The organism is Streptomyces sp. NPDC007971 (genome assembly GCF_042958635.1).
Taxonomy (GTDB): Bacteria; Actinomycetota; Actinomycetes; order Streptomycetales; family Streptomycetaceae; genus Streptomyces.
The window spans coordinates 1-56092 of the sequence record NZ_JBIBJK010000033.1; the positions used below are offsets into that span (position 1 = coordinate 1).

The following is a 56092-nucleotide window of genomic DNA, read 5'->3' on the forward strand; positions in this document are numbered from 1 at the left end:
TCCCCCTCTGACCACCATCAACCCACAGTAACCACCACAGGCACCAGAACCCATGGAGCAGAACACGCATCACACACAAACCAGTTGACATCCCCTCTGGTCCTGCCCCTGGCGCATGCGTCGAGTCGGACCAGGAGCTCCGAGCCCGGCCGATTGCCTCCGCCAATCGGCGGTTGTCACCGTCCCGTCACAGCTGGCGAACGGCGAAACCCCGACCTGCGGTCCGGTATCTCCCTTGGTGTCAGCAGATCTTCGTAGCAAAGGATGTTCATGAATCACCGTTACATCTCCGGCGCCATCGTCCTCGCCTCCGCCGCCGCTCTCCTCGCCACCGCGGGTGGGTCTTCCAGCGCCAGCCCGAACACGGCAGCAAGCACCCCGGCCGTGTCCACCAAGGCCGGCTCGGCTGGGGCGGCGGGGGCTGCTGCCTGGAAGCCGTGTTACCTGCCCGCGGGGTACAAGCACTTCTTCAAGCTGGACTCCGCCAAGAACGTCCGGGGCAAGACCGTCGTGAGCGTCACGCCGGAGACGTGCAAGGTGAACACGGAGAACGACGAGGACGTCGTCTACACCCCGAGTGGACCGGCTCGGTCGCTCGCCTTCGCGTCAGGCGCCTCCGTCAAGGTGCTCAAGGGCGCCACAATCGTGAAGGTCGCCCCGAAGTGGCTGGTGAACCACCAGCTCGACAACAGCCCGTACTTCTACTACTGCGTCAACGGCCAGAGCCAGATCACCTCCATGCAGGAGATCTACCACCCGTAGGGGAGTGAGTCTGTTCTCAGCGGCCGCAGGCGATCAAGGAGCATCTGTGATCTTGGCGCCCGCGGCCCCGGCAGTTCTGCCCGCGCCTCGCCCGGCCTCGGTTGCACCTACCCAGGAGCCCGCGGACGTCGACGACGACCAGGAGCCGGTCCTTGAGGACCTGACCCACGAACAGGTTCTGGACTGGCGCGCAACTGTGCCGCCGCCGACCACTCCGTCGATCCACCGGGTAGTGGAGGACTGGAAGGGCCGGTCGGTGATCAAGTGGGCGATGCCGATGACGGGGGTCGCGTCGTGTCCGAGGGTCCGCACTGCCGATCCCGGGCGCGGCGGGACCGGCGGTCGCACGTTCACAGACCAGGCGGTGAAGCGCTCGGGCGAGCCGCAGGGGTAGACGGCAGCGCCCCCGGAGGCCAGCACTCCCGTCTTGCCGGCTGGGGGACCTGTGCCGGAGCCGTGGAGACACCGAAGACGCAATCGTTTGGAGGACGGTCGGGTCCTTTTCCCAGATCAGATATAGGACGGTGATGATTCCTTGGCCGACCAAGAACTGTCCCGCAATGACCACGGCGTCCGGGACAAAGCTCCCTCGACGGGCTGATGGCAGGCTCAGACGGTGGCTTGTGAAGTACCCACAGAACTGACGAAGTCGCCAGGAGCGCCGAAGTCGTCCTCGCGTTGGCGATCCTCGATTGACGTGGTGCAGAAAGCCAGGTGCGCGGTGGTGGGTGGTCACGTGCGCCTGGCTCAGGTCGCTCTCTTCGTCGTCCACCCACGCGAAGGGACGGCCGTTGGCGTAGTCCGCCAGGGGAGCAGTCTTCCAGCGAACCTGTCGGGGCGGCCTTGAAGCAGGGCACTGTCTCCAAGCAACGTACAAGGGCGCGCTGCCGTGAGGCGGCGCGCCCTTGTACGCGGCAGCCGGGGGGAGTAACTCCCGCATGCCCATGACGTTGATGGCTCGTTCCTGTGTCGTGCGCCAGGTCGACAGGAGCGCCGCCGCTGTCGCGACGACCGTGCACAGTGCTGAGGTGTGCCAGACGTCCGGCCAGGGGACGGTCAGGTGGGGGAGAGGGGGGCTGTGACGATGCGTTTCAGCGACAGTCTCTGCATGGCGATCACGGCGGCGCCGGCGCCGAGCGCCACTACCGCTGCGATCACTGCTGCCAGTGCCGCTTCCGCGCCCACCACGTGCAGTGTCTGGAGGCGGGTGCTGCCGGCGGGATCGAGTGCGGCGAGTTCGCGGCGTCGGCCGGCCGCCGACATGACGAGGGTGTTGGCGACCGAGATCAGCGAGTAGCCCACCGAGATGCCGAGGATGACCTTCGCTGCCGTGGCTGTCTTCTGCGCGAGGATGTCCTTCATGTGGGCGAAGTAGCCTCAACCGGGTCGGCGTTGACTGGCTGGTGGGCGAAAGCGGCGGCCAGTCGTTGCTGTACGTCCTTGCGGTCGGCACCGGGGCTGAGCGTCACCCAGGCACGCTCCATGCCGGTGCCGGCGGGTGCCCGGGCGGCGGACAGGAAGGTGGCGTCCCCGTCGAGGCCGGTCTGGATGATGGCGCCGATCCTCGCTGGGTGGCGGGAGCCGTCCGGCAGCCAGGTGTAGACGCGCTGTCCGAGGGCGAGGTCGTCGCCCTTGGCGGTCTTCTCGTCGATGACCAGGAAGTCGTCACCCAGATTCCTCAGGGATCCCTCGATCACCTTCGGGGTGAACACGCTGCCCAGGGTGCGGGAGGGAACGGCCTGGCCCGTGACCTTGTGCTCCTGCTTGACGTCATGGCCGGGCCGGATCCGCTGACGCTCGGTGTGGCGCACGAGGTGAGGGTGCCGCCCGCGCGTCATGAGCGGCTCGGCAATTCCGGGTCCTGGTCCTGGTCCTGGTCCTGGAGGAGTATCCGCTCATTGCGACCGGGTCTGCCGTGCGGGCTGTGTGAACCGGGTGGCCGACACGCTCTCCCTCGACGTCACCCATCACCTCATGGAGCACCACCACCGCTGCCGCGGGAGCTCGCCGCCACCGACGCCGCCCACCTGCGCGGAATGATGCCCGGCCAGAAAGTCCTGGTTGCCGGGGTGCGATCTTCCACCCAGACCCCGCCGATCCCGTCCGGAAAAAGGGTCATCTTCTGCGCGCTGGAGGACGGCTCGGGCCTGGTCGACATCGCATTCTTCGAAGACAGCCACGCCGCCTGCGCGCACACCGTGTTCCACTCAGGGCTCCTCCTGGTACGCGGCACCGTGGAGGCCCGCGGCCCGCGGCGCGCGCCGCACGGTCGTCGGCGCGATGGCATGGGACCTCGAAGAGGTCGCTGCCGCCCGCCGCGACCACGGCCCCCAGGCCGCACTCGACCTCCTCGGCCATACCACCGCGGCCCCGACGCCGGCACGGCCCCTGGCCCGGACCCTCATCTACGGCACCGCGGGTGCCCGCCTCCGCCCCTACGCGGACCGAAACCGACAGGTTCATGGAATGTCACGCCGCTTGGCGGGGGAACCCGAGGGCCACTCCTCCTGCTGGTCCTACTGGGCTTGAAAGCGTGATGTCGTTGCAAGGAGGCGGCCCGGTCGGTCCGGGGCCGCCTCCTTGCGTGTTGCGCTGCGGGCGGTCGTTGTCGGCTTGCCCTAGGCGTCGAGGGACTCCGCGGCCTCACGGATCACATCGAGGACGAAGTCAGGATGCGAGAGCATGGGAACGTGGCTGCTGTCCACGGGACGGATATTGGCGCCCATGCGCTCGGCGGCGGACCGCTCCAGGTCGGGGGGCACGGTACGGTCGTTGTTGGCGACGATGAACCAGCTTGGCTTCGTCCGCCAGGCGGTGCCGGGAACCTGCTGGTTGAACAGGTCCGCCACTGGCACAGCGCCCGTCGCCAGGACGAGCTTCTGCTCCGCTTCCGGGAGGTCACCGCAGAAGTGCGGGACGCCTGAGGCCTTGAGCCACACGCGGCCGTCAGCGACGTCCACGTGCTCGAAGATGGGCGTGCGGGGGAACTTGTCCAGCTGTTCCTGCGACGTCTCGTCCTCGTCCGGGGCGAGCGCGGCGATGTACACCAGAGCGCCGACGCGGTCGTGGGTGCCTGCTTTGGTGATCAGGGTCCCACCGTAGGAGTGACCGACCAGCACGATCGGGCCGGGGACGTGGTTGAGCGTGAAGTTGACGCACGCGACGTCGCTTTCGAGCGAGTCGAGGCCGTGCTGTGAGGCGAAAACCTCATGGCCTTCAGCCTGGAGCGTGGGGATGAGCTTGTTGAAGCACGACCCATCCGCCCAGAGTCCGTGGGCGAAGACAATGCTGGGCTTGCCCGCCATCGCATTTCCTCCTAAAGAGAGATTAAATATGCAACATTGCAGCATATTGCCCGTTCACTGCCTATTTTTGCGTGATGGTCAGGCGTGTCGCCCCGTCCCAATCGTTGGGCTGTGATGTTGAAGGTGTTGTCGTGGTGGTCATGTGTTGACGATCAGGCCCGTTTTGGCGAGGCAGCCGTCTATGAGGTCGCCGCGGTACTGGATGCGGCGCAGGCCGCGTCGGATGCGCTGTGGCTTTGTTCATGAGAACGGTCCGGAGTTCCACGGCTGCGAGAGCCCGGCGATAACGGCGTTCATGGCGGCCGGGGGCCGACCGGCTGCGGGCTGGCCGCGTAGGTTCCGTCTGACGTAGGCGCGAACGTTGCCGTAGCGTCCGGGTAGCCCTGTGCCTTGATCTCCTCCCACAATTTCCAGGCATTGGTGCAGCCTTCCTGCCATCGCTGGTCGAGGTAGGGCTTGTTGGCGGCCGGCTTGGTGGGGCGGCTTTGCAACTGGCCGGTGAACAGCTGCTCCGGCTCCGTGACACGGGAGAAGCGGAGAACGGTGTTGAGCCCCACGCCGAGCTGCCGAGCGATCGACCGCTTGCTGTGGCCGGCGGCCAGGAGTGCGTGGACGGTAGCGTGCTGGACCGACCCACCCGCCTCGGCCACCTGGAGAGCTCGCCCACGTGGGTCGGGTGGTGCCAGGGGAGCGGGCGGGCGCAATCGGCTTGCATCGAAGTCCACCGGGTTCCCCTGGAGGACCACGTGCCCGTGTCAGGCCGCGGCCTCGTGGTGGGCTTGGTGGGTCCGGGCGGTGACCAGGTCCGCCGCCCGCCGGACCGAATCGGGGGAGGCGGTCAGCAGCGGCAGCCGGACGGCCGGGCTGGGGATGCGGCCCTGAGCGTGCAACACCCCCTTGATCACCGTCGGGTTCGGCTCGGCGAAGAGCACGGCGGACAGCCGGGCCAGCTCGGCTCCCAGCCGGCGAGCCGGTCCGGCAGCGTCGCGCTGCCACAGCGAGATCAGCTCGGCGAAGTCAGCGGTGCGGACATTGGCCGACGCCAGGATCCCGCCGCGGGCGCCCGCCGCGAGCAGCGGCGATATGACGGCGTCATCGCCGCCGAGCACCGCGAAGCCCGGTGCTGACGAGTCGAGCAGTTCCATCGCGGCTGCGTCGATCGCGCCGGTCGCGTACTTGACTCCGACGACCCCCGGGAGGTGCCCGAGGTCGGTCAGGGCGCTGGTGCTGAGGGGCTGAGCGGTGCGGTACGGGATGTCGTAGACGACCAGCGGCAGGCCCCCGTGTTCGGCGAGTGCCGTGAAGTGCGCCAGCGTTCCCGCCTCACCGGGCCGGGTGTAGGGCGGCGCGGGAACCAGCGCCGCGGTGACGTCACCGCTTTGAGCGAGCTCCCGCAGTGTCCTGATCGCGGCGGCGGTGTCGTTGGTGCCGACGCCGACGATCAGAGGAGCTCCGTGTTCCCGGCAGGCGGCCGAGCAGATGCGGACCACGGCCCGCTTCTCCTCGGTGGTCAGCGTGGCTGCTTCCGCTGTGGTGCCCAGGGCTACGAGTCCACGAGCGCCGCCGGCCGACAGCGCCTCGTTGGCGAGGTAGGCGAGCGCGTCAGGGGCGAGGTGCAGATCGTCGGTGAACGGAGTCACCAAGGGGACGAACAGGCCGGTGAGGTTCGCTTCGGGCTTCATACACCCAGCCTGACCGCCACCAACCCAGTAGATCCAGTTCACGTTTCTTCGCCTATGCGTAAGATCAACTTATGCTGGATGTTCGACGTCTCCACCTGCTGCGCGAACTGGACCGACGCGGCACCATTGCGGCCGTGGCCGAGGCGCTGACCTTCACTGCCTCGGCCGTCTCCCAGCAACTGGGCGTGCTTGAGCGCGAGGCTGGCGTGCCCCTGCTGGAAAGAAGTGGCAGACGGGTGGTGCTCACACCTGCGGGCCGCACCCTCGTCACCCACGCCGACGCCGTTCTCGAACGCCTCGAACTGGCAGTCTCCGAACTGGCCGGGGCACGCCAAGGCATCGGCGGGCCGCTGCGGATCGGGACGTTTCCCTCCGGCGGCCCCGCAATCGTGCCCGCCGCGCTGGCCGAACTGGCCCTGCGGCACCCCGCGCTGGAACCGATGGTGCAGGAGATCGACTCGGCGCGAGTCTCCGACGGCCTGCGCGCCGGCGAACTCGACGTGGCCCTCGTCCACGACTACGACTTCGTTCCCGCGTCACCGGACACCACGGTCGATCAGGTACCCCTGTTGGAGGAGCCGATGTACCTGGCCACGGGCGGCGCTCCTGCTGCCTGTCCTGCCGCCCGCGGCGACACGCTGGCGCAGTTGCTCGGACCGTGGGCCGCGTGCCCCTGGATCACGGCCCGGGACGGTACGACCGGTCACGCGATGGCCGTACGCGCCTGTCAGGCGGCCGGTTTCCAGCCGCGCATCCGCCATCAGGTCAACGACTTCCGTACGGTTCTGGCACTGGCCGCGATCGGGCAAGGTGCCGGATTCGTACCGGAGATGGCTACCGCACACGCCCCTGAGGGCGTGGTGCTGACCCGGCTGCCCCTCTTCCGTCGCTCGAAGGTCGCCTTCCGCGCGGGCGGCGGCACGCACCCGGCAATCGCAGCATTCGTGGCGGCGGCGCGAACAGCGGTGGGTGCCACGGGCGGTGCCTTCTCGTGCAGTGACGCAAACGATCGCCGAGGTGGTGTTCGTGGTCCTCGGGCCGGCTGGATGTGACGACACGTCCGATCGGCGCGGGGAGGCAGGACGGTGCAACCGGTCAGGGTCCGCAGACTGACTGAGCAGGAGGGGCAGAAGCTGTAGCGGATCGTGCGTCGAGGCAGTACGAGCCCGGTGCGGTTCCGGCGGGCGGTGCTGCTGCTGGCCTCGGCGGGCGGGAACAGCGTGCCGGTGATCGCGCGGCTCGTGCAGGCGGGCGCGGACACAGTCCACGATGTGATCCACCGCTTCAACGAGATCGGGCTGGCCTGTCTGGACCCTCGGTGGGTGGGAGGCCGTCCCCGCCTGCTCAGCGACGACGACGAGGACTTCGTCATCCAGACGGCCATCACCCGCCCGGTCAAGCTCGGTCAGCCCTTGACCCGCTGGTCGGTCCGGACATTCTCCGAGCACCTGCGGCGCAACGTCGCCCGCCCGGTACGTGTGGGACGCGAGGCCTGCGCTGCCTGCTGAAGCGTGGCGGCGTGACGTTCCAGCGGGCCAAGACGTGGAAGGAGTCCACCGACCCCGATTTCGACGCCAAGCTGGACCGGATCGAGTACGCGCTGACCGAGCGGCCCGAGCGCACCTTTGCCTTCGACGAGTTCGGCCCGCTCGGCATCCGCCTCACCACCGGCCTGTGCTGGGCGAAGCAAGGCAAGTCCGACCGCTTGCCGGCGACCTATCACCGCACCCACGGAGTGCGCTACTTCCCCGGCTGCTACTCCGTCGGCAACGACACTCTCTGGGGCGTCAACCGGCGCCGCAAAGGCGCCGACCACAGCCTCGCCGCGCTCAAGAGCATCCGGGCGGCCCGGCCGGACGGTGCCCCCGTCTACGTCATCCTCGACAACCGCCGCCCACAAGGGCAGGGATGGGCGGCCAGGAACAAGGTCGAGCTCTGCTTCACACCGACCAACGCGTCCTGGGCGAACCCGGTCGAGGCGCACTTCCGGCCGCTGCGGCAGTTCACCCTCGTCAACTCGAACCACCCCATCCACACAGTCCAGACCCGCGCGCTGTACCGCTGCCTGCACTGGCGCAATCAGAACGCACGCCGTCCAGGCGTCCTGGCCGCGCAGCGCCGGGAACGCGCCCGTGTCCGCAGCGAAGAAGGCATCCGCTGGGGCGGCCGTCCTCTCAACCCAGCAGTCTGACCGCCCGCCCCGTGATCGACGGCGGTCCAGCCGAGCGGCCTCACCCCGGGAACGAGCCCCGTCAGGGCGATTCGGGCTTGCGGGCCAGAAGGCAGGCGTGCGGTCTGGTCACGCGTCCGCCGGGCTCCTGTTCCAGTCTCGCGGTGACGACGAGTCCGCCCTGGTCCAGCAGGTCGACCATGCGGTCCAGGGGTAGGAGGTACGACTCGTAGGACACCGGACGGCCATAGCCGTGAGTCGGCCGCAGCCGCTCATTGCCGACATAGTCTCCCCAGAGCAGGTAGCCGCCGGGCGCCAGCGTGCGGTGGAACTCGGCGAACACGTCCGGCAGCCACTGCGGGGGCGTGTGATGGGTGGAGTACCAGGCCAGGATGCCGCCGAGCTCGTCGTCCCTCATCTCCAGCGCGGTCATCGAGCCTTCGGTGAACCGCAGGTTCGGATAGGCGTGCCGGGCCAGCCCGACCATCATCGGCGACAGATCGACGCCGAAGACGGACACCCCCAGCCCGGCCAGGTGCGCCGTCACGCGTCCGGGGCCGCACCCCAGGTCCGCGACCGGCCCCAGACCGGCCGTCCGCACCAGCTCGGCAAACCCCGTCAGCATCGCGCGTGACAGCGGGTCCATCTCGGCTGGAGGCGGGACGCGTTCGACGTAATCGGCGGCGACTGTGTCGTACGACTCGCGGACGGCCGTCAGAAAGGAGGGCTCAGCCATGCGGGCGACCCTAGACCAGAGAACTGACAGACCATGACATGACCTTCAGCCGACCTGCGCGACGTCCACCGCTGCCGACACCCAGCCGTCACACCACGCCGCTGATCGTTTGCGGTCACGGCAGTAGCCCCTGCCCTGATCCGATCACGACCGCTGAACCAGACGTGTACTCACGCCCCGACGTCCCTGCCGGTCTGCGGGGCGGTGATGCCCGTCCCCTTGGCGAACCGGGGACCTGGCCAGGAGCTGGACAGTGCGGAGACGTACGGTCCGCAGCTCGTGCCGGTAGATGCGGATCCGTCGGGCGAGGTCGGGCGATCGACTTCCGGTCGGCTCACGGACCGCTCGCGCAAACGGTTCCGGGCGGAGCCCGAGGCCAAGTACAACCCCTCCGGTGGGTGAGCCATCAGGGCAGAGGGGTGATGCGCTGTGCCCTCAGACGTGTTGCTGTCTGCTGTGGGCCGACCCCCGGGAGCACGATCGTGACCGGGAGCGCGTCCGGCCTCAAAGAGGCAATACGTCGCTGTGGGGCGGGGCGGGGCGCGGCGGGGCGGATGGGTGACGGATCCTTTTCCACCTGATCTGAGGGAGGGACCCCATCCGGCCCGGCCGCAGCACCGGAGTCCCGGCGTGAGGGATGTAGAGAGGGATCCGGTAGGACTACGGAGGCTGCTGCGCCGGTGCTCGGTGCGTTGGGCGGGCTGCTGGCCGGTTTCGGCGCGCTGGCGACCGCCGAACTGGCGGCGGCGGTCCGCCTGAGGGAGGCAGGCGTCATCGTCTACGTCGCGCAGCGCACAGTCTCCACGAGCGGGCGCCGGCCTGTGCCCGAGCGCGATCAGTCGGCGCCGGGCTCCTCGTACGGGATGCGGCTCAAGTGCAGGACGGTGCCAAGAGTGCCCCATTCGTCGCCGCCGAGCTTGGTGAGCGGGCGCAGCAGCTCGCTGTTGGGGCGGTCGTCGACGATGAATTCCGTGTCCGCCGCGGCACGGACCACCCGCCCGAAGACCAGGGTGGAGTTTCCCATGCTGAGGGTGGTGTGTGAGCGGCACTCCAAAACCACATGGGAGGACGCCACTCTGGGCGGCCTTACACATTTGCTGGCTTCTCGCTCGACACCCGCCGTGTCGAATTCGCTGACCGACCGAGGAAAGTCGATGGCGGTGGCGTTGATCAGTTCCAGCAGTGGTTCGGATGAGAAGTTGACGACGAACTCCCCGGTGTCCTCGACGTTGCGCAGGGAATCCTTGCGTCCGATTGAGGTGAATTGGACGATCGGAGGATCGGTGCTGGCGATGCTGAAAAAGGAGTGTGGGGCGAGCTTCTCGGTGCTTCCATCTGAGGTTACTGTGGAGACCCACGCGATCGGCCGCGGAATGACGACCGATGTCAGGAACCTGGGAAAGGCGGTGCTGCCCATCGCCTCAGGATCGAATTCGACGCGCATGCTGTCGAATATTGACCCCTACGCCTTTTCCGCATCTATAGGCTGCGATCGTGTGTCGCGCGTGGTGCGGGCATGGTGTCGAATATGGCACCGGGCCTGACCGCCGGCGTCCATCGTTTGCCCCGGATACACCGTCTGAAGTGGCTTCGCGGCGGACCAGGCGCTGAGATGGGTCTTGGCCAGTCACCGCTCCTCTGCCTGACCACGACACGCGCAGACGGGCCGCACGTTTCGGATTCCGGAAACTGCACCGAACAGGGAGTCGCCATGCGAGCCGTCACTGTCCGAGACCCTGACGCTGGCGTCGGTGGCCTCTCCCTGACGGACATGCCCTATCCCCATGCCGCTGAGAACGACGTCATCGTGCAGGTGCACGCTGCCGGTTTCACTCCTGGCGAGCTCGACTGGCCGGCAACCTGGACGGACCGCGCAGGCCGCGAGCGGACCCCGAGCGTACCCGGGCACGAAGTGTCGGGTGTCGTCGCCAAGCTGGGATATGGAACCACCGGCCTCACCGTCGGCCAGCGGGTGTTCGGTCTGACCGACTGGGCCCGTGACGGGTCACTGGCCGAGTACGTCGCGGTGGAGGCCCGCAACCTCGCTCCGCTTCCGGTCGACGTCGACCACACCGTGGCCGCCGCGCTGCCCATCTCCGGGCTGACCTCGTGGCAGGGCCTGTTCGACCATGCGCGCCTCCTGACCGGTCAGACCGTCCTGATCCATGGTGTTGCGGGCGGCGTCGGGTCGATCGCGGTGCAGCTTGCGCGCGAAGCGGGAGCCCGAGTGATCGGTACCGGCCGGGCGGCGGACAGGAGCACGGCACTCGGTCTGGGTGTGAATGCCTTCCTGGACCTGCAGGCCGATCACCTGGAGGATGTCGGCGAAGTCGACGTGGTGTTCGACGTGATCGGCGGCGAGATCCTCGACCGCTCGGCCGCGCTGGTGCGCCCCGGTGGCACGCTCGTCACCATCGCCGCGCCCCCCACTGTCCGGCCCAAGGACGGACGGGCCCTCTTCTTCGTCGTCGAACCCGATCGTGCCCAGCTCACGGACCTCGCCCAGCGGCTCCGGGACGGACGGCTCAAACCCGTCGTCGGAGCCGTGCGGCCGCTCTCCGAGGCGCCCTCCGCGTTCGCCCCCGACCGGCGCACCCCGGGCAAGACGATCATCAGGGTCGTGGAAGGCTGAATGGGAGAACAAACGTGATCACCATGCGATGGTCGTCTCGGCGGTGACCTTCTGAACCTGGCTGGTCATCTCTGTCCAGAGCCCGCTCCTCTCGCCCGCACGCTACGTGGGTCAGATCGGGGCCGACAGGTCGGTTTCGACACATCGCACAGACTCAACGGTGCACCGGGCGCGCTCTAGCCGGTGCCGCCCGGGAACTCGGCGTGTGCCGCAATACCCGGCCGAAACTCCTCGGGATGCCGACACCGCCGCCTGCGGTACGACCACGATCGCTGCCGTCCGTCGTCGGTCCCGCTGCCTCTGTCCTCCGAAACCGGCATGGATACCCCCGAGCCTCGAATCCGGCTCGGGCCGGACGACGCTCCCGCATCCGCCACCGGTTCGCCGGCCTCGGCGAACACGGCACGGTGCCAGCGGGAGAAGAGCACCGTCGAGCCGGGCGACTGCTCGAATACCCGCCCGAGCAGCGCCCCGCTGAGCACCGAGACGGTGTAGTCGGTTCCGGCCAGACGGAACGCGTGTGCCGCGGTGGCCGGGTCGAACGTCTCTCCGGAAAAGACATGCTCCAGGCGTGGAAGTGCATGCTGCAACTCGGCCTGGATGCGCTCGGCCCGCGGGGTGAGCTGGTATCCGCCGGGGCCGCGCATGAGCAGCTCGTCGCCGAGGGTGGCGCGCAGGCGTTGCAGTGCCCGGCTCATCGACGGCTGGCTCATGCGCAGCCGGACCGCCGCACGGGATACGTGCCGTTCTTCGAGCAGCGCGTGCGCAGAATATGGCATTGCCGCATACTCCCTGGCGAAGGACGCCGGTGCATGAGTAGAGAACAGCGCGAGGCGCTCGACACGCTGTTCCGTACCGGCCCGCTGGAGGTCGGCGGGGACCACCTGCAGCAGCGGGAGGTCTTCACCCGGATGCTCACCTCCCGCCCGTTGCCCGACGACGTGATCCTCAGCCCCGGCAGCCTCGGCGGCGTCCCGGTGCTGGAGATCGGTATCGACGGCGCCGCCCCGAAAGGCACTCTGCTGTGGTTCCACGGCGGCTTCTACGTCTTCGGCTCGGCCCGCACATCGGCCGCTCTCGCCTCTCACGTCGCCCGACGGACCGGCATGAAGGTCATCTCGGTCGACTACCGGCTCGCACCCGAGCACCCCTACCCTGCCGCGCTGGACGACGCCCTGGCCGCCTACCGCGCCGTACTCGACACGACCGGGGACACCGGCCCGGCGGGCCTCGCCGTGGTCGGTGAATCCGCCGGTGCGGGCCTGGCCGCGGCACTGCTGGTCTCCGTCCGTGAGCAGAACCTGCCGATGCCGGCCGCAGGCATCCTGTTCTCGCCCTACGCGGACCTGACGCTGACCGGGACGAGCATGACGACCAAGCAAGCGGTCGACCCGTCGTTCAGCCCGGAGGCCATCGCGGTGCGAGCCAAGGACTACGTGGGCGCCGCCGACGCTTCGGAACCGCTGATCAGCCCGATGTTCGCCGACCTGTGCGGCCTGCCGCCGCTGCTGATCCAGGCGGGGTCCAACGAACTGCTGCTCGACGACGCGGTCAGGCTCGCAGCGCGCGTCGCCGCCCATGACGTCCCGGTCACCCTCGAGGTCACTCCCGGGGTCCCGCACCTGTTCCAGGCTTTCGCCGCGATGCTTGAGGAAGGCGAGGCCGCGCTGCGGCGAGTAGGCGACTTCCTGACTGCGGCGTTCACCTCCGGGGCTCCCCGATGACCGCGAACATGCGTGCGGTGCGGTTCGACCGTTACGGCGGCCGGGAGGTCCTCTACCTCGCCGACGTCGCCGGGCCCGCGGCGGGCCCGGGCCAGGTACGGGTCAAGGTCAAAGCGGCAGGGATCAATCCCGGTGAGGCCGCGATCCGCTCGGGCGCGCCGGCAGAACGCTTCCCCGCGACGTTCCCCTCCGGCCAGGGCAACGACTTCGCGGGCGTGGTGGCCGAACCGGCGCCGAGGTGCTCGGCTGGACGTGGGACCGGGCGAGCCACGCCGAGTACGTCGTCGTGCCCGAGACCAAGGTGGTGTCAAGCCCGCGCTCGGCCGGGAGGCGGCCGGGTCGCTGTACGTCGCGGGTGCCACCGCGTTCGCCGCCACGAAAGCGGTCGGCGTGAGCGAGGGCGAGGTGGTGGCCGTCTGGGCCGCAGCCGGCGGAGTGCGTTGCCACCCCGGGCCTCCCGGGGTGGCTGCTGACTGCCGTACCAGACCTCGATGGCGGCGGGGCCGCGGCCGGAACCGGGACCGTTCTGCAGGGCTATGGCTCAGGCGTCGATGATGACGGGGATGATGAGGGGCTTGCGTCGGTGGGTCCGGAACGCCCAGTTCGCCACGGCGCGGGCAACGAGTTGTTCGAGTTGGCGCGCGTCCCCGACGCCTTCCTCGGCCGCGGTGGCCAGGGTCTTCTCGATGACGGGGATGACCGGCTCGAAGGTGGTGTCGTCGTGGACGAAGCCGCGGGCCAGGAAGTCGGGGGCCTCGGCGAGGGCGCCGGTGTCTGCGTCGACGATCGCCACCACCGTGACCACGCCTTCGGCGGCGAGGGTGAGGCGGTCCTTGAGGGACGCTTCGGTGGCGCCGCCCACTTCCATGCCGTCCACGTAGACGTTGCCGGCGGGGACCTTGCCGGTGATGGACGCGCGCCCGTCGACGAGGTCGACGACGACGCCGTCTTCGGCGATGACGACCCGTTCGGGGTCGACACCGGTACGGATGGCGAGGTCGCCGTTGGCCCGCAGGTGGCGCCATTCGCCGTGCACGGGCATGACGTTGCGGGGTTTGACGATGTTGTAGCAGTAGACGAGTTCGCCGGCGCTGGCGTGCCCGGAGACGTGCACCTTGGCGTTGCCCTTGTGGACCACGTGGGCGCCCCACCGGGTGAGTCCGTTGATCACCCGGTAGATGGCGTTCTCGTTGCCGGGGATGAGGGAGCTGGCGAGCAGGACGGTGTCGTCCTTGCCGATGCGGATCACGTGGTCGCGGTTGGCCATCCGGGACAGCGCGGCCATCGGTTCGCCCTGGGAGCCGGTGCACACCAGAGTGATCTTGTGGTCCGGGAGCTTCTCCAGCTCCTTCGTGCTCACGACCAGACCGGAGGGGACCTTCAGATAGCCCAGGTCACGGGCGATGCCCATGTTGCGGACCATCGACCGGCCGACGAAGGCGACCTTGCGGCCGTGCTGGTGGGCAGCGTCCAGGACCTGCTGGATGCGGTGCACGTGGCTGGCGAAGCTGGAGACGATGACCCGGCGCGGCGCGGTGCGCATCACCTGCTCGATCGCCGGGTTCAGCTCACGCTCGGAGGTGGTGAAGCCGGGTACTTCGGCGTTGGTGGAGTCGGTGAGGAACAGGTCCACGCCCTCCTCGCCGAGGCGGGCGAAGGCGCGCAGGTCGGTGATGCGGTCGTCGAGAGGGAACTGGTCCATCTTGAAGTCGCCGGTGTGCAGCACCATCCCGGCCCGGGTGCGGATCGCGACAGCGAGGCTGTCGGGGATGGAGTGGTTGACCGCCACGAACTCGCAGTCGAAGGGCCCGAAGCCACGCCGGTCGCCCTCGCGCACCCGTACCGTGCGCGGCCGGATGCCGTGTTCCTTGAGTTTGGCCTCCAGGAACGCCAGCGTCAACTTGGAGCCGACGACGGGAATGTCGGACCGCTCGCGCAGCAGGTAGGGCACGCCGCCGATGTGGTCCTCGTGGCCGTGAGTGAGGACCACGGCCACGATGTCGTCCAGCCGGTCCCGGATCGAGGTGAAGTCCGGCAGGATCACGTCCACGCCGGGCTGGGTCTCCTCAGGGAACAGCACGCCGCAGTCGACGATGAGCAGCTTGCCCGTGTGCTCGAAGACGGTCATGTTGCGGCCGATCTCACCTAGGCCGCCCAGAGCGATGACCCGCAGCCCTCCTTCGGGAAGGGGTGGGGCGGCTTTCAGCTCGGGATGCGGATGACTCATACCCTGACGGTACCCGGAGAACGGAAAGCGGACGCGCAGGCGGTTACAGGGCTGGGGGGCGGTAGCGGCGGTGCTCGCCGCGGCCATGGTGGGCGGGGCCGGCTGGGTGCTGCTGCGGGCGCATCATCGCGCGGTCGGCCAGGACCGCGCGTGGCGGGCGCAGGAGGAGGCCAGGGCGCGGGAGTTGTCGATGGCCGAGGTCGACGCGTTGTCGTGGCAGGAGTTCGAGGGGTACGTCGCCGAGCTGTGCCGACGGGACGGCTGTACGAAGGTCGTCGTCAGCGGCAAGAGTGGCGACCTGGGCGCGGATGTCGTCGGCTACCTGGCCGACGGCCGCAAGCTGGTCGTCCAGTGCAAGAAGTATGCGCCGCACCGGAGTGTTTCCTCGCAGGACATGCAGAAGTTCGTCGGCACCGCCCGTCTCGAACACGGTGCGGATGTCGCTTTGTTCGTCACCACCTGCCGTACGTTCACGAAGGCCGCGCTGGGCCTGGCGCTGCGCCAGGACATCGTGGCCCTGCACCGTGACCTGTTGGGCTCCTGGGTCAAGGGCGCTCATCTGGAAACCTTGATCCCGCTGAACGGAAGCGGCGGCGGCACCAGGCGGCGTCCCTCCGCCTGACCGGCGCACGGATGGGACTGGTCAGCGCACGCGTCCGAGATGGATGACGTTGACGCGGATCTGCTTCTCGCTGATCTCGTACATCACGCGGTAGGCGCCGATGTGGATGCGCAGCAGGTCGGCGCTGCCGAACGCGCCGTCGGGACGGGGGGTGTCGGCGAGGCGTTCGACAGCGGTGAACGCCTGCCGCACCCTCGACTGGCATTTCGGGGCCCCAGCCGCGGCAAGGACGTCGCCCGCGACATGCGCGTCAGCCGGGCGGAAGCCACAGACGGCGCGATCATCCGCCTGCGGATCACGGCTCACAGGATGACGCTGCTGCGGCCGCACACCGTGATCGCGTCGATCGGCTGTGAGGCCAAAGCCGGCATATTCCCGCCGGAACCGCCGGTATCTGCGGCGTCGGCAGATCAAGCACACCATTCCCGAGCGTAAGGACCAGCGGGCCAACCGCCAGCGCCGCGGTAGCGCGGGCGGTCGGCCCACCGGCTTCGACAAGGCGATCTGCAAGCGCCGTAACGAAGTCGAGCGAACGATCAATGTGCTCAAGAGCTTCCGTGCCGTGGTCACCCGCTTCGGCAAGAGGGCGTACGTCTTCCACGGCACCGTGACCGTTGCTGCTGTGCGGCTCTGGCTCCGCTCGTAACCCGCTGGACAGTCATTAGCCGCCGTGGAATTGAGGACGGCCGGTGTCCGCTATCGCCCCTAACCTCGGACCGAACACGGAAAGACAAGCAAGAGAAGCGAGGCGGCCATGGCAGCAATCGTTCTGGTTCCCGGGTTCTGGCTCGGCGCATGGGCGTGGGAGGACGTGACGCCAGAACTGCGGGCGGCGGGACACCATGTCTACCCGCTCACTCTGGCCGGGTTGGCTGACCGGGCATCCGAGGCCACACCGGACGTGGATATATACACGCATATCGATGACATCGTCCGGGTCATCGAGGAGAACGGCCTACGGGATGTTGTGCTGGTCGGGCACAGCGGGGCGAGTCTTCCGGTCACCGGTGCCGCTGACCGGATCCCGGAGCGGATCGCGCAGGTCGTCTACGTGGACGCGGGACCGTTGCCCGGCGGCATGGCGGTGATCGACTTCAACAAGCCGCAGACACAGGAGGAGTGGCGCAAGCAGGTTGCGGAGGAGGGGGAGGGCTGGCGGCTCCCGGTGCCGCCGTTCAACCCGGAAACGGAGCCGGACAGCCTGGCCGGTCTGACCGGCGAACATCTAGCACGGATACGCAAGTTGGCTACGCCGCAGCCCTTCGCGACCGCCACCCGGCCCCTGGACCGCCCCACGGCACCGTCGGGCACGCCCTCCGTGGTAATCGCCTCAACGTTCACGCCGGAACAGGTGCGCATGATGGCCGACAGCGGCAACCCGATCTTCGGACCGATGGCCCGGATGGACCTGCGTCACCTGCCCACCGGGCATTGGCCGATGTTCTCGCGGGCGACGGAGCTGGCAGCGCTGCTGGACGAGATCGCACGCTGACCAGCGCTCCACCTTGTGGTGGCCCGCCGTCCGCCCATACCGGCCCCCGCGTTTCACACCTGGGGTCAACCGGGACCGGTCACGCGACCCCTCGGACAGGGGCTAGACGGGGCTAGACGTAGAGGACGCTGCGGTGCTCGCAGTCCGTGGCGCCATCCGGGTCGTCGTAGGAGGTGTACTCGCCCACGGTGATGTTCGGTGAGGTGACCAGCGGGTTGAGGAACACCGCGCGGTCGTGAGCGGGCAGTGGGTGCGCGGTGGTCGGGGCAGGGGACATGGTCGGGGTCCTTTGCGTGGTTGCGGAATGTCGCACACGGCCCTGGTGGGGCGTCGCCGGGCCAGGGCCGGATCACCCTGGCCCGGTGGGGCTTCAGGTGTTCTCCGGGCTGGGCGGGGTGACCCACTCGATGAACTGGACGATCACACCGCTGGGGTCGGTGACCTGGAAGTCGCGTTCGCCCAGGAGGCCTCGGCAGCGGCATGGTGATGTCGACGCCTTCGGCGCGCAGCCGCTTCTTCCGGCCAAGGCGGTTGTTATTGTCAACGGCTGTTCACGGATGCCTCGTTCGAGGCGGTGACCGCACCTGGATCGGTGGAGCGTTGCGGCGCCGCGGAGCCTTCCGCGGGCTTGGACCTCGCCAGCCACAGGCCGGTGAACACGGCGGTGGCCAAAGTGATGGCGCCGGCAGCGAGGAAGGCGCTGTTGAGGCCGGTCTCGAAGGAAGCGCCGCCGGATTGCCGGGTGCGGACGATGGCTCCGAGCACCGCCACGCCGAGCACCGCACCGATCTGCCGGGTGGTGCTGCTGATGCCTGAGGCGAGGCCACTTTCCTGCGGGCTGACTGCTTGGATGGCGGCGCCTGTCAGTGGGGACATGGCCAGGGCGAAGCCGACGCCGGCGAGTCCCAGCCGCCACCACACGTTCCCGTAGCCGGTGTCGGCGTGCACCATGCCGAGCGCCAGCAGTCCCAGGCCGGCCAGGGCCAGGCCGGTGGTGACCACGATTCGGAAGCCGTACCGGGCGGCGAGCCGGCCCGCGTACGGGCTGACGATCACCATGGCGAGGGATACCGGCAGGGTCTGCAGGCCGGCGCGCAGGATCGAGCTGCCCTGGACGTACACGAAGAACTGGGAGAAGAAGAACGACGAGCCCATGAGCGCGAACCCCACCACGACCATGGCGGTGTTGGACACGGTGAACAGGCGCTGCCCAAAAAGCCGCGGCGGCAGCATCGGAGCGGAACGACGGGCTTCTACGGCGACGAAGGCGGCGAGGAGGATCACCGCGGCGGCGAAGCTGCCCAGGATGACCGGTGAGGTCCAGCCGCGAGCACCACCCTCGATCAGCCCGTAGGTCAGTACCCCCACTGCCAGAACGGACAGCACCGTGCCCGGGATGTCGATCGCGGGGGCGCTCGGATTGCGGGACTCGCCGAGGTGGCGCAGGCCGACCAGCAGCAGGACTACGCCGATGGGCAGATTGACCAGGAAGATGGCGGGCCAGCCGAAGGCTTGTGTCAGCACGCCGCCGGCCACTGGGCCTGCGGCCAGACCGATTCCGCTGAGTCCGGCCCACAGCCCGATCGCCTTGATTCGTTCTTGAGGCACGGGATGGGCGGCGGCGAGCAGGGCGAGCGAGGCAGGGCTCAGCGCCGCGGCCCCGATGCCCTGCAGCACCCGGCCGGCGACCAGCCAGCCGAGCGAGGGCGCGAGGCTGCACAGCAGCGACGCGGCGGTGAATACCGCCACGCCGGTCAGGTACACCCGCTTGCGGCCGAACCGGTCGGCGAAGACACCGCCGGACAGCAGCAGCATGGCGACCAGCAGTACGTACGCGTCGACGATCCATTGCAGACCGGTCAACTGAGTGTGCAGCCGGTGCTGCATATCGGGCAGTGCCGCTCCAACGATCGTGTTGTCGAGCAGGACCATGAACTGGCCTAGGCAGGTCACCGTGAGCAGCACGGCCCGGTTTGATCGACTGCCTACGACCGCATGGGATGCAGCCATGGGATCCCCCTCAATCGGTTAGTTGCGCCCGGTCGCGGTCGACGCGGGTGGCGCTACACCTGAGCGCCCTAAAGCAGTCAGCGATTGCGTTAGGTGACTATAGGGAGGATCGCCGCGCAAACGCAAGTCGCGACTGCGTTAAGGTGTGGACATGAACGAGCGACAGCGAGCCCGGCGGCCCGGCGGGCGCAGCGCCCGCGTCGGCGCGCAGGTGCACCAGGCCGTCACCGACCTGATCAGCGAGCGCGGCTACGGCAACTTCACCGTCGGCGAGGTCGCAGCCCGCGCAGGCGTAGCCGACAGCAGCATCTACCGCCGGTGGGGCAGCCTGGAAACCCTGCTCACCGACGTGGCGCTCACCCGCCTCAATGCGCGGTCGCCGATGCCCGACACCGGGAGCCTCGCCGGCGACCTGCGCACTTACGCGGCCCAAGTGGCCCGCGAGATCACCGGACCCGACGGTCCGGCGGTGCTGCACCTGGCCGTCGCCCTGTCGAGCAGCGGTCAGCAGGGCCAGCAGGCTGGTGCCGACCTCCGCGCCGAACGCACCCGGCAACTGCAGTCCATGCTCGATCGCGCCCGCGACCGTGGCGAGCACGCACCCGACGCGTTCGACGTGCTGGACCACATCCTGGCCCCGATGTATATCCGTGTCTTGTTCGGCATGGTCCCGCTCACCCCGGACTACATCGACGGGCTGGTCGACCGATTGCTGTGACCTCAACCCGGTGCCCGCGATCAGCCCTCGGATGCGGTGCCAGGGCTCCGCGAGGTGCTCGCCGACACGCGCCCGGCCAGCTCAGGCGTCCGGCCCTTGGCTGGCTCACGCGGCCTGGCTGGATCCGTCGGTCGGCGGGCTGTCGGCACGGATCAGAGTGAAGTCGACGTCCAGGTGCGGGTCGTAGGCGTCGGGTTCGTCGGCGGCCATCCGGACTCCAGGATCACCCGTGGCGGGTTCCTGGCGGATCCCGTGGCGGGTTCCTGGCGTATCTGGGGCATTCCCCTTGTAGCGGCGCGGGGCGACTCATCTCTCGTAGTGCTGGACCGTGCTCCACCGCGCGGGATGCCGGCAGCTCAGTGGCCCGGTCTGGGTGTGGTTGGGCCGGCAGGGCCCGGACCGGAGGATTGGGCTGGGACAGCGCGTGGAGGAGCTGTCGGTTGTGCGTGGTCAGTTGGTTGACGACGCGGACGAGATGCTCGACGTCCGTCCGCAGCTGGGCGAGTTCGGTGGCGTCCTTGGCGCGGAGCTCCTTCCGTCTGCCGATCTGCTGGCGCAGGCGGATCTCAGAGTCCGGCTTCTGTCCGCTCGCCCTCACTTGCGCGTAGAAGTAGTTCTTGGGGTCCAGGTGGCGATGGGTGAGCGCGTTGCGCGGTACGCCGGCTTCCTAAGCCAGGGCGACGATCGTCAGCGCGCCGTTGGAGTGCTGCGCGGTTCCCTGCAGGATGCGGTCCATGGCCGCGCGGATACGGTCGCGTTCGTCGGATGCGGGGCCCATGCGGTGCCGTCCTGGAGGGCGGTGCGGGTGCGGTGGCGGGCGTTGGCGAGGTCGCGCAGCCGGGTGGCGTTGTCGCGCAATCGCTCGCCCAGCCGGCCGGGGATGTGACCTGTCTGCTGGTCAAGCGCGGTGGCGCGGCGACGGAAGCCGGCGGCGTGCTGATCGGTGGGGCCGATGTTCGCGCGGGCGGGGACGCACTGGTCGAGGCTGGGGGTGCCTTGCGGTCGCGGGGGCACAGGGCCTTGTCGCGCTTGTAGACGCACATCAGCAGCGTGTGGAGATTGTCGTAGACGGCGAGGTGGGGTTTGGCGAGGATCTGGCGGGGCTGCCGGGTGGCGATGACGGTGCAACCTTTCGCAAGACGTAGGCCTGGCTTTCTTCGTCCTTAAGGCATTCGCATGGCCGCGTCGGTCAGGTTGTATGGCAGTTGACGCTCTCTTCGACCTCGTCGACACCATCATCACGGTGCGCAGCCTGATCCGGCGGGCATGGATCACCCACCGCTGGGAGACCCGGCCCCGCCGGCGCCCTTGAGCGCGAGCCGTGGGCGAGACGTCAGTGTGGAGCTTCGCTGGACCATGCGACGAGCGGGGGCCGGACAGCGGCGCACAGAGGCCTGCCCTTGGCGTCGGTCAGGGCGAGGCGGGCGACCAGCCGCACGCGGGACACGGCGTCGTCGGCAACCGAGGAGTCGACGGCGTCGAGCATGAGTTTCGCCCGGCGGAACCTTGTAACGACGCCGGCGCTGTCGATACCGGTCCACGAGAGATAGATGAACCGCTGCCCGGGGCGGCCCTGGATGCACGGCCCCGTGAAGTCGACACCCGAGGCGCCCCGGCTCGCCGTGCAGTCCAATGTCCAGGCCGCCGAGACGGCATCGCCGGGCTGGGGAGAAAGCAGCGCCTCGTCTCGCGCACGTGGTTGCACGGCAACGTGAATGTCGCTGTACCCGGGAAAGCCGGGGCTGACCGGGCAGGTGCGGCCAGGCAGGCCGAAGGCCTCGATGAGGATCTGCACAGGGACACTCTGCCACCAGGCAGTGCCGGACTGAGCAGGCAACAGGCCGGTGCTTTCCGGACCATCGCCCGGAGAGACACCACGCCAGAGCCCGGGAACCCACACCACCAATCTGCGTGGCCTCTTACTGTAGAACTCCTAACAGAATGGCTCGAAGATGAGGCGAGCCGGGTGGAGGTCACTCGACGCCGTTGCCACGGTGGACGGCTGCCGCCCTCCGATCCGGCCGAAGGGAGGACCTGACCGCCCAGGCCCGGCTGGCCCCGGGTCGGCTGTGGCCCGGGGCGCCTAGGCTGTCACCGCTACGGAAGGGCGGTGCCATGGATGTTGATTCCCGGACCAGGGCTGCAGTCGAGGAGCATTGGCGGGCCTCGGAACGCGGGGACACCGAAGCCGAGCACGCCATCTACGCCACGGAGGCGATCCTGGACTACCCGCAGTCAGGCGAGCGGTTCCGGGGCCGAGCGGCGATCTCGGCGCAACGCGGCGGGCACCCGGCCGACCGACACTTCGCCGTCCAGCGGATCACCGGCCATGCGAATCTGTGGGTGAGTGAATGCCTCATCACCTACGACGGTGTGCCTTCGTACTCGGTGAGCATCATGGAATTCGCTGACCAGCACGTGGTGCACGAGACGCAGTACTTCGCTGACCCCTTCGGCGTGCCTGCCTGGCGGGCCGCGCTCGCGGAGCCGATGCCGGGCCGGACCATCGCCGTAGCCTGATTCTCGGGCTTGCTAGGGTCAGCCGGGTGAGAGCCTGTCACTTTGTTGAAGTTCCAAGAACTCATATTGCGAGGGCTTCAAGCGGGGACGAACAGGATGCCCTGGAACACCAGACGGTCTTCCCTCAGGGGCGGACCGGCTGCCAGTGGGCCTATCTCCCGCACGATCTTCCCCAGAAGGGGGCGACGTACTACTACTTCGCCACCTGGCGGGACGACGGGACCGACCAGATCGTCCATCAGCTCCTGCGCTGCCAGGTCCGTGAGCGGGCCCGCCGATTGGAGGACCCGACGCTGGTGGTGCTGGACACCCAGAGTGTCCACGTGGCAGCCGGGGTCCCCGCCGCCACGACCGGTCGGGATCCGGCCCAGCGGGTGCCGGGCCGCAAGCGCGGACTGGCCGGGGACGTCCTCGGCCTGGTCATCGCGGTCGTCGTCCTCGCCGCGAACACGCACGACAACACCGCGGGCATCGTCCTGCTTGACCAGGTCACCGACCACGCCGGCGACACCGTCCGCAAGGCGCTGGGTGACCTGGGCTTCAAGAACCAGGTGGTCCTGCACGGCGCCAACCTGGCCGAGCCCCGGGGTTGGGGATCAGTGGGCCTTGTCAGCCAGCCGGTGGGGTGAGGCTGGTGCGGTCGAACGGGCCGCCGTGCGCGGCAGCGTACGCGATGGCGTCGTTGACGGCATGGAGGCCGAACGACCGGACCCGTTCGGGGGCGAGATCCAGAGTGCCCGAGGCGAGGAGCCGGATGATGCCGACGTTGGCTGTGCGCGGGTACATCCACTGCCCGCGCACGGTGATCGAGTTGCGCATGATCCATGGGTACGGGAGTGCGAGGTCGTCGCCACCGAGCATGCCGACGCCGCCCATGAGGACGACGCGGCCGTACTCGCGGACGGTCATGGCCGCCGCGCGCGACGCCGAGCTGGGTGCGCTCGGCGGGAGCAGGTCGATCACCATGTCGATCGGGCCGTCGGCCGCCGCGGACATCGCCGCGCGGTCGGTGGCCTCGTCTCCGGTCAGCGGGACCGGGCGCAGCCGCGGACCGAACCGGTCGGCGAGGAGGTCGAGCGCGGCCTGGTTGCGGCCCGGGGCGACCACGCGGCCCGCTCCCATCGCGAGCGCGACCGCGACCGCGCTGCTGCCGAGGTTGCCGGTGGCCCCGCTGACGAGCAGCGTCTCGCCGGCTGCGAGCCCGCCTGCCAGCAGCCCGCCGTAGGAGATGGCGTGCACGGTGAGTGCGGCCCAGCGGGCCGGATCGTCCCCTGCCACGGTGGGCAGCGGGAAGACGTTCTCCGTCGGGACCCGCATGAGCTCGGCGAACGAACCGTCGTGCAGGTACCGGGCGAGCCGCGCGCCGCCCTCGCCGCGCGAGCTCCAGCCCTGGAGCGTGATGTCGGGTGTCAGGGCGTCGTCCCGCGAGCGCACCGTCGAGTCGCACCACACCAGGTCGCCGACGCGCAGCCGGGTGGCGTCCGGGCCGACGTGGATGATCCGCCCCACGCCGCCGACGCCGGGCACGACAGGAGGGACAAGGGGGTAGTTCCGCTTGCCGCCGAAGACCTCGGCCGCGTACGGCGCCACGCTGGCGGCGAGGACCTCGACCACCACCTCCCCGCCCCCGGCCTCGGGGTCGGGCACCTCCCGCACCATGAGCGGGGCGCCGAACTGCGTCAGAACTGCTGCTCGCACGTGATGACCTCCATGTTCGTCCGTGCTCGTGGGATCGACACTAGGAGCGGGGTGAGCATGCGGGAAGCGATGATCTGGCATTCGTGGTATGCGTATGCCGCATGGACATCTCCAGCACGGGACTGCGGGTCCTGCGGCAGATCGCTGAGTCCGGCAGCTTCACCGCAGCAGCGGCCCGACTCGGCTACACGCAGTCGGCCGTCTCACGCCAGGCCGCCGCCCTGGAACGCAGCGTGGGCACCACCCTGTTCGAACGCCGCCCAGACGGGGTACGGCTCACCCCTTCCGGCTTGACCCTGCTGCGGCACGCCCACACGGTCCTGGCCTCGCTCGCAGAGGCCGAGCGTGAGCTCACTGGCACCGTCCCGCGGACCGAACTGGTGCGGCTCGGGGTGTTCCTGAGCGCGGGCGCGGCGATCCTGCCCTCCGCCCTCGCACACCTCGCAGCGGCCGGCCCGCAGATCACGGTCACCACCAGCGAGGGCACCACGCCCACTCTGATCCGGGCGCTGCGCGCGGGCTCGCTCGACCTCGCCGTGCTGACGTCCCGCCCACCCCACCGGCCCTTCGACGGCGACTCGCCGCGCCTGCACGTCGAGACCGTCGCGGACACCGAACTGGTCGTGGCGGTGCCGTCGACCGGAGAGTTCGCCGGACGGACCACGGTGCACGTCGACGAGCTGGTCGACGCCGCGTGGATCGCCACCCCGTCATCGAGCTCCGAGCCGCTGCTCGGCGTCTGGCCCGGCCTGCCCGGACGGCCGCGCATCGTCCACTCCGCGCGCGACTGGCTGACCAAGCTCCAGCTGGTCGCCGGCGGATTCGGTGTGACGACCGTGCCGTCCCGGCTCTCACCGGTGTTGCCGCCCGGGGTGAGCCTGCTGCGCGTCGACGGCGCACCCCCCGAGATCCGCCGGGTGCTCGTGGCGCGCCTCCCCGGCCACCCCGCCCCCGCGATCACAGCCGTCACCCGAGCGATCACTTCGACCGCCTGAACCACCGCCAAGGCCGCGCACGATCGCGCACACTCCTTTCCCCCTCGCGGGTGGGCACCGCGGTCGCCGTCGGCCTGTACTTCGCGTTGCTGGCGATCGGCTTCGCCGTCTCACGGCCCTGCACGTACTTTTCGCACCCCGAGGCCGCGAAGACGCCGAGCGCCACCGTTCTCCGGGGAGTTCTCGTAGCGACCAAGTCGCGTGAAAACATCCGCTCGGCGCCCACGTGACCGCCACCACCACAAGCACCAGGCCGTGCACCTGTCTATCCGGAGGCTTCATCAGCCGGAGAGGGGGAAGACGTTGTGGCTCCGGTGCTCGAACAGGCCCAGCGACACCACCGGAGTGGTGCTGGATCCGTTAGCAACGAATCAGGTAGTTGCGGGGGTTGCGCTCGTAGCGGTGGTCGAGGCGGCGGTAGCCGGACAGCCACGACATGGTTGCGCTCGACGACCCTGCGGCGTCTCCCAAATCGTTGGCTGGACTCGATTCCCTTGCGGGCGACGCGCACTCCGCTGCGCTTTCAGCGAAGCCATCTGCGCAGGTCGGCCCGGTCGTAGGCCTTGTCCGCATGCAGGCGCTGAGGCTTGAAGTGCCGGCCGTTGTGCGGGGCGTGTCTCGTTTGGTGACCCTCGACCGTGGCGACCAGTATCCCGGCGACATCGGCGGTCATCCCCGGGATACTGGTCGCCCATGGATGAGGTCAAAGTCGTCGTCGCCCATTCCGAGCGCGCGACCCTGCGCGTCGGGGATGTGTTCCTGAAGGTGGACGCCGATCAGGCGCGCATCGACGTCGAGGTCGAGGCGATGTCCCTCGCGCCGGTCCCGACCCCGAAGGTCCTGTGGCGCAAGCCGCCCGTGCTTGCGATCGCCGCGCTCCCGGGGACGACGCTCGGGCGCCTCGGTGGGCCGTCGACCGGGTCACCGGCGGCGTGGGCCGCGGCGGGTGCCGCCATCCGGAAGCTGCACGACGCTCCGCTGCCGCCCCGGCCCGGCCGGGCCGGCCGGAGCATCGCCGCGCTGGCGGCGGAACTCGACGACGAGTGCGAGTTGCTCGTGACGAACGGCGTCCTGCCCACCGACCTGGTCACCCGCAACCGCCAGGTCGCCGAGGCCGCGCTCCGGCCGTGGACTCCGGCGTTCACGCACGGCGACCTGCAGATCGCGCACGTCTTCGTCGACGGCGACGAGGTCACGGGCATCATCGACTGGTCCGAGGCGGGCCAGGGTGATGCCCTGTACGACCTCGCCACCTTCACGCTCGGACACGAGGAGCACCTCGGCGACGTCATCGCCGGCTATGGCACCGACATCGACCTCGACGTGATCCACGCGTGGTGGTCGTTGCGAAGCCTGCTGGCAGTTCGCTGGCTGATCGAGCACGGCTTCGACCCCTTCGCGCCGGGCTGTGAGGTCGACGTGCTGAGATCCCGGATGTGAGGCTGCGCGGGCTCGACTGCTGCGAGTGCGTTCTGACGCATCGAGCAGGCCATCCCCTGGGGCGCATCGCCTGCCCTTACTCTTGACAAAGTGCGGTGCGCAGTCGTCGCCAGCAGATGACGGCGCAGCCGAGGGTGTGACGAACGCGTGGTGGATGTCGTCGCGGATCTCCCAGCGGATACGCAGGCGGCGGAACCAGCGCAGCAGCGCGACTGCTCCTTCCACGACCCAGCGGTACACGCCCAGGCCGGAGCCGTGCCCGGTGCCGCGCCGGGCGAGGTACGGGGTGATCTGGAACCGACGGACCTTGTCCCGGTAGACCTCGTGGTCATAGCCGCGGTCGGCGTACAGGTGCTTGGGGCGGCGCAGCGGCCGGCCGCGCTTGCCGCGGATCGGCGGGACGGCCTGGATCAGCGGGATCAGTTGGGTGGCGTCGTTGCGGTTGCCGCCGGTGGTGATTGCCGCGAGCGGGATGCCGTGCGCCTCGACGATCAGGTGGTGCTTGCTGCCGGCCTTGCCCCGGTTCACCGGGGACGGACCGGTGGCCGGCCCGCCCTTCATGGAGTGGATGTGGCTGGGGTCGACCGCTGCGCGGGAGAAGTCCAGCAGGTGGGCGGCCCGCAGCTGGGACAGCAGCAGTTCGTGCAGGCGCTGCCACACCCCGGCCCTCGTTCCAGTCCCGCAGCCGTCGTTACCGGCGGCGGGGGAGATGGTGTCTGTTGCGGCGCCGGCCTACTGCGATGCACTGTTGTCGAGGTTCGAGCCGGACTTCGTCGAGGTTGGTGAGCGTCGTCGGCTGCCGTTGGGCCAGGCGGCGAGCGGTCCGCGGCGGCCTTCAGGGCTTGTGGCGGCTACGGCTCGATGCGTAGCGCACCGGGCAGCCGCCACGGCTGCCAGGTGGCGGCTCCTTCTGCTGTTGGTCAGTGTTCCAGGCCAGGTGCAGCCACTGGCTCGGTCGACCTGCGCTCCCTTGATGCGCGACGTTGCGGTGACCGGGCCGACTCCGGTGTCACACGAAGATGCAGTGCGGCGAGCAGTAGGCAGAACGCGGCCATTGCCGACCACAGTGCGGTCGTCCCCGCGTGGGCGAGTAGCTGGGTGCCGAGGAGGGGGGCGAGCGTCGCGGCGATCCCCCAGCCGGTACCGAAGACGGCTAGGTAGCGGCCGCTTGCTCCGGCTGGTGCGAGGTCGGTGACGAGCGCGTAGATGCGGCCCATGACCAGGAGATCGCCGAGGCTCTCCACGGCGGCTGAGGCGAGCAGCGCCGGCAGGGTGCGGGTGAGGGCGTAGCCGGTCAGCCCTGCGGCCAGGAGGAGATGGGCGACGGCGAGGGCGACGGGCGTGGTGAGCCGGGTCGCGCAGGGCAGGCGGATCAGTGGCTGGGCGAGCACGGTGGTGGCTGCGGCTGCGGTGAACAACAGGCCGGCGTCGGCGGCGGGCAGGCCCTGCCGTGCGAGTGCGAGGGGCAGGGTGATCACGGTCTGTTGGTTGATCAGGGCATAGGCGGTTCCGGTGGCCAGGACGCTCAGCAGGGCTCGGTCGCGCAGCGGTCGTACGGCGGTGCCGTGCTGGTCCGGTCCGGGTGGTTCGGGACGGTCGCGGGGCAGGGCCAGGTGGATCAGCAGTGCGCAGGCCAGGCAGGTGGCGGCGTCGGTGACGAAGAGCCAGCGCAGGTCCCAGCGGCCGAGCAGGGCGGCGAGCAGCCCGGCGCCCATGCCGCCCGCCGCGAGCGCGGCGCTGAACAGGCTGAACGCGCGCACCCGGTGCTGCTCCGGCACGGACTCGCCGATGATCGCCTGGCTCGGGGGCTCGTAGAGCTCGAAGGCCAGCCCGAGCAGCACCGCCCCGGCGACTGCCCAGGTGAGCGACGCGGAGGCCGCGATCGCCAGCTGTGCGACGGCGCATCCGCAGAGCCCGAGCACGATGGTCGTGCGCCGGCCGATTCGGTCGGCCAGGTGTCCCCCGGCCAGCCGCGAGGGGATCGTCGCGAGCCCGAAGGCGGCGCTGACCAGCCCGGCGGCGGTCAGGCTCGCGCCGTGGTCGGTGCTGATCAGCGCGGTGAGAAAGGGCAGTGAGAAGGCCCCGAGTCGGTTGACGACCCGGGCGAGTAACAGCAGGCGGACGGTGCGGGGCAGTGGTTCGGGGCGCGACACGGCGCCTCCTGTTCTCGTGAATCGTCAATGTCAGTGATCAGCGGGTGGTACGTGAGCTGATGTCCGTGTCGTCGTCGTGTGACCTGCGAGCCCCGCCCGACGCCGTCTGCGCCGGCCGCAGCATCGGTCTGCTCTGCCGGGTTGGCGATCCACCGTCAGGTCGGACCGACACCGCGGGCGAAGAGCGGCAGCATCATCGCGACCAGGGCGTCGACATCGGCATCGGCCATCGGTTCGCCGGTCATGCCCATCCGGTGGAGCAGGGTGCCGACGACGACGTCGATGAAGAACAGGACCCTGTTCTCCGGCTCGTCGAGCGCGTCCTGGAGGGCGAGGCGGTAGGGGTCCTGCAACCGTGTGGAGAGGATCTCGCGCAGGGCCGGGTCGCTGACGGCGTCGCTGAACACGCCCGCGAACGCATCGCCCACCCCGGGCTCGCCGATCGTCGCCGCGATCCAGCGGATGGTCGAGGACATGAGCTCGGCCCGGTCGGCGCCCTCCTTCAGCGGAACCGGGCCGAACGCGTCGAGGAGGCAGTCCACGATCAGCGCGCCCTTCGACGGCCAGCGGCGGTAGACCGTCGACTTCGCAATGCCGGCCGCGGCGGCGATGCGCTCGACCGTGGCGCGCGCGTAGCCGATTTCGTGGACCGTGCTCAGAGTGACGGTGAAGACCTCGGCGTCGAGGCCGGCTCGCGGGCGTCCGGGCGGTCGGGCGGGAGGAGGCGTTCTGGTCATTCCCTCACCATAGCTAATTCCGCTACCTTAGGTATCGATACCTGAGGTAGCGAAATCATTCGGGGAGGAGAAGGCATGAGCGGGGACAGCGGTGCGCGGCAGCCGTCGGCGAGCAGCAGCGGGTTGCGGCAGCAGGCATTGGGGGGCGAGCCGGACTGGGCGACGATGACCGCGGAGGAACTGGCCGCCTACCGCGAGGCGGAGAACCACAGGCGGGCGTCGCCTGCGATGCGGGCGATCACCGGGATGCCGGACCCCGGTGCCGCGATCGACTGGCAGTCGCTGGCGCTGCCCGGCCGCCGCCTGCCGGTCCGGGTCCACCGGCCGGTGCGCGAACGTGGCGCCGGATCCGCCGACCGGGCTGCGACCCTGCCCCTCGTACTCCACGTCCACGGCGGCGGGTTCGTGGGCACGGCGGTGCAGAGCGACTGGGTCAACAGCCATCTCGCCGCCCGGTTGCCGGCCCTTGTCGTCTCGGTCGAGCACCGCCTCCTCGCCCCGGACACTCCGCTGTCGGCCGCCGCCGACGACGGCTGGGACGCCCTCGACCACCTGGTGCGGCACGCCGCCGACTGGGGCATCGACCCGGCGCGCATCGCTGTGTTCGGCGAGAGCTGCGGCGCACTGATCACCGCCCTGGCCGCCATCCGCGCCAGGCAGGCCGACCTGCAACTGCGGGCGCAGGTACTGGTCAACCCCGTCGCGGACGTGACCGGGACGATGTTCGACCACCCCTCGGTCACCGAGCACGCCCACAGCCCGACCTTGACCGTTCCCCAACTGCGGCTGCTGCACCGGCTCGCCGTCCCTTCGGGAACCGATCCCTGTGCGCTGTCTCCGCTGTACGCCGACAGTCTCACTGGTCTCGCCCCGGCGTTGGTGGTGGTGCCGAGCCATGACCCGCTGGCCGACCACGGCCGCCGCTACGCCGAGCGCCTGCGCGCGGCCGGGACGCCCGCGCGGCTGACCGAGTTCCCCGAGACCACGCACGCCTTCGTCAGCATGCCGGCCGTAGTACCGCAGGCCGAGGCGGCACGGGCGGAGATCACCGAGTTCCTCCGCGACGCCCTCGGCCGCCCCGGCGGCCGCTGACCAAGCGAGTCCGACGGAGGGACCGCGGCGTCCGCCGGTGACCCGCGCCCCGAACCGAGCGGTCAACATCACCCGCCGAAGGGTCAAGATCACCTGTCAGAGGACAAGCCGTACCCCAGACGGACACAACCTGTGGGCCCTCGCGGCATGCAGGCATCAAGTGCAGGTACTCGGCTGAGGCCAAGCGGTGCGGGCGTGCCCACATCCTGTCGGACGGGCCGGGGAGAGGACACGGCAGGCTACGACCTGTCGTGATCCACTTCTCCCGATCGGCCCTTGCCTCATGCCCGTTGCCCCGGCCCGTCCGATAGCCCCAACTGCCGCCGAGCGTTGAAGACGTTGGCCTACGGCCACAAGACCGAGTACCGGCTGCGTGTCCGGACGCTGGTCGTGTTGCACGCGTCTCGCGGGCACTCCCACGCGCGCATCGCCGACGCCCTTCCGGGCAGTCGCCGACGCCGGATCAGCGGTCGGGCTTCACCCAGGTCAGTGAGTACCTACGGAGCACATGTCGGCGGTAGCGCATGCCAGGCAGGAGCCGTCGTGCCGCAGTACGGGCCTGCCCGTAACTCATGTACGGGACAGCAACTGGCATGCCCTCCGGCCCCCGCGCGCGACGCAGCACCTTCGTGACCCGTACGACCGGGGCAGTCGCGATCATCGCAGCCCACTCCGCGAGGCTCGCCTCGCGGGCCAGACCGACGACCACGAGCGTGCCGCCGGGCCGCAGCAGCTCACGCATGCGGATGAGGGCCGCCTCGAAGTCCATGTGGTGGATCGTGGTCACCGAGCAGATGAAGTCGTATCCCTCGTCGGGCAGATCGGCGGTGAGGAAGTCACCTTCGACGAAGGCGAGTTCCGCGAGGCCGACGGCGAGCTCGCGTGCGCAGGCGATCATCTCCGGCGACTTGTCGATCCCGACGACGCGCTTTACCCGCCCGGCAAGCTTTCGCGCCAGCAACCCGTCCCCACAGCCGACGTCCAACGCCTCGCCGCAGCCCTCGGGCACGGCGCGCAGAATGCCGGGGTGCCGGGCAACGTTGGTGTTCCAGTACGGCCTCGGGTCGACGTGGCGCATCGGACCATCGTAGGGGCGTAGCCAGGTCTCCGTTGCAGTTCGATTCTGCGGGTGTGCTCGGTGACTACCTGGGCGACGGAGTTTTGCGCTACGGGTCGTCAGAGTGATGTGTGAATTTCGATCCTGCGGTTTCCGTGCGCTGGCACGGCAGACGGGGTTCTGTTCCTTCCCTCTCCCGTGTCGCTGGTGCCGAGGCTGGAGGAGCCGGCGGGCTGAGCGTGCGAAGGACAAGCGGTAGAGGCCGTATCCGGACGTCGTTTCCGGGTACGGCCCCTACCGTATGCGGGGCGATTGGTGCGAGGTGGAGGGACGGCACGCGGGGTGCGGCCCCTCCATTCTCTCGGGGGATCGCCAGTTGGTCTGAGGGTCAGCCGCGCGGGGAGCGTTCGAGGAACGGGGTGAGCAGCTTGGGTACGGCCTCTTCGGCGTAGGCGAGGCCGGCGCCTACGGATACGTCCCGCACCTTGTAGCAGCCCACACCCGCGGTGGTGGCGCCGATGGTGAGCAGTCCGTTGCGTCGCTGGAAGTAGGAGCGGGTGATGGTCCAGCCGATGACGCCGTCCCGCTGGAGGGCGACGGTGCGGCGGGCGAAGGTCCCGGCACGGACGACGAGGTAGCGGTCGCGGATTCCGTGGCCGAGGGCACGGTAGGCGTCGTTGGCGAGGGCGATGACGACCGGCAGGCCGACGAGTGCCGTGATCCAGGTGGTGTGCACCAGGACGGGGGTGAGCCACAGCCCCAGGCCCCGCGGGATCGCGACGACAGGCGCGAGGACCAACAGGCCGCGGTTGATGCGACGGCGCAGGGCGGCGCGGGAGTGCGGGACGAGCTCGGTCAGCTCCGTCGGGGACTGTTCCTCGGCAAGGACGTCGGCGGCGACCACGATCCACGGCTGGGACTGTCTCTTCCCCACGGCGAGACCAACGAGCGGACGAGCCCATAGTCACATGATCAACCACTTCTGTAAGGACCGGTTAGTGGACCGGGAGTTTCGCGTGGTCGGTGTCGGGGAGCCAGTCGCGCTGCGGTGTGTAGTCCAGCCAGCGCCGGGTACGGCCGGTTTCGGCGAAGCCGCGCAGCAGGGTGTCGAGCAGCGGGTGGCGGTAGGACTCGCGCCAGGCCAGCGACCACGCGTACAGCGGGGTCGGCTCGACGAGCGGGATGGAGCGCAGGCCCGCGTGGTCCGGCAGAGGTGCGTCGGCGGGGAAGAGGGTGAAGCCCTCGGTGTCAGTGCGGATGTGGTGAACGAGGTGGTCCAGGCCCAGGTTGGGACCGTCATGCCGGCGGGTGATCTCGAATGCATCGGCGAAGCGGCGCAGGAAGTCCAGGCGGGTCAGTTCGGCCGGGCACCACAGGGTGCTGTCGCGCAGGTCGGCCGGGCGCAGTGCGTCGGCGTCGGCGAGCGGGTGGGAGGGGCTGATCACCGCGTCGACGGGTTCCAGCCGCACCAGCCGCTGGGTGAGTCCGGCGTCCCGGCCGCCCGGCAGCGGGTGCACCCGGCCGAATCCCAGGTCCGTGTCGCCGCGCAGCAGCGCCTGCGCGACCGACGGCCAGTCACGTCCCGGCCCCGGCTCCCACCGCACCGGGCCGAGCTCCTGCACCGCCTGGGCGACGGTGCGCATCGGCGCGTACAGATGCCCCCAGGTATCGATCCGTACGACCGGGCCGGCGCCCGTCACCGCCGCGATCGCGCGCTCGCCCGCCGCAAGAGCCTCGCGCGCGGCCGGCAGGAACCGCTCGCCGGCCTCGCTCAGCCGGGTGCCGCCCTCGCGCTCGAACAGCCGGACGGCCAGCAGCTCCTCCAGCCGTGCGATCCGCTTGGACAGCGCCTGCTGGCTGGTGTTCAGCTCATCGGCTGCCCGTCCGAAGTGCAGTGTCTCGGCGGTCGCGGCGAACGCGCGGACCAGGGAGAGGTCGAGGTCCATGCCGCTGACTCTATGCGACAACCCCCGGTTGTCGGCCGGGTGGTTTCGTTGTTGGCCGGGCCCATGGCCCGCCCGGTCAGATGGTCCCAGACGCCGCACCGAGGGATGGCCCCCGAGGCCGCCGAGGAGGAGGACCACAGTGAAAGCCCTGATACCGACCGGAGATCCCGCCGAGCCGGTCGTGCTCGCCGATGTCCCTGAGCCGACGCCGCGCCCTCACGAGGCCCTGGTGAAGGTCGAGGCGTTCTCGGTCAACCGCGGCGAGACGTTCAAGCTGGAAAGGCCCGCCCCCGGCGAGCGGCCCGGCAAGGACATCGCGGGGCTGGTGGTGCAGCAGGCCGCCGACGGGAGCGGGCCGTCCGGGATCACGCGGGTCGTCGGCCATCCCATGGCGGGCGGCTGGGCGGAGTACGTGGCGGTGCCGACCAACGCGCTCGCCGAGATGCCGGACAGCGTCTCGGTGCTCCAGGGCGCGGCGCTGCCGCTGGCGGGGCTCACCGCGTTGCGGCTGCTGCGCACCGCCGTGCCCATGCTGGGACGGCGCGTATTGCTGACCGGCGCGTCGGGCGGCGTGGGCCACTACGTCACCGAGCTCGCAGCCGCTGCCGGCGCGCAGGTCACGGCCGTGACCCGGGATGCCGAACGCGGCGCCCGGCTGGCCGAACTCGGCGCCGCCGAGATCGTCCACGACGTCGCCGACGCCCGGGGCCCGTACGACATCGTGCTGGAGTCGACCGGCGGACGGGCCCTGCCCCTCGCTCTGGCGCGGCTCGCAGGGCGCGGCACGCTGATCTGGTTCGGGCAGGCCAGCCGCACCCCGGCGACGCTCGACTTCTTCGACTTCTTCGCCGGGCCCGAATCGGCCGTGCTCCGCCACTTCCACTACCTCGACGCCGACAGCCGCCTCGACGACGACCTGGCGGCGCTCGTGCGGCTGACCGCCGAAGGCCGCCTGCACCCCGAGATCGGCCGCGTCACGGACTGGGCCGACACCGCGACCACCCTCACGGACCTGCGCGACCGCCGTATCCGGGGCAAGGCCGTCCTCACCCTGTCCTGAACCGGGTCCGCACACCCCGCGAACCCAGCGCATCCGAACGACCGCAAGACCACCGAAGGAGCAAAACCATGACCACCACCACCGACCCCAGGGCCGTCGTGATCCGCTACGTCGAGGCCGTCCGCGACGGCGACGCCAGCGTCATCCACGACAGCTTCACCGAGGACGCCACCTGGCACTACCCGGGCGACCTGCCCCTGTCCAAGGTGTGGCAGGGCCGCGACGCGATCATCAACGACTTCCTCGGCAGCATGGGACCAATCCTCGTCCCGGGCAGCTTGGACGTCGAACTGGTCAGCACCATCGCCGAGGGCGACCGCGTGGTGGCCGAATGGACCTCCAGGGCCAAGACCGTCCACGGTGGCGCCTACGACAACCGCTGCATCGGCATCTACACCGTCCGGGACGGCAAGATCGCCTCCGTCGTCGAGTACGCCGACACCCGGCATGTGGCCGCGGTCCTCTTCCCGGAGTACGCCACCGGCCGCTCCGCCGGAACCGAGTGAGGCGCACCGGATCCTCGGCCCCGTCGTCGTCTGCGGAGCGCGGGGTACGCCGGTCCGCCGCGGGTCAGGGCGTTACCGGCATGCCGTGAACACCCGGCGGTGTGGCCAGCGTTGGGGGCGATCCGTGATCCCCGACAGAGTCAAGCCAGCCGGGCGTTCCGGCCCGGGCCGTTCCGTCTGGCCCTCCCCGTCTCCAGTTCTGTTTCGTCGGCCTGAGACATGGTGCGGAGGACCTCAGGTACCTGTGGGTGGTTCGTCGGCCCTCCGGCCCGGATTCGAGGTGCCCGCGATCAGGCGAGCTGGAGACGGGCTCCGATCTCCCCGGCGACCTCGGGGTGGGAGAGGTACTCCGAGATGCTGTGGGCCCGGTTGCGGGCGTTGATGACGGCGACGTCGGTCACTGTGCCCGCCCAGTTGTCGGCCAGCGGGCAGCCGATGGCCACCGCGTCGGAGGGGCACCATGCGTTGAGCCAGTCCATCACTGTGTCGGGGCGTGTCGGCCCTCCGATGAGCAGCCTCTTGTACACGCTGTCCAGACCCAGCGGGCTACCCGCCGTGGTGAGGTGAATCGTGCGCGCGGGCGACAGCCGTGTGGTGAGGTCCATGCCGACGACCGTGCCGAGGCTGTGGCTGACGAGTATCACCTCTCCCTCCTCCGGGAGTGTGCCCAGCACACAGTCCAGGACCGCGTCCCTGACGTGCCGGTCGTCGAGGTACGCGGCCACATCACGGAGGACCAGGGCGATGGTCCACGCGTCGAGGTCGCTCCTCGCGGCCAGCCAGGCCAACTGCCGGTGCAGGCTCCCGACGACGTCGTCCAGGGCGATCCGTTCGACGGCCAGCGGCCTCTCCTTCGGGATGTTCCACCTGACCGCGGCCTCGCCGATCATCTCCTCGTACACCGCCCGGGCCGTCGGCGACGCCGGAGCAGCCGCCTCCGCCGGGGAGAGACCTGTGGCCTCGGTGACACGCGGCACAGCCTCCCGCGCCGCGAGCGCCTGCACCAGTCGATCGCCGTAGTAGGGGAACCAGGCGTCGGCCGGGTCGACCGGCGGGAGCCCGGCGCGGACGAGTCCCTGGTTGAGGCCGGCGGCCCACTCGCGGCGCAGGTTCTCCGGGTCCTTGCCCTCTTGGGAGCGCCCGTGCAGGAAGACCAGGTGGCATTCGCCGCCGAACGCTCCCTCCCGGGCGCGCAGGCCCGTGTGCGTGACTGGCGTCGCGGCGGCCGGTCGCGGTACGACGGTTACGGGCGCGGGAGTCGGTGAAGCTGATTCCGCCGGACCAAGGCCCGACTCGGCGCCCATGTCGGCCAGTGGTCCCATCCGGCCGCCGCGCGGCAGTTGCGCGAGGTACCGCAGGATGGAGCTGACGCGTACACCCTCGTTCGAGACCCAGTCGATCGCGTCGTCGCCGTCACCGGGCTGCCACACCTGCCCGTCCCGGCGAAGGACGCGCCCCTGGTCGTCGGTCTTCGGTACCCCGCTGTGATGGAGCGCGACGACCTCCCACTGGTCGTTGAAGACCGGGGAGCCGGAGTTGCCGGGCTCGGTGTCCGTCCTGTAGTGGAGGAAGTCGTCGAGCCGCATCTGGAGCATGTTGTCGCGGACGGCGATCTCCTTCAGGCGCCCCATCGGGTGGCCGACCACGTTGACCGGCTCGCCCATGACCAGCTTGCCCGGCTGGACGCTGAGCCGGTTCCAGCCGAACGTCTCACCCGGCGGCCGCCCGCTCGGGTCCGGGGCGACCATGACCAGGGCGAAGTCCAGGCGCTCGTCGGCCACGAAGAAGGCGTCCGGGGCCAGCTCCAGCCGCGTCGTCGGCTGCGGGGTGTTGTCGATGGTGACCTGGGCGTCGAACTCGACGAAGCACTGCCGGGCCGCCGCCGCATCGGTGAGCACGTGGTGGTTGGTCATCAGCAGGCTCGGCGCCACCAGGAAGCCGGTGCCCAGCGGGAGTTCCCGGCCGTTCTCCCGTACCGATATCCGGGCGACGGTTCGCGCCGCCCGGGCTCCACGCGGCAGGAAGCTCCACGCCTGCAGTTCCTTGGAGACGCCGAGGATGCGTTCGTAGGCGTCGAGCGCGGTCAGTGTGTGCGCGCGCACGGCTTCGACGGCCAGGGCGGCGGGCACCGCTTGCCGGTCCAGCAGACGCGTGGCACGCGCGGCGAGGGCCTCCCGGGAGTCGGGGAAGGGTACGCCGGAGTCCATCTGGCGCTCTGCGGCCGTCCGTTCGTCGCTGGTCGCACGGTATCGGTCGGCAGCCGCTGCGGCCTGGCGGGTGCGTTCCCGGTCCGTCCGCTCCGTCGCTCGCATCTCAGGGCTCCTTCGGTGCGGCGGTGTGCCATGGCACGAAGGCGTTGGTCAGCCCCGAGAGGGCCGTGCGCAGCTCGGGATGGTGGCGCAGCAGGACGGTGACCATGCTGTTGTCGTCGATCCAGGCCATGCCGGCCTTGGAGTAGACCTCGGGGGTGTAATGGGTGGTGAAGAACCGGTCGCTGTTCAGCCGGCGCGAGGCCATGAGGATGAAGATGCGGAACGCCGTGTCGCTGAAGGCGAATCCAGCGGGCAGCTTCTCGGCGTACAGTCCGATCATCAGGTCCACCTTCTCGATGTCGCCGTCGTAGAGCCGCTCGATCTGCTCGGCCCACGCCGGGTCGTGTGCCAGCTCCGCGAAGCTCTGCGCCGGCTTGAGCCGCAGCAGCCGCCGGAACTCGTTGTAGCGGGGCACCCCCAGTTCCCGGGTGCGCAGGATGTCGGTGGCGGCGAGGTCCTGCAGTTGCCCGTCGGGCCGCTCGAACTCCTGCAGGAACCTGGGGAAGTTGTGCAGGGTGACCAGTCCGGGGTGCAGCGTGCCGAAGCTGTAGAGCAGGTCGGCCATCTTCGTGGTCTCCAGGAACTTCAGGGCTCCCGGTCCGGAGATCTCGCGCTGGGTGCAGTGGTGGAGGGTCGTGTCGTCGGCGACGGCACGCAGGTGCCATTCGTCGCGGATCAGCGGGTGCATGCGGTATACCGCCACGAACTCCTCGGTGAGGGCGTACGGGACTCCGTAGTGATCCGTCTCGCCGCCGGGGATGCCGCTGACGACCTCGCTGTCGCTGATGCGCCCGAACAGGTTGTGGACGCGCTCGCCCGCGATGCCCCACCAGTTGGCGCGCAGCGCCTTGGCGGTGGTGGGATGGCTGACGACCGCGGGTGTCCACTCCACGGTGTGGATCTTCGCGAGGAGTGCGGAGTTGACGAGCCGGGCGCGCTGGAACAGTTCCTCGTCGCTCCAGGACGGGTAGGCGCCGTGCAGGTGGTCGCAGATTGCGTTGTGCTCCCGGGTGAACAGGTCCTGCATCATGGCGAGGCCGAGCCAGAAGCCGGGAACGCGTGTGGGGTCCTGGGAGGGGTCGGCCGACACGGGGGCCTGCTCGTCGTCCCACAGGTGCAGCCTGCCCAGTTCACCGGTGCGCAGCTGGTGCTGTTCGGACTCGTTCTTTCCGTAGATCTGGGACGCGTCCCACCAGTGCGAGGACACGTTGACGCGGGTGTCGGGCGTTCCGCGGGGTGCCTGGGGGGCATGCGTGGGGTCGTCGGGGGTCCGCATGATCTTCATCGGGTGTTCGGGCCAGGGGTCGTCGTCGAGCAGGGGAACCTCCCAGGGCCGGTCCGTGGGGCTCGTGCCGTGGCTGAACCAGTCACGGATCATGAACTGGAGCCAGGCGGCGACCAGGGAGTTGACGGATTCGGCCGGGACGAGTCGGTCGCGGGTGAGCAGGGTGCGGCTGATCTCGCGCGGACTGGGGGCGGACAGGACGTCCCTGGGTGCGGCCGGGGCGATGGCTTCCAGCGGAATGTTCCGGCCGAAACGGGTGCCGGCCATGCCCATGCGCGGCTCTCCGAGGTCGTTGTGGCTGCCGTCTGCGGTCCGGTTGACCTGGTGGCTCGCGGACGGGGGCGCGGGCTCGGGCTGGTTGATCGCGGGCAACCAGCCGGTGTCGTACAGGTTCTTCTGCCGGAGCCTGACACGCAGTCCGAGGAGCGTCAGCAGTCCTGCCACGACGGGCAGTCTGTCCCAGCCGACGCGACGATCGATGGCCTGGGCGGCACTGGTGATGATCCGCCAGGGCAGTGATGTGCGGTATCCGGCCGGGGAGCGCCCCGGGGCGCGTCGGTGCGTGGTCATCGCATGCTCCTGATCGTTTCGTTCAGGGACGGAACGGTGGTGGGGGTCGGTTGTCGGCGGCCTCGCGGAGGATCACGTCGCTCTCCTTCTCGCTGATCATGTAGATGGGGGGCGGCGACGAAGAAGCCGGGAATAGGGGGGAAGACCGAGGCGTCGACGATTCGCAGACAGTCCACGCCGCGGACCCGGAGCGTACTGTCGACCACTGCTGCGCGATCATCGGCGCGGCCCATCCGACATGTGCACGACGCATGGTGGCCCCAGGCCTCGTCCTGGACGAAAAGGCGGACGGCGTCGCGGTCGTCGACCTCTTCGCCGGGCCACAGCTCTGTGCGGACCACGGAGGCGGTCATGCGGTTCACCCCGCGTACGAACTCCACGGCGTCGGCCATCGTCTCTAGGTCCAGGCCCTCCTTGTCCGTGCCCTCGGCGAAGTAGTGGAAGTCGATCAGGGGGGGTGTCGCGCGGGTCTGCCGAGCGCAGCCGGACCCGGCCTCCCGTGTTGCGGGTGCGGCTCTTGAGAACGCCCAGGTGAAGCGGTCCTGGTGGTGTGCCAGGTCGAGGGAGTAGCCAGGGCGGTAGCCCCGGAAGTCGAAAGGACCGCCGAAGATGAACAGGTCGGGGGCATCGAGGTCCGGGCGGGACTTGCGGGTGATGCCGAGGACGGCGCCGTTGGCGCTGCAGAGGCCTTTGCCCTCCTGCCGCTCCCGATAGCAGTGGTCCGGTTCGGCGCCGGGCTTCGGAGCGTGGAAGTCACAGGCCTGGTCGACCGGGAACTCGCGGGGCATCTGGCTGACCACGCCGACTTCGTACCGGTCCTGGAGGTGCGCGCCCACGCCGTACAGGCCGACGCGCACGGGGATGCCGTGCAGTCCCAGCTCCTCAGGTGGTTCGATGCCCGAAAGCATCAGCAACTGGGGCGTGTTGAAAGCCGCGGCGGCCAGGATCACCTCGCGGGAGGCAAGGACTCGGCGCGGCTCTACCGGCCAGGAGTCGGGCCGCGTGCCGGGATCGGCCCGGTAGGCGTGCGCCTCGTCCAGGTAGTCGACGCCGGTCGCCGCATGTCCTTCGTCCAGGACGATCCGGGCCGCCGGCGCGTGGGTACGGACCACCAGGTGAGCAGGATGATCGCGCTGCACGGCCCGGACACTTTCGCGTACGGCGCTGCGGTGGCCGCCGGTCGTGGAGAGGGGGAGGCCGGGCGGCTTCTTGGGCCTTGGCCGGTAGGTGCAGCACTCCGGCCGTTCGAAGTACCGGCGCATGGCTGTGCTGTGCCAGCTGGCGTCGCCGGTCTCCACCGCTATGGCGTCCCAGTCGCGGTGGTACGGACAGACGGTGATCGGTGCATGGTGCGCGGTGCACTCGCCGATCGTGCCGGCACGCGAGTAGAGGAGGCCCTCGCCCGGTACGAGCTTGCTGTCGCGCCGTTGCTGTTGGTCGTCGGCGTAGTGCCGTACGAAGTAGTTCCAGCACTGCGTGGGGTCCTCGTAGGCATCGGCGTGGAATGCGGGCACCAGGTAGCTGTCGTTGTCCTTGGCGCCCCCGCCGTCCAGGAGCAGGGTGCGCATGCCAGCGGCGGCGAGGTCGGCCGCCAGTGGCCCGCCACCCGCACCTGCGCCGACGACGACGTCGTCGAACCCCGTCTCGGTGGGGGGAACGGTCCTGGGCTGCATGGTCACGGCCGTCTGCCCTTCGGGGAGGTGGCGAGCGCGGCAGTGCCGGCGACGGCCAGAGCCGTGTTGACGGCCGAGATGAAGGTGGTCAGGAACGCGGTGCGCGGAGGGACGTCCCCATGGATGCCGAGCGTTGCCGCCGTCGCGGTGTCACTGCCGTGGATGAGGATGCCGTCGCGCAGGTCGTCCCTCAGCTGCTCGCCGCTGTGGGTCAGCAGATCCAGGCCGAGCAGGACCGTGCGGATACCGAAGAGGCGAAAGGCGTAGACCGCTGCCGGGCTGGGCGGATCGCGGTCGGGGTCGAACCGCCGGATGAGCAACTCCGGTGCCAGCAGACCGGCGGCTCCGTTGAAGAGTCTGATTCCGGCGAGGAGGTATACCGAGACAGGACGGCTGGAGGCAGGGGCCGTGGCCATGACGTCTCCTGAGAGTGTGGTGATTCTCGCGATGACGGGACCGCCCGCCGAACCCCACGGCAAGGGAGAGGAACACCCTGGACGCACTCTTGAAGTCCACGCTAGGGGACCGACTGCTCAACTGCATCTTGGCGGCAACGGAGTTTGAACGGGAGCGCCGTCCCGCGACGCATCGGCCGCGTGGGGAGTGAGAGCGCTGTGCGGGTCGGTACCGACCTGACCATGTGAGGGATTGCTCGGAGAAGTCCTTGTCCAGGCCGTAGGACGCGGCAGACGCAGTGATCAGGTAGGTGCGACGGACTGCGCCGACAGGGCGGAGTGGCTCGACCCTTTCGGTGGGATCGATCGGCATCGCAGGTGGACAGGGAGCAGATGCCGAGAAACCGGAACGCGAATAGAATGAGCAGCAGGTTGGGCCCCAGGGGCGACATTCAGTTCCATTTTCAAGGAGACGCCCCCATGACAGGCGCGCTTCCGTCATGACCCCTTGGTAGCCCGCACGGTCAAGAACCGGAAACTGGCGGCCGTCGGCTACATGCGGGCGTTCGCCGGCCTCCGGTCCCAGGAATCGCGGGCCCACTACGACCGTGGGCGAGGCGCCGGCGAACGCCATACCGCGGCTCTGCGGAACCTGAGCAACAAGCTCGTCGGCTGCCTCTACCACTGCCTGCAGGACCGCGCCCTCTACGACCCCGAGCAAGCCTTCTCCGGCCATCTCGCGCTGGCCGCATGAGCGCCGAACTTGACCTGCCAGTGACATGAGATGTCTCGTCCACGCCGGTCAGGCGATGCTTGCACTTCCTGGAGATCTGCGGCTCGAAGCTACCCAGGCTCCCTCTTCGCAGCGACATCCTCTGCGTGAAGTCGGGATCGCGGTTACGTTCATGGGACCTGCTGTCAACCCGTCAGAGGCGGGCCATGAAATCGAGGGTCCTGGTGCCCTGGCCCATCCGGAGCGGGTGAGGACGCTGAGGCTCGTGGAGCCCGCGGCGTACTGGATCCTCGACGGCCTGGGCGGAACTCGACCCCGGACAGTACGCGTTCACCCGAAACCTCGCCAGCCAACTGCGCGAGCACGAGGACCGGGCGGAGTTCCTGCCGGCATCGACCTCATCCTGACCGGCATCATCGCTCGCCAGTAGTCCACCGGCCTACCTCGCACCTACTGCGGTGTGAACCTTCGATGAGCCTGAACGTGTCGCGTCGATCGCGTTCGTTGTGGCCCGGAGGCCGCTTTCGGCGGGCTTTTCGGGCTGGGCGTCTGCGTTCTCGGTCAGGTCTGCCAGAAACGACGGCGTACTGGTCGACTCCGAGAAGCCGGCCAACCCCTGCTGGCCGCGATGCTCACCGAGGTCGGCGTCCCCAGGCCACTCGAACAGAGCATCCGCACCTACGTGGGCGGCTCGTTCGCGCAGGTCCGGCAGCTCGCTGAGGAGAGGGCCGGGTTCGCGCTCCCGGAGGGCTTCCAACAGCGCTACCAGCAAAGGTTGTTCGAGGAAGTCCGTACCCGGCTGAAGCCGGTGGCGGGTGCCTGTGAACTGCTGGAGCAGCTGACCGTGCTGGGCACGCGGTTCTGCGTGGCCTCCGGCTCGGACCCGGCACGACTGGCGCTGACCCTCGAAACCACCCGACTGGCGCCGCTCCTGGAGGGGCGGGTGTTCAAGGCAATGGAGGTCGCGGCAGGCAAGCCCGCACCGGACCTCTTCCTGCACGCCGCCGCGCGGATGGGAGTGGACCCCGCGGACGTGCTGGTGGTGGAGGACAGTGAGCTGGGCGTGCAGGCGGCCCGGGCGCCTGGAATGCGCGTGGTCGGCTTCGCCGCAGTCACACCGGTGGATCAGCTGGTCGAGGCCGACCACACGGGGCAGCCTGCGCGAACTTTTGTTCGGGGCGCACCTGCTCGGTCGGCCGAGCGGAGGTGCGGCCGATGTCCCCGGGTGGCAGGCCGCCACCCTGCGTGCGCTTTACCAGGGCAGCAGACTCCGAGTCATGTGCCGCGCCCGAACATCGTGGTTGTCGCCATGGAGGCTGGCTCACTCCCACGGAGCGTGCGCGCTCGCCCTGGTCGCCCAGGCCGCCGCCTCGCCCCTCCGTGGCGAGGGGTCAGCCGTGGTGGAACCCGTCTCCATGACGGCCCGGCCTGCCGTGCCCGTCATGGCCGTCGTGCCCATCGTCGTCATCGCGGCCACCGTCGTCGTCATGCCCGTCCGAGTTGCCCAGCCCCGGTGAGAGGTTGACGGTGTCGCAGTAGATGACCGGCCCAGGGGTCGTGGGCGGGGTGGGGCCGTCGGCTCGGATGCCCTCGATCTCGATGACCATCAGGCGCAGCGGCTCCCCGCGTCGCTCGGACGGTACCGGGACCTGACCCGTGTAGAAGGGCGTCCGGGAGGACTCCGCATCGATCGAGGTGAGTACCGTGGCGGTGTTCTCGAGTGTCACCCAGCCGAGGTCCTCGTCGGCGACGACGCTGTTCCGACGCTGCAACGTGGCCGTGATCCGCGGCGGCGGCGAGTCGGTGGGGTCCCAGGAGGGGCCGGTGACGCTGACCGACAGCGACTCGCCGGGGCTGACCATCAGTTCCCGGTCGGGCAGGGTGCGCACCAGGTCGGCGAGGACGGCCGATGAGATCTCGGCTCCGGGGATCGAGTCCGGCTGGTAGCGGACCAGGGAGAGCCGGACGAAGGGCAGGCAGAGGTCCCCGGTGTCGATGTCCAGGTCGCAGAACCAGCGGCCGTCCCTCTTTTCCGACGACTGCGTCTCCCCCCTCTCCTCCATCTCCTCCGTGTCGAACTGCGGGGTGAAGCCGACGACCGTGACGTCGAGGGGGCCCAAGGAAGTGCGGAGGGAGAGTTTCCCGGACTGCCGCACCGCGTTGGTGAACATGTCCGCGGTCGGGGCGACGACGGAAGCGGAACGGTGGATGGGGTCACGGCCCATCAGGGTGACCCAGGCATCCCGTACGGAAGTCGGGTCTCCCCCCGGAGGGTCACCGAGGACCACGCCGAGCAGCTCGCCGTCTCCGGAGGAGAACCAGGGACGGTCGAGGAACACCCGGATACCGCCGCCCCGTCGGCGGTGGACGATGGCGCCCGGCGGTCCGTCGACGTGCTCCAGGGCGAGGGTGGGTACGCAGTACAGCAGCCGTGGTGCCGCGGGCGGCGCGCTGCTCGGCACCGAGTGCTCCTTCGCCTCCCCCCTTACGGTCAGGGCGTTCTGGCCGGGTGCGGCGAACTGCGCAGGGAAGTAGTCCCCGAAGCTGCTGCCGGCCACCGGGCGGTAGCTCACCTTCCGGTGTTTGGTGTCGCCGAACTCGTGCTTTCCGGGTACGGGAGGCATCTTGAGCCTGAGCGCATCCGCCTTCGCCTTGTCCTCGGCAGTCGCTGTCACTGCCTCGAGTGCCTGCGCCTGGTCCGCGGCCACCTGCGCCCTGTCTTCGGCCGCCTTGGTGCTGAAGGTCAGGGTGCCGTTCTGGAGGACGGCTGGTTCACTGCCGGGGACGCCTTGCCGGCTCACCCCGGCCGTCAGCAGGTTGAAGACCGGGACGGCCATGTCACGGGTGTCGCGGCCTGTGGGCCCGGCGTCCGTCACCTCGGTCCACTCCGCGACCAGGTCGATGCGGTCGGTACTGTCCTGGTCCAGCACGATGGTGCCGGCGAGGTGCTCAGCCGTCGCGTTGGGGGCGCGCGGTGTCGCCAAGGGTGACAAGTCCAACGCCGGTGCCTCCAGGGGCTGTTGAACCGCGTGGACGAGCGTCAGCTCCTGGTAGGGGGTGAACATCCAGTGCCGACCTGCCGCCGCCAGTTCCAGCGCGTGGTCGGCTCTCTGCAGCTCTGCTACCTTCCTCGCCGCCGCTTCCGCCTCCGTCTCCGGCGCGAGTCCCGGTGCCGGCGCCGGCACCTCCCGGCACCACGAGGCCATGCCCATTACCTTCTCGTCGAAGTCGATCGCGGAGCACAACCGGACGGTCGCCACGACGCCCTTCGGAAGTGACACCGTCAGCACCCTGGCCGCCTCGTCGAAGTGAGGCGGCTCGGTCCCTTCGGCCAGCCTCAGCCGGAAGGACTTGGGGCGGTGCCAGACGTCACCGCCCCAGGGAACCACGAAGGGCTTCCCGGCAGGCATTCCCGGCAGGTCGAGGAAGACGGCTCCCGTGCTGAGCGGATCGCGCAGGTAGGGCACGTCAACCTGCACGCCTGTGTGCAGGGCGGTCACCGCCGGGTTCCTGGGATCCGCCGCCGGGGACGGGATCGGCTTCAGTTGCACACCCGGAAGGGATGGATCGTTCAGCGAGCCGCTCTCCCGTTTGGCCAGTTCATAGACCGCGTCCTGGGCACTCTGATCGGTGGAGCCGATGGCTTCGTCCAGCAGGCCGTGCCACTCGACACAACGCAGCGACGCCTTCGGTGCCACCACATGGCGTTCGTCGACCCCCTGGTAAGGGAGGTGTCCTTCCACCGTGACCAGCTGCGACCGGTTGAAGTCCGCGGCGTACTGCTCCGCCGTCCTGCCCGTCTCCGGACCGTCAGCGGATCCGTGATCATCGGCGGCTCCGGGGCCTGCGTCACAGTCGACCGCGAAGCCGCTCTTACGGCCGAGTGCCGTGAGGGACTGACAGCCGGGATTGCCGTCGGCGTCACTCCCCGTGAACCCCTGTGTGCGTTGCTCGGCGGCGTAGGCGGCCTTAGTCTCCTTGCCGAAGACACCGTCCACGCCGCTCGGGAGGCTGTGTCCTTGGGCGACGAGGGCCTTCTGGACGGTGCGGACATCGTCGTTGGTCTTGCCGAACTGCACATTGGCCAGGACGACCGTCACCTGATGCACCGGAGGGCCAGGCGGAGCGGCGGGGGGCGGCCCGGACCCCGGGCTGCTCCGGATCACCAACCGGAAGGCAGAGGCGCCCTCCCCGAGCGGCAGTCTGGGGGCCACGGCGGGCGCCGGGACGGCCTCGTACCTCTGGAAGACCAGCAGCCCGCCACCAGGGAGGGCCAGCTCCTCCTGGTCCATGAGGGCATCGGCCTCCGCCAGGGTGGGGCCGTTGCCCGCCAGGTCGACGGTGCGCAGCCGCACCCGGTACTGGTGGCCGAACCGCAGCCTGGGCAGTGAGCCTGGCCGCACCCTGGACGTGATCTCCAGCGGCATCGCCGTCATCGCCTTGTTGCTGACCTCCACCGGCTGGTTGGGGGGCCGGTTGGCGTCGGACGATCCCTCATCGATGTCCAGCACCAGGCCTGGGCGGGGGGCGGCCAGCGACCATCCGTCCCAAGTGACCAGCTGCTCGGGTACGTAGGGCTTGTCGTTGCCCATCTCGGGCGGTGGTGAGATCAGGCCGGCTTGGAAGAAGCCCTCGTCGGAGGCCGTGAACAGGAGCGGTCCGCCATTCGGCTGCCGGTACTCCACGTTGCGCTCGTGCAGCGAGAACCAGCGCTGCCGTTCCTCGTCCCAGATATCCATCCGGTGGCCGCGGACCAAATCCTCGGCGACCAGCTTGGGGGCGGGCGGGGGCGGCGGTGCGGCTCCCGGGGGCTGCGGGTCCCGCGCCGCGGTCCTTGCGCCTGCGAGTACCTGAGTGAAGGCGTTGTCGTGGTCGACCGCCCGACTGAACTCCTCCTTGAGGATCTCCCGGCGCGAGTCCCTGACCAGCGAAATCCCATGGGTCCGCACCGGGGACAGCCCCTTGGCGTCCGAGGGGCCCGACCTCCTGAAGTCCGCGGCGATTTCGAGCGCGGCGCCGTCGATGTCGGCCTGCTCCAGGGAGAAGTCGTTCTCCGGCAACGCCAGCAAGCCGCGGGACGGCGACGCCAGCGGGTCCGCGGCCGTACGGGACTTGGCTCCGGGGACGAGGACATGGCGGTCCGGGAGGAAGACATAGAACGTGTGGGGGGACACGTCGTGCGAGTCTGCGTGGGGTTCGGTCCAGTGAGGAGTAACGGTCAGGAACCGCTCGCCCGTGGAGACGGGCAGCCGGTCGGCCGGCAGGAGGAAGTCCAGGACCAGCCCGAGGCGCCGGAGCAGCCCGGGGTGGTCGCCGAGCGAGGTGAGCATCTGGTGGAAGTCGGGATGCGACAACTCCGTCGGCGGAGGTGGGTGCGCCTCTTCGCCGGCGAGCGTGGGGGGCCTTGTGATCGTGTGGAAGTCGCTCAGCGCCTCCAGTGCGTCAGGCATACCCCCGTCGCCCGCCGGGAAGGCCCCGAGTGACCGCAGTGCTTCCCTGGCCGCGGGCGGTCTCTCGGGCGACATCTTGGCCGCCTCGGCGTAGGTGCGTCTGGTGAGTTCAGCGACATCCTTTGCCGAGTAGGTGTGGGAGCCCTCCATGTTCGTGCTCTTGAAGACGAACAACTCCAGCGGAGTGTCCTTGTTGAAGAGTTTCCTCCACAAGGTTCCGTCGGAGGGAGGCCCTTGCGGATCGAGCCGACCGGTGAAGGATGTGGTCAGGGCGGAAGCGTCCTCCCCGCTGGCGAACTCGAAGGTTGCCCCCTCGACTCTTTCCGGCCAGGTGAGGAAATCGGGGAAGCTTCCGAGCGTGCTGAGGACCGGCTGGTCGGGCGGCTGCCCCTCCGGAGGCTGGTCCGTCGTTGTCAGTCGGGGGGCGACGAACACCGACACCCGGACCTGGGTTCCGTCCGCGGAGAGCCCGGCGGGGAGAACGGTCCAGTTGATGTGCTGTTCGAATGGCATGATCGTCTCCCACGGGGCTTGCAGGGCTCACCAGACCGGTACATCTCACGGGGCGAACGCCGGGCAGTACTCGTGCCAGTGGCGTGGCAGAACGCAGTCGGCGAACGTGGGGTCGGCCGGCGCGCCGGAGAAGCTCCGCTCGAGTTCGAGCGAGACGGACTTGCTGAAGAAGGCGATCCGCACGCTGACCGTGAGGGTGCCCTTGCCACGGACCACCGATGCGCGACTGTGTTTCTCGTATGCGAGCTCAAGATAGAACTCGACGGACACCGTGATGATGCCCAGCACGCACAGAAAACCGTTGCACCGCAGGTATCCGCCCAGGGAGACCTTGTCGGCGGCCGCGTCGAACTCGAAGCGGATGCCCGCCATGACCGACACACCGCCGCTCGCGACCCCGAGGTTCAGGGCCGCGCTGCCGCCGAACTCTATGGAGCCCTCGACCTGCTGTACGCCTCTCGCGTCGACCAGCATGGAGAAGTAGCCGCCGCCACCGAACAGGGAGACGGAGACGTTGAAGGGATGCGCCTTCTCGGACACCGAGAAACGGAACGAGACCGGTTTGCCGTCGAAAGGAATCACCAGCTCGGCGCCCAGCGAGACGTTCGACAGCGTGAAGACGCCGACACCGATGGCGGGAAGCGCGAGTTCGTAGCCCGCGCGGATGCCACTGGGCTGTACGTCGATGTGCGCACCGCCGCCGAAGCCGTCGGCGGGCAGAGCGCTGCGCAGGCTGTTGATGAACGCCAGCTCGTTGTGGAACTTCAGTTCCAGGCCGGTGGCCGTCACATCGGGTTTTTTGCCCGGCCCGGTCCTGAACTTCAGGTCGGCGATCTCCACTCGTGCCATGCCGCCGAAGTCCAGCGCGAAGTTGGTCAGTCTTCCGTCCACAGTGGCCTGGTCGACGGCGTCCTTCGACCGGACGGTCCGCGCGTCCAGGGTCAGCACGGCGTCGGACACGTCGAGGATATCCTTCGACTCGTCACCCGGCTGCATGTCCCGCGGCCCCAACGCGGTCTTCCAGACGTAACGCAGTTCCTTGCCCTGCCCGTCGGCCAGGTCGCGCATACGGAGCACGGGCGCCGGCAGCAGGCCGTTGGAGGCGCGCAGAATGGCCTCGATCTGGTCGTCGCCGAGCTGGCGCAGATTGCCGAGGCTGTCCTTGGCGATGTCCTGCAGGTACCGGCGGAGGTCGATGAAGCCGAGCAGCTTCGCATGGCCGAAGGCCGCCTTGATGTCGACGAGGGGAAGCGCGTCGACGACTTCTCCGGCCTGATCCGTCTTGAAGACGTTCGGGATGACGCCTGCCTGGCTTGTGATCAGCTCGACCGCGGCGTTGGGGCTGGCGACGCCGCCGGCCCTCTCCGCCCCGAAGGTGAGACCGACTGCCTTCTTGAGATTCAGGTACGCGCCCGCCGGATGCTTCTCCATGGTCTGCTGGAGAAAGGTGTCGTTGAACCTGACCGCGAGATATCCGGCGTTCGGGATGAACTGCTCGACGGCGGGAACGCGTATCTCCGCGGCGGATATGTGGGGCAGGCCGACCACGGGGCGGGCTGCCGGACCCGTGACTCCCAGCCCGAAGGTGAGCTTGCTCACTGCGTGACTCGTGCTGCCGGGAACTCCGGCCGGGGGCTGCGCCAGGGCCATCACTTGGCCCCCCATCGACCGGTTCATGCGGCTCATCAGCTTCAGGTCGACCGGGTTTGGAGATTCCGCGTTCAGGTCTCCCGCGAACAGGTCCTTCAGGCGGATCTCCTCTGTGGCCTTGTCCAGGCTGTCGGGAACGAACACCAGCGGCATGGTGAAGCTGACCTTACGATCCTCGTGGTCCGTGCCGATCAAAGTGAACTCGTGGTCGTCTCGGGTGTTTTGGAGGGCCACCCAGAAAGCGTCGTTGTCAGGCACTGGCTGCAGAAGCGGTGGGGTGACACGATCGGTGATGCGCAGCGCACGGAAGGGCATTTCGCGTCCTTCGTGCGTGAAACCGGTGTCCGATCCGTACTGGACCTCCGGCTGCTTGACGACGATGTGGTCCTCCCGTTGAAGGTAGGCGACGATTCCGTCGTTCGGGCGCGCCACGAACAGCCGTCTGAGCTCCGATACGAGCAGGGCTTCATGACCGGTGGACAAGTGGCCGCGGCTGACGACGCGTATGTACTGGTCACGCCCCAGGCCTGTGATGTGCTCGTACGCCGCCAGGTTCGGGGGGCGTTTCCCCAGCTCTCGGAGAAGTTGCTCGACGGTGGTCGGCAGCGGCTCCCAGTCGCCTTTCAAGTGGGCGGAAGCGCCCAGAGGCGTGACGATGAACTGCTCCGCGCGCAAGGGCGCACCGGGGACTTCGACGGGCGTGCTGCCGCCCGGTCCGGGCAGCTTGGCTCGGCTGCTGAGGGTGACGATGTCCTCCAGCTTCTCGACGGTCAGCGGGTTGTTCGCGGTCAGTCCACTGCGGTTCGCGGCCGTGGCGAAGGCCCTCAGTAGCACCTCGCCGTCCAGGGCGCCGTGCAGCCGCGCGTGCCACAACGCGGTGCGGCCGTCGACCTGTTGAGGTTCCCGTCGGCCCACCCAGTCCACGGGCTCGTCGTAGGTGATCAGCAACCGGGTGGGGAACTCGATGACACTTCCGGGGATGCCCTGGAAGACCGTCGACCCCGCCGTGTCCGGGCTCGTCAGGCCCTTCGGCACCGTGATCGGAACCAGACGCGCCCAGTTGAGCAACGAGGCCAGCGACAGCTCCAGGCCGTCGATGTCGGGCGGTACCGAGAAGGCCAGCTGGGTCGAGTCCGCGGTCACGGCCTTCATGGGACCAAGTGCGGTGGGGACGGTGCTCAGCGGTGCAGGCACCTCCTCCAGCACATGCTGCGGCGGCAGCCCGACAAGGATGAACATGGGTGCGCCCGGATCCCGCCGCACGAGGCGGCTGCCGTCGAATCGCAGGTTGACGAGGCCTATGTCGACGACGAGCATGTCCGCCGGCCGCACCACCCGGAACGGCCCCTCTGCCACGTCCTCGTTGTGCGGATCGGGGTGCGGGGGTCCGTCCGGGCCCGGGCCGGGACGAGGAGGACGCCTCCCATCACCTCCTCCGCCACGGCCGCCACCGAACCCTCCGCCAAAGTGACCACCATGGTCGCCGCCGTGTTCGCCACCAGGATGGTTCCGCACTTCATGCCACAGGCGCAGGGCGACGGAAGGAGGGGGGTTGAAAGACATGACGAACGCCTCATCCGAGGTCGTGAAAGGGATGCGCGGCGACGCCGCTCACCTCTCTTCCATGTTCACTCCGCTGGCGGATCCCCGCCACCGGGCGGCGGCACGATGGCGTCGGCGCCAAAGACGCACGAAGAAAGCGAGCCGCGAGCCCTTGCACATCCGGAGCGACTCGGCGGGCGTACGCACTGGTTGCCGATTCAAGGAAAGAGGAACGCCGCGATCGCGGTGTCGAACACTTGTGAAACCGGTTTGACGGATGCGTCGTTGGCGAACGGCCGGTTCTGGAAGACCAGGACGAAACGGCTTCCCGTGGACTTCTCCTGGACGATCGCCGCTTCGGACGCCACCGCCTGCTCACTGGGGGTGCCGCTGTGGACGGAGCCGAGGCCGATCTTCGATTGCAGCATGCTGAACTGCACCGTCGGGTCACGGTCCAGGAACGTGTGCCTGCGCTCCACGGCCTTGGTCAGGAGATCCAGCATGGCAGCGTCGCTCGGTCCGTCGACCAGGGGCGCGTTGCCGGCCAGGAAGGTGAACAGGCGGGCCATCTGCCGGACGGATGTCCCCTGCGCGGTGGGCGTGTCGTTGACACACGGGATGCGCTGCGGCGGAAACCCGTTCGAGTAATCGCCGCACAGCCACATCCCGTCGGCCGTCCGGGGCGTGCTGGTGGCGCTCTCGTCGAAGAATCCCGCGGTGGAGGCCCCTTCGGTGAGATAGCCGAAGCCGACACCGTGCACCACGACACCCGTCGCGACGTCGTCGCCTTCGGCGATGGAACCGGTGAGACTGGTCTGGAAGTTCGTGGAGAACGTGACGGTGGAATCCGCCTGCACCGTGAAGATCTGGTCCCACCGGGGAAGTATGAACCCGGTGAGATTGACGCCGGTGAGCTGCGTCACGCGGACGTCATTGATGATGTCGTCGAATTCGCTGTGCAGCAGTGGAATGACATCGGCGGGTTGAGGCTGCTTTTCCGTGACAAGTTCGTTGGCGGCTCGCAGAAGTTCGAAGGACGCCCACATCGACGTTGCCTTGAGCAGGCTGGCGGAGAAATGGATTTCGCTCTCAAGATGTCCGGCGAAGCCATGGGGCGCGGAGTCATTGAGCGCGACGATGCCCAGGGGCACATTGCTCAGCCCAGGCGGGGCGGCGGCCAACGCGTTGTCGAATGCTTGCTGCAGAGCTGAGTCAGGTCCGAGCAGGTCGGACTTGAGGTCGGGGAAGATCGGCATGGTGAGCTCCAGGGCCCGGCCGGGTCCGGGCAGACCGACTCCCGGTGGCGAAGACCGAACGCGTCCGCGGACCCGGCCGCATCGCGACCGGGAATCCCCGTCGCCGTACCAGCTTCGCTTGTACGTCCATGGTGGCCCCATCGGGACTGCTCTCGCATCCGGGTGAGCCGCGGACCACGACCGGTGCCGACCGGCCCTGCCGGTACGAGCAACGGGCCGACCTGCGATTACTGAACCACCAGCCAGCAGCCCCCCAAGGATCAATCGCGGGGCAGCCGGTGATGGGTGAGCAGGTCGGTGCATCGTCTCGTACGGTCCGGCCGTCTCGCTGTCAGACCTCCGTGGTGCATTGTTCCTGATCCAGAGAACAATCATCAGGGGAGGCACGTCATGGGAGCCCGTTCGTACGACGCACGGTACGAGGAGGTCCACAGGGCGGCGGTGGCCGCAGTCGACCTCCTGCGCCGCCTGGCGGCCGAACAGGACCAGGGCGCCCCTGCGCTGCCCACCGACGTTGAGGTCGTGCGCTTTCTGGGCCGTGCACTCCGGACCGGTACCCCCGGTCCGTCGGCCGCCCCGAGTGCCGATCTGCTCCGATGGGGGACTGGTGCACGACTCCCACGTGGCTCTGGCGCTGGCGATGGGAGCCGACTTCGTCATGATGGGGCGTTACTTCGCGCGCTTCGACCAGGCGGCCGGTGCGAAGCTGCCCACCCGTGACGGCTTCGTGGAGGAGTACTGGGGTGAGGGCTCGAACCGGGCCCGCAACTGGCAGCGCTACGGCCAGGGAGACCAGGCGCTGCTCTTCGAGGAAGGCGTGGACGGCTACGTGCCCTACGCAGGTGACCTCGATGAAGGGCTTGCCCTGACCGTCGCCAAGGTCAGGACCACGATGGTCTCCTGCGGCTCCAAAACCCTGCCGGAGTTCGGTCGGAATCACCCCTTCCCGCTGGCAATTCGGGAACGCCGGCGGATGCTGCGCGAATTCCCGATCTCCTCGCGGGCCGGTATCGCGGTCATGGCGGTCGCCGTGCGGACAGTGGCGGCCAGATGTACAAGCGGACTTGAGGTCCCACGCCGACGCGGGGCGAGGCCTGCCACCGGCCTCGCCCCGCGCGTGCAGGGCGTCAGACCACCGTCGACGCAGGGGGCGTCCAGCGGTGGGTGCGGGACCGCTGGGAGCGGACGCCGTAACCCGACTTCAGCTCCTCCGGGATCGCGTACTGCATGACCCGGCCGCGCGTGAGGGAAGCCAGCTCGAAGGTGGTCAGAAGGCTGCCCGCCTTGTCGAGCGCCCACTCGCCCAGCGGGCTGCTGTCCTCGATGGTCTCCAGGATGTTCAGGACGTGTGGGATCGCTTTGGCAGCCGTGTCCCAGGGCGTGCGGGGCAGCTGGAGCCAGTCGCCGATGGTGTCCCCGACGAGGAAGCGGATGGTGGCGGAGACGATCGGGTCGAACAGGGTGCCGGGGACGACGTCCTCGTACATCTTCACCAGCTGCTGGTTGAGGCGTACGCCCTCTTCCGACGGGCCGAGGTTGCGCAGCAGGTAGAGGTCGGCGTACTCGCGTGCCTCCGTGAGGTTCCCGGGGGCCGCCTCCATGTCGCAGCCCAGGATCGCGCCGACGACCTTCCAGGCGTAGTAGTACGCCTCGGCGCCCTCCTCGCTCATGTGGATGCCCAGACGGTCCATGGCGTCCAGGACGAGGATGGAGAAGCAGATCTGACCGCCGATCATGTCCTCCTGACACAGCGGTACACCGTCCTGCGCCACGTCCCAGGCCTCGGAGCGGGTCAGGTGGTAGCGGATCGCGGCGTGCAGCAGCCGGACCTTCTGGGCAGCCGGGATGAACTTGCTGCCCTCCTCGAAAGCGTTGGTCTGCATGAGGTAGGTGACGAACTGGCCGGTGTTCGCCATGCGGCGCGAGGGATAGTCCATCGAGTGGGTGGAGGCCAGCAGCCGGGCCACGCGGGGGATGGCGTACGTGGCCGGCATCGCGGCGAAGGACAGGCCGGTGTTGATGTGCGCGGCGTTGTCCATGAAGAACAGCCGGGCGCGCTCCATCACGTCCCAGTCCACCCAGGAGGGGGGCATGCCGGTGGTCTGGAGGAAGGACTCGGCCGAGGCCGGAAGCCCTTCGGGCAGGCGGGTCCCCGCGGTGCTGAAGAAGCGCATGAGGGTGTTGAAGTCCTTCACTTCTCCTTTCTCGAACATGGCAGCGACGGTGTCGTCCGCCAGCGAGTCGCCTTGCTGGCGCAGTGCGGTAAGTGTCGCCTCGGTGTAACGGGGCGTGATGGGAGTGGTCATGATTCGTGATCGCCTTTGGTCAGAGGGGGCGGTTGGCCGATGTCGTCGCCAGGTCGCGCAGCGCCGTGTAGGTGGCACGGGGCAGGGGGACGGTCTCCAGTGCCTGGTGCGCCTGCGTCAGCCGCGCGGTGATCATGTCTTCGACCTTTCGGCAGGCTCCGCTGGTCTTCATCAGCGCCCGCACGTGGGCCGCGTCGACCTCGTCGAGGTCGGGGCGGCCCACCGTCTTGGTCAGGCTCCGCCGGTCGTCTTCGGAGACGAGGGCGAGGGTGAGGGCCATGAGCGCGGTGGGTTTGCCGTCCCGCAGATCGTCGAGGTTGGGCTTGCCGGTCAGGGACGGGTCACCGAAGGTGCCCAGCAGGTCGTCCCTGAGCTGGAACGCCTCGCCCAGCGGGAGTCCGTACTCGGTGAAGGCCTGAAGCAGTCGCTCCGAGGCGCCGCCCAGCGTCGCGCCCAGGTGCAGGGGGCGTTCGACCGTGTACTTGGCCGTCTTGTACTGGGCCACTTGCAGCGATTCTGCGACCTGCGGCACCCCGTCGCCGGTACGTAGCACCTCCAGGAACTGGCCCGCCACGGTCTCGCGAAGCAGAGCCGACCACAGGGGTACCGTGCGCGCGATGAACGCTCCCGGCAGTCCGCACGTGGCGAAGACCTGGCCTGCGTATCCCATGAGGAGGTCGCCCAGCATCATCGCCAGCGCTGCGGGTCTGCCTCGTTCCGGTCCGCAGCCCCCGGCCCGGTCGGCGAAGGCGGCGTGAGCCGTGGGCACGCCGTGGCGTACGCGACTGTCGTCGATGATGTCGTCGTGCGTGCACGCCGCAGCGTGCACCAGCTCCATCGCCGCCGCCGCACGGATGATGCCGTCGCAGTCCGGCTGCCCCGCGGCGCGCCACCCCCAGTAGAGGAACGCGGCTCGCAGCCGCTTGCCCTGCGCGAGGGAGCCGCGCAGCTGTTCACACAGCGGGGCCAGTTCGGCCGAGACCTTGAGGAGAAGGGCCGACTCCCTCTCCGCCAGGCGCAGGAGGTGTGCATCCACACGCCGCTTGAACTCCTCGGAGTCACCCATCGCCGGCCGCGCTCCGCTGCGCGACGACCTTGCGGGCCAACAGCTCCAGGTAGTTGT

General features: G+C 69.3%; 46 protein-coding genes and 8 pseudogenes (1 of these 54 cut by a window edge). 22 read left to right on the forward strand and 32 right to left on the reverse strand.

Annotated features, from left to right (window positions below; translation table 11 throughout):
- The first annotated feature begins 270 nt into the window (after positions 1-270).
- A complete protein-coding gene (locus tag ACFZCP_RS42195; protein ID WP_391441882.1) occupies positions 271-762 on the forward strand; it encodes a hypothetical protein in 492 nt (163 codons plus the stop codon).
- A gap of 1056 nt (positions 763-1818) precedes the next feature.
- On the opposite strand, the gene ACFZCP_RS42200 is transcribed toward ACFZCP_RS42195, so the two are convergent.
- Positions 1819-2124 carry an FtsX-like permease family protein gene (locus ACFZCP_RS42200; protein ID WP_391441885.1) on the reverse strand — a complete coding sequence of 102 codons (306 nt, stop codon included), beginning with the start codon at positions 2122-2124 and terminating at the stop codon, positions 1819-1821.
- Positions 2121-2573: a hypothetical protein gene (locus tag ACFZCP_RS42205; RefSeq protein ID WP_391441887.1), complete on the reverse strand. Its 453-nt coding sequence runs from the start codon at positions 2571-2573 to the stop codon at positions 2121-2123. Before ACFZCP_RS42205 ends, ACFZCP_RS42200 begins: the two co-directional genes overlap by 4 nt.
- A 130-nt stretch (positions 2574-2703) precedes the next feature.
- Between ACFZCP_RS42205 and ACFZCP_RS42210 the strand changes: the two are divergent.
- Positions 2704-3291: pseudogene (locus ACFZCP_RS42210) on the forward strand (hypothetical protein); the annotation flags it as partial.
- A gap of 89 nt (positions 3292-3380) precedes the next feature.
- On the opposite strand, the gene ACFZCP_RS42215 reads toward ACFZCP_RS42210, so the two are convergent.
- From ACFZCP_RS42215 to ACFZCP_RS42225, 3 genes are all read right to left on the reverse strand, one after another.
- Complete coding sequence (locus tag ACFZCP_RS42215) at positions 3381-4067, reverse strand: alpha/beta fold hydrolase (protein ID WP_391441890.1); 687 nt, start codon at positions 4065-4067, stop codon at positions 3381-3383.
- 293 nt (positions 4068-4360) lie between these two features.
- Positions 4361-4717, reverse strand: coding sequence for a hypothetical protein (locus ACFZCP_RS42220; protein ID WP_391441893.1), 357 nt, complete (start codon positions 4715-4717; stop codon positions 4361-4363).
- A 105-nt stretch (positions 4718-4822) separates the two neighbouring features.
- Positions 4823-5749, reverse strand: coding sequence for a dihydrodipicolinate synthase family protein (locus tag ACFZCP_RS42225; protein ID WP_391441894.1), 927 nt, complete (start codon positions 5747-5749; stop codon positions 4823-4825).
- A gap of 71 nt (positions 5750-5820) precedes the next feature.
- Here ACFZCP_RS42225 and ACFZCP_RS42230 point away from each other — a divergent pair, with 71 nt between their 5' ends.
- Positions 5821-6801 (forward strand): LysR substrate-binding domain-containing protein, encoded by a 981-nt coding sequence (locus tag ACFZCP_RS42230; protein WP_391441896.1) that lies wholly within the window; start codon positions 5821-5823, stop codon positions 6799-6801.
- A 90-nt stretch (positions 6802-6891) separates the two neighbouring features.
- Positions 6892-7940, forward strand: a pseudogene (locus ACFZCP_RS42235) (IS630 family transposase).
- A 61-nt stretch (positions 7941-8001) separates the two neighbouring features.
- On the opposite strand, the gene ACFZCP_RS42240 reads toward ACFZCP_RS42235, so the two are convergent.
- On the reverse strand, positions 8002-8655 hold the full coding sequence (locus tag ACFZCP_RS42240; protein WP_391441899.1) for a methyltransferase domain-containing protein: 654 nt from the start codon (positions 8653-8655) through the stop codon (positions 8002-8004).
- A gap of 835 nt (positions 8656-9490) precedes the next feature.
- Positions 9491-10099: a flavin reductase gene (locus tag ACFZCP_RS42245; protein ID WP_391441901.1), complete on the reverse strand. Its 609-nt coding sequence runs from the start codon at positions 10097-10099 to the stop codon at positions 9491-9493.
- A 267-nt stretch (positions 10100-10366) separates the two neighbouring features.
- On the opposite strand from ACFZCP_RS42245, the gene ACFZCP_RS42250 reads away from it, so the two are divergent.
- Positions 10367-11287, forward strand: a complete 921-nt coding sequence (locus ACFZCP_RS42250; protein WP_391442071.1) for a zinc-binding dehydrogenase — start codon at positions 10367-10369, stop codon at positions 11285-11287.
- 176 nt (positions 11288-11463) lie between these two features.
- On the opposite strand, the gene ACFZCP_RS42255 is transcribed toward ACFZCP_RS42250, so the two are convergent.
- Positions 11464-12066 (reverse strand): LysR family transcriptional regulator, encoded by a 603-nt coding sequence (locus ACFZCP_RS42255; protein ID WP_391441905.1) that lies wholly within the window; start codon positions 12064-12066, stop codon positions 11464-11466.
- Between the two features lie 33 nt (positions 12067-12099).
- Here ACFZCP_RS42255 and ACFZCP_RS42260 point away from each other — a divergent pair, with 33 nt between their 5' ends.
- Positions 12100-13011 (forward strand): alpha/beta hydrolase fold domain-containing protein, encoded by a 912-nt coding sequence (locus tag ACFZCP_RS42260; RefSeq protein ID WP_391441908.1) that lies wholly within the window; start codon positions 12100-12102, stop codon positions 13009-13011.
- An 8-nt stretch (positions 13012-13019) separates the two neighbouring features.
- Positions 13020-13484: an alcohol dehydrogenase catalytic domain-containing protein gene (locus ACFZCP_RS42265; protein WP_391442075.1), complete on the forward strand. Its 465-nt coding sequence runs from the start codon at positions 13020-13022 to the stop codon at positions 13482-13484.
- A 68-nt stretch (positions 13485-13552) separates the two neighbouring features.
- On the opposite strand, the gene ACFZCP_RS42270 is transcribed toward ACFZCP_RS42265, so the two are convergent.
- Complete coding sequence (locus ACFZCP_RS42270; RefSeq protein WP_391441914.1) at positions 13553-15238, reverse strand: RNase J family beta-CASP ribonuclease; 1686 nt, start codon at positions 15236-15238, stop codon at positions 13553-13555.
- 85 nt (positions 15239-15323) lie between these two features.
- On the opposite strand from ACFZCP_RS42270, the gene ACFZCP_RS42275 reads away from it, so the two are divergent.
- Positions 15324-15860, forward strand: coding sequence for a restriction endonuclease (locus tag ACFZCP_RS42275; RefSeq protein WP_391442078.1), 537 nt, complete (start codon positions 15324-15326; stop codon positions 15858-15860).
- A 21-nt stretch (positions 15861-15881) separates the two neighbouring features.
- Here the strand turns inward: ACFZCP_RS42275 and ACFZCP_RS42280 are convergent, their stop codons facing one another.
- Positions 15882-16166, reverse strand: a complete 285-nt coding sequence (locus tag ACFZCP_RS42280) for a type II toxin-antitoxin system RelE/ParE family toxin (RefSeq protein WP_391441920.1) — start codon at positions 16164-16166, stop codon at positions 15882-15884.
- A 67-nt stretch (positions 16167-16233) separates the two neighbouring features.
- Between ACFZCP_RS42280 and ACFZCP_RS42285 the strand changes: the two are divergent.
- Both ACFZCP_RS42285 and ACFZCP_RS42290 read left to right on the forward strand, forming a co-directional pair.
- Positions 16234-16506: pseudogene (locus tag ACFZCP_RS42285) on the forward strand (IS5/IS1182 family transposase); the annotation flags it as partial.
- 108 nt (positions 16507-16614) lie between these two features.
- Positions 16615-17352: an alpha/beta fold hydrolase gene (locus tag ACFZCP_RS42290; protein ID WP_391441924.1), complete on the forward strand. Its 738-nt coding sequence runs from the start codon at positions 16615-16617 to the stop codon at positions 17350-17352.
- 112 nt (positions 17353-17464) lie between these two features.
- On the opposite strand, the gene ACFZCP_RS42295 is transcribed toward ACFZCP_RS42290, so the two are convergent.
- The 3 genes from ACFZCP_RS42295 to ACFZCP_RS42305 form a co-directional block, all read right to left on the reverse strand.
- Positions 17465-17629, reverse strand: a complete 165-nt coding sequence (locus tag ACFZCP_RS42295; RefSeq protein ID WP_391441926.1) for a hypothetical protein — start codon at positions 17627-17629, stop codon at positions 17465-17467.
- Between the two features lie 93 nt (positions 17630-17722).
- Positions 17723-17878, reverse strand: coding sequence for a hypothetical protein (locus ACFZCP_RS42300; RefSeq protein ID WP_391441929.1), 156 nt, complete (start codon positions 17876-17878; stop codon positions 17723-17725).
- 14 nt (positions 17879-17892) lie between these two features.
- Positions 17893-19362, reverse strand: coding sequence for a DHA2 family efflux MFS transporter permease subunit (locus tag ACFZCP_RS42305; RefSeq protein ID WP_391441933.1), 1470 nt, complete (start codon positions 19360-19362; stop codon positions 17893-17895).
- 151 nt (positions 19363-19513) lie between these two features.
- Between ACFZCP_RS42305 and ACFZCP_RS42310 the strand changes: the two genes are divergently transcribed.
- Positions 19514-20080 carry a TetR/AcrR family transcriptional regulator C-terminal ligand-binding domain-containing protein gene (locus ACFZCP_RS42310; RefSeq protein WP_391441937.1) on the forward strand — a complete coding sequence of 189 codons (567 nt, stop codon included), beginning with the start codon at positions 19514-19516 and terminating at the stop codon, positions 20078-20080.
- Between the two features lie 1204 nt (positions 20081-21284).
- Positions 21285-21392, forward strand: a pseudogene (locus ACFZCP_RS42315) (IS5/IS1182 family transposase); the annotation flags it as partial.
- A 21-nt stretch (positions 21393-21413) separates the two neighbouring features.
- On the opposite strand, the gene ACFZCP_RS42320 reads toward ACFZCP_RS42315, so the two are convergent.
- On the reverse strand, positions 21414-21875 hold the full coding sequence (locus tag ACFZCP_RS42320; protein ID WP_391441940.1) for a DUF5990 family protein: 462 nt from the start codon (positions 21873-21875) through the stop codon (positions 21414-21416).
- A 320-nt stretch (positions 21876-22195) separates the two neighbouring features.
- On the opposite strand from ACFZCP_RS42320, the gene ACFZCP_RS42325 reads away from it, so the two are divergent.
- Complete coding sequence (locus ACFZCP_RS42325; RefSeq protein WP_391441943.1) at positions 22196-22600, forward strand: nuclear transport factor 2 family protein; 405 nt, start codon at positions 22196-22198, stop codon at positions 22598-22600.
- 125 nt (positions 22601-22725) lie between these two features.
- A pseudogene (locus tag ACFZCP_RS42330) lies at positions 22726-23175 on the forward strand (transposase); the annotation flags it as partial.
- A gap of 34 nt (positions 23176-23209) precedes the next feature.
- Here the strand turns inward: ACFZCP_RS42330 and ACFZCP_RS42335 are convergent.
- The gene (locus ACFZCP_RS42335) at positions 23210-24298 is read right to left on the reverse strand and encodes an alcohol dehydrogenase catalytic domain-containing protein (protein WP_391441946.1); all 1089 of its coding nucleotides are present in this window, start codon (positions 24296-24298) and stop codon (positions 23210-23212) included.
- 101 nt (positions 24299-24399) lie between these two features.
- Between ACFZCP_RS42335 and ACFZCP_RS42340 the strand changes: the two genes are divergently transcribed.
- Positions 24400-25293, forward strand: a complete 894-nt coding sequence (locus ACFZCP_RS42340) for a LysR substrate-binding domain-containing protein (protein WP_391441950.1) — start codon at positions 24400-24402, stop codon at positions 25291-25293.
- Between the two features lie 360 nt (positions 25294-25653).
- On the opposite strand, the pseudogene ACFZCP_RS42345 reads toward ACFZCP_RS42340, so the two are convergent.
- A pseudogene (locus ACFZCP_RS42345) lies at positions 25654-25969 on the reverse strand (transposase); the annotation flags it as partial.
- A 17-nt stretch (positions 25970-25986) separates the two neighbouring features.
- Here ACFZCP_RS42345 and ACFZCP_RS42350 point away from each other — a divergent pair.
- A complete protein-coding gene (locus ACFZCP_RS42350; RefSeq protein ID WP_391441951.1) occupies positions 25987-26733 on the forward strand; it encodes a phosphotransferase in 747 nt (248 codons plus the stop codon).
- 76 nt (positions 26734-26809) lie between these two features.
- Here the strand turns inward: ACFZCP_RS42350 and ACFZCP_RS42355 are convergent.
- From ACFZCP_RS42355 to ACFZCP_RS42365, 3 genes and pseudogenes are all read right to left on the reverse strand, one after another.
- A pseudogene (locus ACFZCP_RS42355) lies at positions 26810-27424 on the reverse strand (IS5 family transposase); the annotation flags it as partial.
- Between the two features lie 229 nt (positions 27425-27653).
- Positions 27654-28886 carry an MFS transporter gene (locus ACFZCP_RS42360; RefSeq protein ID WP_391441953.1) on the reverse strand — a complete coding sequence of 411 codons (1233 nt, stop codon included), beginning with the start codon at positions 28884-28886 and terminating at the stop codon, positions 27654-27656.
- Between the two features lie 155 nt (positions 28887-29041).
- Complete coding sequence (locus ACFZCP_RS42365; protein WP_391441956.1) at positions 29042-29623, reverse strand: TetR family transcriptional regulator; 582 nt, start codon at positions 29621-29623, stop codon at positions 29042-29044.
- A 165-nt stretch (positions 29624-29788) separates the two neighbouring features.
- Here ACFZCP_RS42365 and ACFZCP_RS42370 point away from each other — a divergent pair, with 165 nt between their 5' ends.
- Positions 29789-30715 (forward strand): alpha/beta hydrolase fold domain-containing protein, encoded by a 927-nt coding sequence (locus ACFZCP_RS42370; RefSeq protein ID WP_391442082.1) that lies wholly within the window; start codon positions 29789-29791, stop codon positions 30713-30715.
- A 463-nt stretch (positions 30716-31178) separates the two neighbouring features.
- Here ACFZCP_RS42370 and ACFZCP_RS42375 read toward each other — a convergent pair whose 3' ends face one another.
- From ACFZCP_RS42375 to ACFZCP_RS42385, 3 genes are all read right to left on the reverse strand, one after another.
- Positions 31179-31793, reverse strand: coding sequence for a methyltransferase domain-containing protein (locus ACFZCP_RS42375; protein WP_391441970.1), 615 nt, complete (start codon positions 31791-31793; stop codon positions 31179-31181).
- A 367-nt stretch (positions 31794-32160) separates the two neighbouring features.
- A complete protein-coding gene (locus ACFZCP_RS42380) occupies positions 32161-32706 on the reverse strand; it encodes a PH domain-containing protein (RefSeq protein WP_391441974.1) in 546 nt (181 codons plus the stop codon).
- Positions 32707-32767: 61 nt separating this feature from the next.
- On the reverse strand, positions 32768-33718 hold the full coding sequence (locus ACFZCP_RS42385) for a LysR family transcriptional regulator (protein ID WP_391441977.1): 951 nt from the start codon (positions 33716-33718) through the stop codon (positions 32768-32770).
- Between the two features lie 139 nt (positions 33719-33857).
- Here ACFZCP_RS42385 and ACFZCP_RS42390 point away from each other — a divergent pair, with 139 nt between their 5' ends.
- Together ACFZCP_RS42390 and ACFZCP_RS42395 are read left to right on the forward strand one after the other, a co-directional pair.
- On the forward strand, positions 33858-34778 hold the full coding sequence (locus tag ACFZCP_RS42390; protein ID WP_391441980.1) for a zinc-binding dehydrogenase: 921 nt from the start codon (positions 33858-33860) through the stop codon (positions 34776-34778).
- A 68-nt stretch (positions 34779-34846) separates the two neighbouring features.
- A complete protein-coding gene (locus ACFZCP_RS42395) occupies positions 34847-35284 on the forward strand; it encodes a nuclear transport factor 2 family protein (RefSeq protein WP_391441983.1) in 438 nt (145 codons plus the stop codon).
- A 290-nt stretch (positions 35285-35574) separates the two neighbouring features.
- Here the strand turns inward: ACFZCP_RS42395 and ACFZCP_RS42400 are convergent, their stop codons facing one another.
- From ACFZCP_RS42400 to ACFZCP_RS42415, 4 genes are read right to left on the reverse strand one after another with little or no spacing between them, the layout of a single operon-like run.
- A complete protein-coding gene (locus ACFZCP_RS42400; protein ID WP_391441986.1) occupies positions 35575-37596 on the reverse strand; it encodes a trypsin-like peptidase domain-containing protein in 2022 nt (673 codons plus the stop codon).
- 1 nt (position 37597) lies between these two features.
- Positions 37598-39451: a peroxidase family protein gene (locus tag ACFZCP_RS42405; protein WP_391441989.1), complete on the reverse strand. Its 1854-nt coding sequence runs from the start codon at positions 39449-39451 to the stop codon at positions 37598-37600.
- Entirely contained in the window at positions 39448-41124 is a 1677-nt protein-coding gene (locus tag ACFZCP_RS42410; protein WP_391442086.1) for a GMC oxidoreductase, read from the reverse strand. The genes ACFZCP_RS42405 and ACFZCP_RS42410 overlap by 4 nt, the downstream gene beginning before the upstream one ends.
- Before the next feature lie 2 nt (positions 41125-41126).
- Complete coding sequence (locus ACFZCP_RS42415; RefSeq protein WP_391441991.1) at positions 41127-41540, reverse strand: hypothetical protein; 414 nt, start codon at positions 41538-41540, stop codon at positions 41127-41129.
- Positions 41541-42027: 487 nt separating this feature from the next.
- On the opposite strand from ACFZCP_RS42415, the gene ACFZCP_RS42420 reads away from it, so the two are divergent.
- On the forward strand, positions 42028-42273 hold the full coding sequence (locus tag ACFZCP_RS42420) for a hypothetical protein (protein WP_391441994.1): 246 nt from the start codon (positions 42028-42030) through the stop codon (positions 42271-42273).
- A gap of 607 nt (positions 42274-42880) precedes the next feature.
- Positions 42881-43294: pseudogene (locus ACFZCP_RS42425) on the forward strand (HAD family hydrolase); the annotation flags it as partial.
- Positions 43295-43643: 349 nt separating this feature from the next.
- On the opposite strand, the gene ACFZCP_RS42430 reads toward ACFZCP_RS42425, so the two are convergent.
- The 3 genes from ACFZCP_RS42430 to ACFZCP_RS42440 all read right to left on the reverse strand — a co-directional run bounded on the left by ACFZCP_RS42430 (position 43644) and on the right by ACFZCP_RS42440 (position 52663).
- Entirely contained in the window at positions 43644-48215 is a 4572-nt protein-coding gene (locus ACFZCP_RS42430) for a peptidoglycan-binding protein (RefSeq protein WP_391441997.1), read from the reverse strand.
- A gap of 45 nt (positions 48216-48260) precedes the next feature.
- Positions 48261-51221, reverse strand: coding sequence for a hypothetical protein (locus ACFZCP_RS42435; protein WP_391442000.1), 2961 nt, complete (start codon positions 51219-51221; stop codon positions 48261-48263).
- A 404-nt stretch (positions 51222-51625) separates the two neighbouring features.
- Positions 51626-52663, reverse strand: a complete 1038-nt coding sequence (locus ACFZCP_RS42440; protein WP_391442003.1) for a hypothetical protein — start codon at positions 52661-52663, stop codon at positions 51626-51628.
- 580 nt (positions 52664-53243) lie between these two features.
- Here ACFZCP_RS42440 and ACFZCP_RS42445 point away from each other — a divergent pair.
- Positions 53244-53894 (forward strand): IMP dehydrogenase, encoded by a 651-nt coding sequence (locus ACFZCP_RS42445; protein WP_391442005.1) that lies wholly within the window; start codon positions 53244-53246, stop codon positions 53892-53894.
- On the opposite strand, the gene ACFZCP_RS42450 is transcribed toward ACFZCP_RS42445, so the two are convergent.
- The 3 genes in view from ACFZCP_RS42450 to ACFZCP_RS42460 are tightly spaced (at most 19 nt apart) and all read right to left on the reverse strand, a layout consistent with a single transcriptional unit that may run on beyond the window.
- Positions 53791-54969 carry an oxygenase MpaB family protein gene (locus ACFZCP_RS42450; RefSeq protein WP_391442007.1) on the reverse strand — a complete coding sequence of 393 codons (1179 nt, stop codon included), beginning with the start codon at positions 54967-54969 and terminating at the stop codon, positions 53791-53793. The genes ACFZCP_RS42445 and ACFZCP_RS42450 overlap by 104 nt on opposite strands.
- 19 nt (positions 54970-54988) lie before the next feature.
- The gene (locus ACFZCP_RS42455) at positions 54989-56035 is read right to left on the reverse strand and encodes a polyprenyl synthetase family protein (RefSeq protein WP_391442008.1); all 1047 of its coding nucleotides are present in this window, start codon (positions 56033-56035) and stop codon (positions 54989-54991) included.
- On the reverse strand, positions 56028-56092 hold the 3' end of the coding sequence (locus tag ACFZCP_RS42460; RefSeq protein WP_391442009.1) for a hypothetical protein. The gene runs 256 nt beyond the window's last position; only the last 65 of its 321 coding nucleotides appear in the window; its start codon lies off the right edge, out of view; its stop codon occupies positions 56028-56030. Before ACFZCP_RS42460 ends, ACFZCP_RS42455 begins: the two co-directional genes overlap by 8 nt.

Excerpts from the sequence above, each read along its gene's own strand:
- ACFZCP_RS42340 (WP_391441950.1), top strand. The coding sequence starts at position 24,400 with ATGGACATCTCCAGCACGGGACTGCGGGTCCTGCGGCAGATCGCTGAG.
- ACFZCP_RS42215 (WP_391441890.1), bottom strand. The coding sequence starts at position 4,067 with ATGGCGGGCAAGCCCAGCATTGTCTTCGCCCACGGACTCTGGGCGGAT.
- ACFZCP_RS42405 (WP_391441989.1), bottom strand. The coding sequence starts at position 39,451 with ATGACCACGCACCGACGCGCCCCGGGGCGCTCCCCGGCCGGATACCGC.
- ACFZCP_RS42395 (WP_391441983.1), top strand. The coding sequence starts at position 34,847 with ATGACCACCACCACCGACCCCAGGGCCGTCGTGATCCGCTACGTCGAG.
- ACFZCP_RS42240 (WP_391441899.1), bottom strand. The coding sequence starts at position 8,655 with ATGGCTGAGCCCTCCTTTCTGACGGCCGTCCGCGAGTCGTACGACACA.
- ACFZCP_RS42440 (WP_391442003.1), bottom strand. The coding sequence starts at position 52,663 with ATGCCGATCTTCCCCGACCTCAAGTCCGACCTGCTCGGACCTGACTCA.
- ACFZCP_RS42295 (WP_391441926.1), bottom strand. The coding sequence starts at position 17,629 with ATGTCCCCTGCCCCGACCACCGCGCACCCACTGCCCGCTCACGACCGC.
- ACFZCP_RS42255 (WP_391441905.1), bottom strand. The coding sequence starts at position 12,066 with ATGCCATATTCTGCGCACGCGCTGCTCGAAGAACGGCACGTATCCCGT.
- ACFZCP_RS42200 (WP_391441885.1), bottom strand. The coding sequence starts at position 2,124 with ATGAAGGACATCCTCGCGCAGAAGACAGCCACGGCAGCGAAGGTCATC.
- ACFZCP_RS42325 (WP_391441943.1), top strand. The coding sequence starts at position 22,196 with ATGGATGTTGATTCCCGGACCAGGGCTGCAGTCGAGGAGCATTGGCGG.
- ACFZCP_RS42385 (WP_391441977.1), bottom strand. The coding sequence starts at position 33,718 with ATGGACCTCGACCTCTCCCTGGTCCGCGCGTTCGCCGCGACCGCCGAG.
- ACFZCP_RS42430 (WP_391441997.1), bottom strand. The coding sequence starts at position 48,215 with ATGCCATTCGAACAGCACATCAACTGGACCGTTCTCCCCGCCGGGCTC.
- ACFZCP_RS42195 (WP_391441882.1), top strand. The coding sequence starts at position 271 with ATGAATCACCGTTACATCTCCGGCGCCATCGTCCTCGCCTCCGCCGCC.
- ACFZCP_RS42290 (WP_391441924.1), top strand. The coding sequence starts at position 16,615 with ATGGCAGCAATCGTTCTGGTTCCCGGGTTCTGGCTCGGCGCATGGGCG.
- ACFZCP_RS42265 (WP_391442075.1), top strand. The coding sequence starts at position 13,020 with ATGCGTGCGGTGCGGTTCGACCGTTACGGCGGCCGGGAGGTCCTCTAC.
- ACFZCP_RS42270 (WP_391441914.1), bottom strand. The coding sequence starts at position 15,238 with ATGAGTCATCCGCATCCCGAGCTGAAAGCCGCCCCACCCCTTCCCGAA.
- ACFZCP_RS42450 (WP_391442007.1), bottom strand. The coding sequence starts at position 54,969 with ATGACCACTCCCATCACGCCCCGTTACACCGAGGCGACACTTACCGCA.
- ACFZCP_RS42400 (WP_391441986.1), bottom strand. The coding sequence starts at position 37,596 with ATGCGAGCGACGGAGCGGACGGACCGGGAACGCACCCGCCAGGCCGCA.
- ACFZCP_RS42230 (WP_391441896.1), top strand. The coding sequence starts at position 5,821 with ATGCTGGATGTTCGACGTCTCCACCTGCTGCGCGAACTGGACCGACGC.
- ACFZCP_RS42245 (WP_391441901.1), bottom strand. The coding sequence starts at position 10,099 with ATGCGCGTCGAATTCGATCCTGAGGCGATGGGCAGCACCGCCTTTCCC.
- ACFZCP_RS42370 (WP_391442082.1), top strand. The coding sequence starts at position 29,789 with ATGACCGCGGAGGAACTGGCCGCCTACCGCGAGGCGGAGAACCACAGG.
- ACFZCP_RS42310 (WP_391441937.1), top strand. The coding sequence starts at position 19,514 with ATGAACGAGCGACAGCGAGCCCGGCGGCCCGGCGGGCGCAGCGCCCGC.
- ACFZCP_RS42250 (WP_391442071.1), top strand. The coding sequence starts at position 10,367 with ATGCGAGCCGTCACTGTCCGAGACCCTGACGCTGGCGTCGGTGGCCTC.
- ACFZCP_RS42350 (WP_391441951.1), top strand. The coding sequence starts at position 25,987 with ATGGATGAGGTCAAAGTCGTCGTCGCCCATTCCGAGCGCGCGACCCTG.
- ACFZCP_RS42260 (WP_391441908.1), top strand. The coding sequence starts at position 12,100 with ATGAGTAGAGAACAGCGCGAGGCGCTCGACACGCTGTTCCGTACCGGC.
- ACFZCP_RS42275 (WP_391442078.1), top strand. The coding sequence starts at position 15,324 with ATGGTGGGCGGGGCCGGCTGGGTGCTGCTGCGGGCGCATCATCGCGCG.
- ACFZCP_RS42375 (WP_391441970.1), bottom strand. The coding sequence starts at position 31,793 with ATGCGCCACGTCGACCCGAGGCCGTACTGGAACACCAACGTTGCCCGG.
- ACFZCP_RS42225 (WP_391441894.1), bottom strand. The coding sequence starts at position 5,749 with ATGAAGCCCGAAGCGAACCTCACCGGCCTGTTCGTCCCCTTGGTGACT.
- ACFZCP_RS42305 (WP_391441933.1), bottom strand. The coding sequence starts at position 19,362 with ATGGCTGCATCCCATGCGGTCGTAGGCAGTCGATCAAACCGGGCCGTG.
- ACFZCP_RS42410 (WP_391442086.1), bottom strand. The coding sequence starts at position 41,124 with ATGCAGCCCAGGACCGTTCCCCCCACCGAGACGGGGTTCGACGACGTC.
- ACFZCP_RS42455 (WP_391442008.1), bottom strand. The coding sequence starts at position 56,035 with ATGGGTGACTCCGAGGAGTTCAAGCGGCGTGTGGATGCACACCTCCTG.
- ACFZCP_RS42365 (WP_391441956.1), bottom strand. The coding sequence starts at position 29,623 with ATGACCAGAACGCCTCCTCCCGCCCGACCGCCCGGACGCCCGCGAGCC.
- ACFZCP_RS42415 (WP_391441991.1), bottom strand. The coding sequence starts at position 41,540 with ATGGCCACGGCCCCTGCCTCCAGCCGTCCTGTCTCGGTATACCTCCTC.